This window comes from Rhizobium sp. 57MFTsu3.2 (genome assembly GCF_012932765.1).
Taxonomy (GTDB): Bacteria; Pseudomonadota; Alphaproteobacteria; order Rhizobiales; family Rhizobiaceae; genus Rhizobium; species Rhizobium altiplani.
The window spans coordinates 1-57,671 of sequence record NZ_JDWI01000033.1; the positions used below are offsets into that span (position 1 = coordinate 1).

The 57,671-nt window shown below is 56.9% G+C and carries 51 protein-coding genes and 4 pseudogenes; 26 read left to right on the forward strand and 29 right to left on the reverse strand.

Features of this window, described 5'->3' with window-relative positions:
- Positions 1-413 precede the first annotated feature (413 nt).
- The 3 genes from AF71_RS26105 to AF71_RS26115 all read right to left on the reverse strand — a co-directional run bounded on the left by AF71_RS26105 (position 414) and on the right by AF71_RS26115 (position 2,432).
- Positions 414-653 carry a DUF2171 domain-containing protein gene (locus AF71_RS26105; protein ID WP_029792723.1) on the reverse strand — a complete coding sequence of 80 codons (240 nt, stop codon included), beginning with the start codon at positions 651-653 and terminating at the stop codon, positions 414-416.
- Positions 654-762: 109 nt separating this feature from the next.
- Positions 763-1,359 (reverse strand): cysteine hydrolase, encoded by a 597-nt coding sequence (locus AF71_RS26110; RefSeq protein WP_029792724.1) that lies wholly within the window; start codon positions 1,357-1,359, stop codon positions 763-765.
- Between the two features lie 2 nt (positions 1,360-1,361).
- Complete coding sequence (locus tag AF71_RS26115) at positions 1,362-2,432, reverse strand: DNA topoisomerase IB (RefSeq protein ID WP_169683792.1); 1,071 nt, start codon at positions 2,430-2,432, stop codon at positions 1,362-1,364.
- Between the two features lie 96 nt (positions 2,433-2,528).
- On the opposite strand from AF71_RS26115, the gene AF71_RS26120 reads away from it, so the two are divergent.
- Both AF71_RS26120 and AF71_RS26125 read left to right on the forward strand, forming a co-directional pair.
- A complete protein-coding gene (locus AF71_RS26120; RefSeq protein WP_169683793.1) occupies positions 2,529-3,020 on the forward strand; it encodes a ferritin-like domain-containing protein in 492 nt (163 codons plus the stop codon).
- A 489-nt stretch (positions 3,021-3,509) separates the two neighbouring features.
- A complete protein-coding gene (locus AF71_RS26125; RefSeq protein WP_169683794.1) occupies positions 3,510-3,746 on the forward strand; it encodes a hypothetical protein in 237 nt (78 codons plus the stop codon).
- Between the two features lie 99 nt (positions 3,747-3,845).
- On the opposite strand, the pseudogene AF71_RS26130 reads toward AF71_RS26125, so the two are convergent.
- Positions 3,846-4,702 (reverse strand): annotated as a pseudogene (locus tag AF71_RS26130) (alpha/beta hydrolase).
- 485 nt (positions 4,703-5,187) lie between these two features.
- Between AF71_RS26130 and AF71_RS26135 the strand changes: the two are divergent.
- Positions 5,188-5,682 carry a sigma-70 family RNA polymerase sigma factor gene (locus tag AF71_RS26135; protein WP_169683795.1) on the forward strand — a complete coding sequence of 165 codons (495 nt, stop codon included), beginning with the start codon at positions 5,188-5,190 and terminating at the stop codon, positions 5,680-5,682.
- An 80-nt stretch (positions 5,683-5,762) separates the two neighbouring features.
- Here the strand turns inward: AF71_RS26135 and AF71_RS26140 are convergent, their stop codons facing one another.
- Positions 5,763-6,104 (reverse strand): hypothetical protein, encoded by a 342-nt coding sequence (locus tag AF71_RS26140; protein ID WP_169683796.1) that lies wholly within the window; start codon positions 6,102-6,104, stop codon positions 5,763-5,765.
- A gap of 182 nt (positions 6,105-6,286) precedes the next feature.
- Here AF71_RS26140 and glgX point away from each other — a divergent pair, with 182 nt between their 5' ends.
- The gene (gene glgX / locus AF71_RS26145) at positions 6,287-8,365 is read left to right on the forward strand and encodes a glycogen debranching protein GlgX (RefSeq protein ID WP_169683797.1); all 2,079 of its coding nucleotides are present in this window, start codon (positions 6,287-6,289) and stop codon (positions 8,363-8,365) included.
- A gap of 57 nt (positions 8,366-8,422) precedes the next feature.
- Here glgX and AF71_RS26150 read toward each other — a convergent pair whose 3' ends face one another.
- The gene (locus AF71_RS26150) at positions 8,423-8,587 is read right to left on the reverse strand and encodes a hypothetical protein (protein WP_169683798.1); all 165 of its coding nucleotides are present in this window, start codon (positions 8,585-8,587) and stop codon (positions 8,423-8,425) included.
- A 121-nt stretch (positions 8,588-8,708) separates the two neighbouring features.
- On the reverse strand, positions 8,709-9,767 hold the full coding sequence (locus tag AF71_RS26155; protein WP_169683799.1) for a YihY/virulence factor BrkB family protein: 1,059 nt from the start codon (positions 9,765-9,767) through the stop codon (positions 8,709-8,711).
- A gap of 288 nt (positions 9,768-10,055) precedes the next feature.
- Between AF71_RS26155 and AF71_RS26160 the strand changes: the two genes are divergently transcribed.
- Together AF71_RS26160 and AF71_RS26165 are read left to right on the forward strand one after the other, a co-directional pair.
- Positions 10,056-10,460, forward strand: a complete 405-nt coding sequence (locus AF71_RS26160; RefSeq protein WP_029792572.1) for a transcriptional regulator — start codon at positions 10,056-10,058, stop codon at positions 10,458-10,460.
- A 129-nt stretch (positions 10,461-10,589) separates the two neighbouring features.
- Positions 10,590-11,339 carry a Crp/Fnr family transcriptional regulator gene (locus AF71_RS26165; protein WP_029792573.1) on the forward strand — a complete coding sequence of 250 codons (750 nt, stop codon included), beginning with the start codon at positions 10,590-10,592 and terminating at the stop codon, positions 11,337-11,339.
- A 145-nt stretch (positions 11,340-11,484) separates the two neighbouring features.
- Here the strand turns inward: AF71_RS26165 and AF71_RS26170 are convergent, their stop codons facing one another.
- Positions 11,485-11,853 (reverse strand): response regulator, encoded by a 369-nt coding sequence (locus AF71_RS26170; RefSeq protein ID WP_029792574.1) that lies wholly within the window; start codon positions 11,851-11,853, stop codon positions 11,485-11,487.
- 244 nt (positions 11,854-12,097) lie between these two features.
- Here AF71_RS26170 and AF71_RS26175 point away from each other — a divergent pair, with 244 nt between their 5' ends.
- Positions 12,098-12,814, forward strand: a complete 717-nt coding sequence (locus AF71_RS26175) for a Crp/Fnr family transcriptional regulator (RefSeq protein ID WP_029792577.1) — start codon at positions 12,098-12,100, stop codon at positions 12,812-12,814.
- Positions 12,815-12,841: 27 nt separating this feature from the next.
- On the opposite strand, the gene AF71_RS26180 is transcribed toward AF71_RS26175, so the two are convergent.
- The gene (locus tag AF71_RS26180; RefSeq protein WP_029792578.1) at positions 12,842-13,555 is read right to left on the reverse strand and encodes a Crp/Fnr family transcriptional regulator; all 714 of its coding nucleotides are present in this window, start codon (positions 13,553-13,555) and stop codon (positions 12,842-12,844) included.
- Between the two features lie 370 nt (positions 13,556-13,925).
- On the opposite strand from AF71_RS26180, the gene AF71_RS26185 reads away from it, so the two are divergent.
- Both AF71_RS26185 and AF71_RS26190 read left to right on the forward strand, forming a co-directional pair.
- The gene (locus AF71_RS26185; RefSeq protein ID WP_029792580.1) at positions 13,926-14,345 is read left to right on the forward strand and encodes a CBS domain-containing protein; all 420 of its coding nucleotides are present in this window, start codon (positions 13,926-13,928) and stop codon (positions 14,343-14,345) included.
- A 63-nt stretch (positions 14,346-14,408) separates the two neighbouring features.
- Positions 14,409-14,690, forward strand: coding sequence for a hypothetical protein (locus tag AF71_RS26190; RefSeq protein ID WP_029792581.1), 282 nt, complete (start codon positions 14,409-14,411; stop codon positions 14,688-14,690).
- 386 nt (positions 14,691-15,076) lie between these two features.
- Here the strand turns inward: AF71_RS26190 and AF71_RS26195 are convergent, their stop codons facing one another.
- From AF71_RS26195 to AF71_RS26205, 3 genes are all read right to left on the reverse strand, one after another.
- Positions 15,077-16,762 (reverse strand): response regulator, encoded by a 1,686-nt coding sequence (locus AF71_RS26195; protein ID WP_029792582.1) that lies wholly within the window; start codon positions 16,760-16,762, stop codon positions 15,077-15,079.
- Between the two features lie 11 nt (positions 16,763-16,773).
- Complete coding sequence (locus tag AF71_RS26200; protein WP_192241897.1) at positions 16,774-23,025, reverse strand: HAMP domain-containing protein; 6,252 nt, start codon at positions 23,023-23,025, stop codon at positions 16,774-16,776.
- A gap of 202 nt (positions 23,026-23,227) precedes the next feature.
- Entirely contained in the window at positions 23,228-23,470 is a 243-nt protein-coding gene (locus AF71_RS26205; protein ID WP_029792585.1) for a hypothetical protein, read from the reverse strand.
- 480 nt (positions 23,471-23,950) lie between these two features.
- On the opposite strand from AF71_RS26205, the gene AF71_RS26210 reads away from it, so the two are divergent.
- A complete protein-coding gene (locus AF71_RS26210; protein ID WP_029792586.1) occupies positions 23,951-24,277 on the forward strand; it encodes a hypothetical protein in 327 nt (108 codons plus the stop codon).
- A 334-nt stretch (positions 24,278-24,611) separates the two neighbouring features.
- Here the strand turns inward: AF71_RS26210 and AF71_RS31905 are convergent, their stop codons facing one another.
- Positions 24,612-24,767 (reverse strand): hypothetical protein, encoded by a 156-nt coding sequence (locus AF71_RS31905; RefSeq protein WP_246733808.1) that lies wholly within the window; start codon positions 24,765-24,767, stop codon positions 24,612-24,614.
- Between the two features lie 285 nt (positions 24,768-25,052).
- Positions 25,053-25,916 carry a hypothetical protein gene (locus AF71_RS26220; protein ID WP_348644148.1) on the reverse strand — a complete coding sequence of 288 codons (864 nt, stop codon included), beginning with the start codon at positions 25,914-25,916 and terminating at the stop codon, positions 25,053-25,055.
- A gap of 357 nt (positions 25,917-26,273) precedes the next feature.
- Between AF71_RS26220 and AF71_RS26225 the strand changes: the two genes are divergently transcribed.
- Positions 26,274-26,648, forward strand: coding sequence for a nodulation protein (locus AF71_RS26225; protein WP_246733810.1), 375 nt, complete (start codon positions 26,274-26,276; stop codon positions 26,646-26,648).
- A gap of 554 nt (positions 26,649-27,202) precedes the next feature.
- On the opposite strand, the pseudogene AF71_RS26230 reads toward AF71_RS26225, so the two are convergent.
- From AF71_RS26230 to AF71_RS32300, 4 genes and pseudogenes are all read right to left on the reverse strand, one after another.
- Positions 27,203-27,523 (reverse strand): annotated as a pseudogene (locus tag AF71_RS26230) (IS256 family transposase); the annotation flags it as partial.
- A 130-nt stretch (positions 27,524-27,653) separates the two neighbouring features.
- Positions 27,654-27,923, reverse strand: coding sequence for a hypothetical protein (locus AF71_RS26235; RefSeq protein ID WP_246733811.1), 270 nt, complete (start codon positions 27,921-27,923; stop codon positions 27,654-27,656).
- A gap of 962 nt (positions 27,924-28,885) precedes the next feature.
- Positions 28,886-29,128, reverse strand: a complete 243-nt coding sequence (locus AF71_RS26240; RefSeq protein ID WP_029792764.1) for a DUF982 domain-containing protein — start codon at positions 29,126-29,128, stop codon at positions 28,886-28,888.
- A gap of 471 nt (positions 29,129-29,599) precedes the next feature.
- Positions 29,600-29,767, reverse strand: a complete 168-nt coding sequence (locus AF71_RS32300) for an EAL domain-containing protein (protein WP_348644149.1) — start codon at positions 29,765-29,767, stop codon at positions 29,600-29,602.
- A gap of 96 nt (positions 29,768-29,863) precedes the next feature.
- Here AF71_RS32300 and AF71_RS31910 point away from each other — a divergent pair.
- The 3 genes and pseudogenes from AF71_RS31910 to AF71_RS26255 form a co-directional block, all read left to right on the forward strand.
- A pseudogene (locus tag AF71_RS31910) lies at positions 29,864-29,983 on the forward strand (DNA polymerase IV); the annotation flags it as partial.
- Between the two features lie 108 nt (positions 29,984-30,091).
- Positions 30,092-31,117 carry an alcohol dehydrogenase AdhP gene (gene adhP / locus AF71_RS26250; RefSeq protein WP_029792551.1) on the forward strand — a complete coding sequence of 342 codons (1,026 nt, stop codon included), beginning with the start codon at positions 30,092-30,094 and terminating at the stop codon, positions 31,115-31,117.
- 40 nt (positions 31,118-31,157) lie between these two features.
- Positions 31,158-32,408 carry an aminotransferase class V-fold PLP-dependent enzyme gene (locus tag AF71_RS26255; protein ID WP_169683801.1) on the forward strand — a complete coding sequence of 417 codons (1,251 nt, stop codon included), beginning with the start codon at positions 31,158-31,160 and terminating at the stop codon, positions 32,406-32,408.
- Positions 32,409-33,367: 959 nt separating this feature from the next.
- Here the strand turns inward: AF71_RS26255 and AF71_RS26260 are convergent.
- Entirely contained in the window at positions 33,368-34,540 is a 1,173-nt protein-coding gene (locus tag AF71_RS26260; RefSeq protein ID WP_029792547.1) for an IS110 family transposase, read from the reverse strand.
- Between the two features lie 70 nt (positions 34,541-34,610).
- On the opposite strand from AF71_RS26260, the pseudogene AF71_RS31915 reads away from it, so the two are divergent.
- Positions 34,611-34,765: pseudogene (locus AF71_RS31915) on the forward strand (DUF892 family protein); the annotation flags it as partial.
- Positions 34,766-34,825: 60 nt separating this feature from the next.
- Here AF71_RS31915 and AF71_RS26265 read toward each other — a convergent pair.
- Positions 34,826-35,059 carry a hypothetical protein gene (locus tag AF71_RS26265; RefSeq protein ID WP_029792545.1) on the reverse strand — a complete coding sequence of 78 codons (234 nt, stop codon included), beginning with the start codon at positions 35,057-35,059 and terminating at the stop codon, positions 34,826-34,828.
- Positions 35,060-35,810: 751 nt separating this feature from the next.
- On the opposite strand from AF71_RS26265, the gene AF71_RS26270 reads away from it, so the two are divergent.
- Positions 35,811-36,851, forward strand: coding sequence for a fatty acid desaturase (locus tag AF71_RS26270; protein WP_029792543.1), 1,041 nt, complete (start codon positions 35,811-35,813; stop codon positions 36,849-36,851).
- 439 nt (positions 36,852-37,290) lie between these two features.
- Here AF71_RS26270 and AF71_RS26275 read toward each other — a convergent pair whose 3' ends face one another.
- The 5 genes from AF71_RS26275 to AF71_RS26295 form a co-directional block, all read right to left on the reverse strand.
- Positions 37,291-37,584 (reverse strand): YkgJ family cysteine cluster protein, encoded by a 294-nt coding sequence (locus AF71_RS26275; RefSeq protein WP_169683802.1) that lies wholly within the window; start codon positions 37,582-37,584, stop codon positions 37,291-37,293.
- A gap of 35 nt (positions 37,585-37,619) precedes the next feature.
- Positions 37,620-37,904 carry a hypothetical protein gene (locus tag AF71_RS31920; RefSeq protein WP_029792542.1) on the reverse strand — a complete coding sequence of 95 codons (285 nt, stop codon included), beginning with the start codon at positions 37,902-37,904 and terminating at the stop codon, positions 37,620-37,622.
- Positions 37,905-38,124: 220 nt separating this feature from the next.
- The gene (locus AF71_RS26285) at positions 38,125-38,316 is read right to left on the reverse strand and encodes a hypothetical protein (RefSeq protein ID WP_029792541.1); all 192 of its coding nucleotides are present in this window, start codon (positions 38,314-38,316) and stop codon (positions 38,125-38,127) included.
- A 308-nt stretch (positions 38,317-38,624) separates the two neighbouring features.
- The gene (locus AF71_RS26290; protein WP_018116770.1) at positions 38,625-38,834 is read right to left on the reverse strand and encodes a cold-shock protein; all 210 of its coding nucleotides are present in this window, start codon (positions 38,832-38,834) and stop codon (positions 38,625-38,627) included.
- A gap of 849 nt (positions 38,835-39,683) precedes the next feature.
- The gene (locus AF71_RS26295; RefSeq protein WP_029792540.1) at positions 39,684-40,007 is read right to left on the reverse strand and encodes a hypothetical protein; all 324 of its coding nucleotides are present in this window, start codon (positions 40,005-40,007) and stop codon (positions 39,684-39,686) included.
- A 215-nt stretch (positions 40,008-40,222) separates the two neighbouring features.
- On the opposite strand from AF71_RS26295, the gene AF71_RS26300 reads away from it, so the two are divergent.
- The 4 genes from AF71_RS26300 (at position 40,223) to AF71_RS26315 (ending at position 43,874) form a co-directional block, all read left to right on the forward strand.
- Complete coding sequence (locus AF71_RS26300) at positions 40,223-40,654, forward strand: hypothetical protein (RefSeq protein ID WP_029792539.1); 432 nt, start codon at positions 40,223-40,225, stop codon at positions 40,652-40,654.
- Positions 40,655-40,657: 3 nt separating this feature from the next.
- A complete protein-coding gene (locus AF71_RS26305) occupies positions 40,658-41,884 on the forward strand; it encodes an HlyD family secretion protein (protein ID WP_029792538.1) in 1,227 nt (408 codons plus the stop codon).
- A gap of 378 nt (positions 41,885-42,262) precedes the next feature.
- Complete coding sequence (locus AF71_RS26310; RefSeq protein WP_029792536.1) at positions 42,263-42,697, forward strand: pyridoxamine 5'-phosphate oxidase family protein; 435 nt, start codon at positions 42,263-42,265, stop codon at positions 42,695-42,697.
- A 940-nt stretch (positions 42,698-43,637) separates the two neighbouring features.
- A complete protein-coding gene (locus AF71_RS26315) occupies positions 43,638-43,874 on the forward strand; it encodes a hypothetical protein (RefSeq protein ID WP_169683803.1) in 237 nt (78 codons plus the stop codon).
- Positions 43,875-44,324: 450 nt separating this feature from the next.
- Here the strand turns inward: AF71_RS26315 and AF71_RS26320 are convergent, their stop codons facing one another.
- The 4 genes from AF71_RS26320 to AF71_RS26335 form a co-directional block, all read right to left on the reverse strand.
- A complete protein-coding gene (locus AF71_RS26320; protein ID WP_169683804.1) occupies positions 44,325-45,491 on the reverse strand; it encodes an amidohydrolase in 1,167 nt (388 codons plus the stop codon).
- A gap of 205 nt (positions 45,492-45,696) precedes the next feature.
- Positions 45,697-46,011, reverse strand: a complete 315-nt coding sequence (locus tag AF71_RS26325) for a hypothetical protein (protein ID WP_246733812.1) — start codon at positions 46,009-46,011, stop codon at positions 45,697-45,699.
- Between the two features lie 189 nt (positions 46,012-46,200).
- Positions 46,201-48,798, reverse strand: coding sequence for an EAL domain-containing protein (locus AF71_RS26330; RefSeq protein WP_169683806.1), 2,598 nt, complete (start codon positions 48,796-48,798; stop codon positions 46,201-46,203).
- Between the two features lie 629 nt (positions 48,799-49,427).
- The gene (locus AF71_RS26335; protein ID WP_246733813.1) at positions 49,428-50,648 is read right to left on the reverse strand and encodes a porin; all 1,221 of its coding nucleotides are present in this window, start codon (positions 50,646-50,648) and stop codon (positions 49,428-49,430) included.
- 382 nt (positions 50,649-51,030) lie between these two features.
- Between AF71_RS26335 and AF71_RS26340 the strand changes: the two genes are divergently transcribed.
- The 6 genes from AF71_RS26340 (at position 51,031) to AF71_RS26365 (ending at position 57,564) form a co-directional block, all read left to right on the forward strand.
- Entirely contained in the window at positions 51,031-51,708 is a 678-nt protein-coding gene (locus AF71_RS26340) for a L,D-transpeptidase (RefSeq protein ID WP_169683824.1), read from the forward strand.
- Complete coding sequence (locus AF71_RS26345; RefSeq protein ID WP_169683807.1) at positions 51,705-52,259, forward strand: OmpA family protein; 555 nt, start codon at positions 51,705-51,707, stop codon at positions 52,257-52,259. The genes AF71_RS26340 and AF71_RS26345 overlap by 4 nt, the downstream gene beginning before the upstream one ends.
- Positions 52,260-52,332: 73 nt before the next feature.
- On the forward strand, positions 52,333-53,328 hold the full coding sequence (locus AF71_RS26350; RefSeq protein WP_246733814.1) for a transglutaminase family protein: 996 nt from the start codon (positions 52,333-52,335) through the stop codon (positions 53,326-53,328).
- 601 nt (positions 53,329-53,929) lie between these two features.
- On the forward strand, positions 53,930-55,618 hold the full coding sequence (locus tag AF71_RS26355) for a hypothetical protein (protein ID WP_169683808.1): 1,689 nt from the start codon (positions 53,930-53,932) through the stop codon (positions 55,616-55,618).
- Positions 55,557-56,606 carry an autotransporter outer membrane beta-barrel domain-containing protein gene (locus AF71_RS26360; protein WP_169683809.1) on the forward strand — a complete coding sequence of 350 codons (1,050 nt, stop codon included), beginning with the start codon at positions 55,557-55,559 and terminating at the stop codon, positions 56,604-56,606. Before AF71_RS26355 ends, AF71_RS26360 begins: the two co-directional genes overlap by 62 nt.
- Before the next feature lie 505 nt (positions 56,607-57,111).
- Complete coding sequence (locus AF71_RS26365) at positions 57,112-57,564, forward strand: response regulator (protein ID WP_246733816.1); 453 nt, start codon at positions 57,112-57,114, stop codon at positions 57,562-57,564.
- Positions 57,565-57,671 lie beyond the last annotated feature (107 nt).

Genomic DNA, 57,671 nt, shown 5'->3' on the forward strand with positions numbered 1-57,671 from the left:
GAGACTTACAGGCGTACAGAAGGACAAAGCGCAACAGTTTAATTTAGGAGATTGGCCATCACGGTGAGCAGGGACGTCACCGTGCTGAGCTGATGCTGTGAACTTGCAAGTGAAGAGCAGATGGTGCGATCGATCGATCCAAGACGCGTGACACTCCGTTAATTCCACTGGCCTTTTAAGGTCGTTGCCGTGTTAGGAACGCGCGTTGCGGAAACCATCTTGGCCAGTGGTCATGTGCGACCACACACAAAGGCCGCACATATGGAAGCAAGCGATCCGATCAAAAATATCTGCAGAAAACACTTGCAACAGGGAGCCGTCCACATATGGAATTAGACAGGGAAAGAAAGTCGTGGGCGAGATTATGGGACATGCGGAAAGGCCCGCGGCCAATCAACCGCAGGCCTTGTTGCTTAGTTCGGCAGATGCGTCCATTTGGAGCGGACGTCGGATGCGTTCCTTGAAAGATGAACGTGTGCGTCGACGTGGTCGACCCACTCCAGGGGAATGAGATGGTGATGTTCTCCGTCTGGAGAATCCGACTTCGTAAGTTTGATGCTCTCGCTTCCCTCGAGATAGTCCACCGTTCCGATATGCTGGCCGTCGGCAGATTTGACTTCCATATGGTCTTTGATGTCGCTGGCTGAAATCATGACTATAATCTCCTTGGTTGGACTCAAGTCTCCAACTCGAGATGGTTGAAATGGTTCCGACCCTTGCAGGGGGATGCTCCAGCCTGTTTCATTTGGATACTCGGAAAATTCACCGCAGGTCCGGATCGGTCGCATCGATCAACCAATCTTCAGTTCGCATGATTTTGACCTGTACCGAGAAGCGATCTCCCAGCAGTTGCAGGGAAGCGTCATGCGTATCGTCCGCGCTGCTGCAAACGGCATCCTTCAGCAAGATCACACGGTATCCGAGGTCGATCGCGCCAAGGGCCGCAGCAAGGACGCATATATCCGTCTCGCCTCCACTCAATACAATGGTCCCGACTTCCTCGCTGCCAAGCGCGGAGTGAAGGCGGCCGTCGACCCAGGGAGAATAGAGAAACTTGTCGAATATGCGGGCCGGTGGAACGAGAGAATGCAAGGACGAAACAAGCTCAATCATTTCCGGCGCTAGCCGATCTGTCGTCATCATCGGCCACTTCTCATAGTAGGCCTTCCACATCCCATCCATGGCTTCCGCATTTCGTGGTGGAATGAATCGTGTGAAAATCGTGCGCTGGGGAAAGCGGGAGGCAACCTCGACCACTTCCGGTGAAACAGTCTTCATCCATGGCACCTGCCAGGGTGTGTCTTCTGCAAACATGCGCTGCATATCAATACAAAGATGAACCCACCGCTCCACCCGCATTCCTATTCGCCCCGCTGTGACTTGAGCCAATGCAAGACAGCGCTTTCCTCCTCGTCCATCCACCTGAGCAACCGCTGGCTGGTCGTCTTGCGTCTGAGCACGTCACCCAGTCGGCCAGCGCGAAAATCGCTGAATACGGCAGGATGGATATAAGAGGACCTGCAGACGCCCCTGGTGTTGACCAGCTTGGCGGCGACCAGATCGATCGCCTCGTTCATCTGCGAAACAACGGCCCGCTCTGAGCTTGCGATATCGAGCGGCGCCAACGCCGCGACCGCCAGGCAGGTGGCCCCCCAGGTTCGAAACTGGCGCGACGTGAATTCGTCACCTGCGACCTCCCTGATATAGGCGTTCACGTCCTGGGAGGAAATCTGCCGGCAATCACCATGCTCGCAAATGTACTTGAACAGCTGCTGACCGGGAAGTTCCTGCAGTCGACGGATGACGTTGGCGATCCGGCGGTCTGAATGGGCGAGGTTCCACTCCTTGCCTGACTTGCCCTTGAAGCGAAATCTTACGGTCGCGCCCTCGATCTTGACATGCCGATTGCGCAGGGTCGTCAATCCGTAGGACTTGTTTGTGTCAGCGTAGCTGGCGTTTCCTATGCGGATATAGAGATTGTCGAGCATCCACACGACGGTTGCGAGTGCCTTGTCAATGGTCAGCCCGCGCGCACGCAGGTCCGTATCAACGCGCTCGCGAATATCGGGAAGCCGCATGCCAAAGTCGGCCAGCCTGTCAAATTTTGCGCGTTCGCGCTCGGCCTGCCACTCAGGATGATATCGGTACTGTTTGCGTCCACGCGCATCAATACCAACCGCCTGCAGATGCGATCGAGCATCGGGCGAAATTATGACATCGCGATAAGCGGGTGGAATCGCCAGGCGGTTCAGGCGGGCGATTTCGTCTTTATCGGTCAGGCGGCGCCCGTCCGCGGCGTAGTAGAGAAAGCCGTTCTTGCCGCACTTGCGCGTAATCCCCGCCTCCAGGCTGGAAAGATAAACAAGGCCAGTGGAAAGTTTGGCTTCCGCAACCACCGCGGCGATCGCATTTTTGGAGAGCATCGTTGTCATGGTCACGAAACACCGAACGAGGATCATGGTTCCTTTCGGGAACATCCGCGCAAGCTTTGAGTTTGGGCAGCGCAAACTCGACATTCGGAGGACACGATGGCTACTCAAAAGACACTGGACGATCTCTTCCTGGACACGCTCAAGGATATCTACTACGCGGAAAAGCAGATCCTGAAGACGCTCCCGAAAATGGCGCGTGCTGCCCAGTCACAGGAAGGCAAAGCTGGGTTTCTCCAACATCGCGACGAGACCCAGGGGCAAATCGAGCGCCTAGAGCAGGTATTTGAGATTATTGGCAAGCCTGCCCGTGGCAAGACCTGTGAGGCGATACAAGGTATTATCTCAGAGGGCGAGGAGATCATTGAAGAATTCACGGGGTCTCCAGCATTGGATGCCGGCCTGATTTCCGCCGCGCAGGCCGTCGAGCACTACGAAATCGCCCGCTATGGCACACTGATCGCCTGGGCCAATCAGCTCGGTCTGAGGGATGCCATCCCGTTGCTGAAGCAGACCCTTGCAGAGGAAGAAGCGACCGACAAGAAACTGACACAGCTCGCCGTGGCAGCAGCCAACGCAAAGGCAGCGTAAGTACGGTTAGCTCGGCCGATTTCGTATGTGGCCGAGCTTTCCTCAAAGCTTTGTAAAACAGGGATGAAAGATGCCATATGTTGCATCCCCGAGCTATTGTGACGACGCGCAAGCGCGAGAGGCAAATCTCATCGAGTGTCTCCTACCCGCAAGGCGGTTTCTGGATGAGACGTCACATGCGTCAGAGACCGAAAGGATTGAGAATCTCGTTGCATCCGCCGTTAGCGCCGGGTGGGAAGAGGACGAGGTTCGCAAAGCACTCAACGCCACAAATGCACACTCACGCCAGGCTTCAACCGATACCCAAGAGTTCGCAACAATTGGATTGGTGCCGACGTCGACGAAGATACCGTAAGGTGCTGTCAAAGCGCTCGTAGGGTTTCCAGCAGTCAGCATGTCTCCAGGACCTGGCCTCGTCTCTCCAGCCCTTACGTGGCCGTCATCAAGCGCGGTGAAGGACCAAGCTTCACTGCCAGGAAGGTTAGGACCATGAAGCGATTTTTCTTCAACATCCGAGAGGGCGACGAACTTATCGAGGATCCAGATGGCACTCTTCTTTCGGATCTCACCAGTGCGATTTCGGAAGCGAATGGCGCTGCTCGAGAACTGCTTGCAGCGGAAATCAGAAATGGTCGGTCGGTCGATGGGCGCAGCATCGAGATTGCCGATGAAACACGCACCGTCGTGGCCGTGATAGCGCTGCGCTCGATCGTGGCGGGCCAATGAGCGTCCCAGCTTTGCCTCAAAAATGCGAGACTGCACAATCCGCCGCCAACAGCCCAAGGGACAATCGCCCGGTCAAAGACGATCGTCAAAAGAGCCGTGCTACGCGAAAAAGAGCCTGAGGGAAGTGGCCAATGCCTGCGGATTTTCCTCAGCGACATGGTGGCCGCTGTCTAGCGGATGCCCCTGCACATCGTTTGCCCAGGAGCGCCAAATCTGCAAAGGGTCTCCGAAATGATCCGCGAGATCATCGAAACGTGACCAAAGGCATAGCAACGGGCACTGGATTTTCCGGCCATGGTTTCGATCCTCGACGTCATGTTTCCAGTCGACAGTCAACCCCGCACGGTAGTCCTCGACCATGCCATGGATGACGACCGGATCCGTAAGCGCCGAAACGACGTCGTCATAGGCTTCCTTGCCCATGAGGCCAGGCTTGATCGCGTCATATCAACCCAAAGGATTGGCATTTATCGCTGCCTCCGGCTTGAGTTCTTGAGAAAAGAAGAACCAGTGATACCAATCGCGGGCAAAACGCCAGTCCATGCGCTCCAGGTGGTCGATGATCGGAATGCTATCGATGACCGCTAGCCTTTGCACCGCCAAAGGATGGTCCGTCGCGAGCCGAAATGCGAGTAGCTACCCCGATCGTGCCCGGCAACCGAGAATGTGCGGTATCCCAGGATCCGCATCAATTCCAGACAGTCCATAGCCTTTTCTCTTTTAGACGAGGCATGGCTGTCAGGCGAATCCTGCGGTTGGAAGGATCTCCCGAATCCTCGCAGATCGGGGCAGATGATCGTGTAATATGGAGAAAGAAGGTCTGCCACAGTCGCCCAGGTCATGTGAGTGCGCGGATGTCCATGCAACAGCAGCAAGGGTGGACCGGAGCCGCCGTGGCGGACCCGCAGTTGCCCTGGCCCGACGTCGATTGTCTTTAACTCAAAGCCGCAAAACACGTTCGTTTGGCTCCCTCATTGACCACGTCAGCCGTGACATTGACCGCGTAAAGCAGGTCTACTCCAGCTTCCCGAGAATTGCCCCGACCTACGACACGATACGATGCGGATCTGTCTCGCATGTCGGTGGAACCGATGACCGCAATGAGTGTTGCACTTTGGAGCGCGTGCCGTGTCAACCGGACGCGACAGGGATGGTGAACATGCTGATTTTTCCGGTTTCTCACCATGGCCAACGAATTGGCAGGCGAGCACCCTACCTGTCCGGCAGCGCGCTTGCCATAGCATGATCGACGGAGGGTATCCCGTCAGATCGGCGCTAGGCGTTCCCCGGGTTGCTTGCGCGCGTCTCAACTCTCCTGTTTGCCTTTCAATCGTAGCTTTTCCGAGCCTCATTATTGTACGGTACTGGACCCTTTTCCAGGTTTCCGGAACAGATTGGTTGCCCCACCATTTTTCTGCGGAACAATGACGGAGCCCCTCAAGTGGAAACCCAATTAATTGACCTTCTTCCCGCCCTCAATGCGTTTGCCTTGAAACTCGCGAAGAATTCCGAGGATGCCGATGACCTGGTCCAGCAGACCATTACGAAGGCGCTTGCACACCGGAACCATTTCGAGCCCGGCACGAACCTCAAGTCCTGGACCTTCACCATATTGAAAAATGCGTTCCTCAGCCAAACCCGCTCCTCGCAGCGCAGTCCACTTGGAATAGACGAAGACGCGGCATTGTCCGATGTTCCCGTATCATCATCGCAGGAATGGGCAATGCATTACAGGGATGTCGAAAAGGCAATCGACAATCTCTCGCCCCTTTATCGGGAGGCGCTCATGCTGGTCGCGTCTGGCGCTTCCTACGAAGAAACCGCTCACAGATTGCATTGTGAGATCGGCACCGTAAAAAGCCGTGTCGGCCGTGCCCGATCGCGACTATTGAGCTCCCTCGGCGCAGTCAGTTACGACGAAGCACTGGCAATTTGACGAAGGACACAATGCCCACACTGGGGATCAAGACGCTTTGCCTATCGCAGAGGAAACGATCCCGCGAACGGTAGCCTACTTTACTTTCTCGGTCCTGTTGGACTTGTCACGCCCGTTGGTCCGCTGCCGCCGCCACTTGGCGAGGGACTACGGTCGATCGTGGTCGGTGCTACGGCCGGCGGTACGTTTGATGGCGGCTCTTTCATTTGCGCTTTCGTCGAGGCGGTAGCCGCGGGATCCGTCCTAACGGAAGGCGGCCAGACGAGGTAGCTAAGCAGAGCCACCATGAACACTGCCAGGCCGACAATTCCCGCTCCCCAGATAAGCCAACGCCGCGTCGTGTCCTGTCGAATTGCATCCTCGTCTTGATAGCGTCGATCGGTTTCGTACTTTTTGACGTTCTTGTCGTCACCAGTGCTCATGGATGGGTCCTCCTGCGCCCCAACCGCGTTTGCCTGAAATGGTTCCAACTGCCGTTCGAGATGTCTCAATACTACTTTGGCAACAAAACTGCCGGATGGTCCGCACCCGTGTTCTTGAGCAGCCCGGAACCTAAAGAAGCCTCACGTGTTCTCATCTCCAGTCTTCTCCTCAAGGAAATGCCATGCGCCGACCCCCTTCCCGCATCCAGGCCGGTGATTATACGATCCTCGGCGCCACTCCTGACCAGGAAGGTACGAACTTCGCACTCTTCAGCGCTCATGCCGAACGCGTGGAGCTATGCCTTTTTTCCGATGATGGAAGACAAGAAATCGAACGAATTGAGCTTCCCGAGTACACCAACGAGATCTGGCATGGATATATTCCCGGTCTCAAGGCCGGGTCGCTCTACGGCTACCGCGTTGATGGACCGTATGAGCCCGAAAACGGGCATCGGTTCAATGCGAACAAACTGCTGGTTGATCCGTACGCCCGGGAGCTTGTTGGCGAAATCAACTGGGGCCAGGCCCAGTTTGCCTATCAGATGGAGGACCCTGAAAAGGACCTGGCATTCGATGACACCGACAGCGCGGCGGACATGCCGAAATGCCGCGTCGTTGATGCGAAAGCCTATGACTGGAAGGGGGATGCCAAGCCTTCGATCCCGTGGTCATCGACCATCTTCTATGAGTGTCATGTCAAAGGGTTTACGCAATTGCACCCGGCAGTCCCCCGCAATCTTCGGGGAACCTTTGAGGGCCTCGCGGACAAGGACATTATCGCCTACGTCAAGAGCCTTGGCATTACCTCCATCGAACTCTTGCCAATTCACTGGTTTCCCGACGATGCGCATCTCCTCGATAAGGGTTTGAGGAATTTCTGGGGCTACAACACCCTTGGTTTTTTTGCACCGGCCTCGCGCTACTACGGCCCTGACGCCATGGCCGGCTTTCGCGACATGGTCAGGGCCTTCCATGACGCCGGCATCGAGGTGATCCTGGATGTCGTGTACAATCATACAGCCGAGGGCAATGAGCTTGGCCCCACGCTCTCGTTCAAGGGGATCGACAATTTCTCTTATTATCGGACGTTGCCGGGCGAGCCTCGCTACTACATCAACGATACCGGTACCGGAAACACGATCAACACGTCGCATCCCCGAGTGCTGCAAATGGTGACGGACTCCCTTCGCTACTGGGCTGAGACCATGCACATCGACGGGTTCCGCTTTGATCTCGGCACCATTTTAGGACGCGAGCCGAAAGGCTTCGACCAGCGTAGCGGGTTCTTCGATGCAATCGGCCAGGACCCGGTGCTTTCAAAGGTGAAACTCGTGGGCGAGCCATGGGACATAGGACCAGGTGGTTATCAAGTCGGTGGCTTTCCACCCGGATGGGCTGAATGGAACGATAAATATCGAGATACGCTTCGCAGTTACTGGCGGGACGAAGACGGGATGACGCAAGACTTCGCCGCCCGTGTGCTCGGTTCCGGCGATATCTACGATCTGCGCGGGCGCAGGCCATGGGCTGGCATCAACTTCATCACGGCGCATGATGGCTTCACGCTCAACGACCTCGTCTCCTATAATGAAAAGCATAATGAAGCGAACGGCGAAGACAACCAGGACGGCCACAACGACAATCAAAGTTTCAATTATGGCGTGGAAGGTCCAACAGGTGATGAAGCGATCAACATGGTGCGCGATCGGCAGAAACGAAACTTTCTGACGACGCTGTTCTTGTCCCATGGGACGCCCATGCTGCTGGCTGGTGATGAGTTCGGCCGGAGCCAGATGGGCAACAATAATGGCTACTGCCAGGATAGCGAGGTGAGCTGGGTGCCCTGGGATAACCTTCCAGCCAGTGCCGAGGAACTACGGGAATTTTCGACGCGGCTGATCAAGCTGCGCCGTCAGCACCCGATCTTCAGGCGCGAGAACTGGCGCGACGGCATGGCTGTCACCTGGTTCAATCCAGTCGGCGGAGTACAGACCGAGGAACATTGGTCCGATCCTGGAAGCACGACCATTGGCCTGAGGCTATCGCAATCCGATTGTTCCGACGAAGGATGGAATGACGTCCTTCTTCTGTTCAATCCTCACGACGGTGACGTGGACTTCAAGCTTCCCGCGGATAAGGATGACTGGATAACAGTCCTGACAACAACCAATCCCGATGCCCGTGAAGAAACGATTGAAGCCGACGAATACCGCCTCTCCCCGCGAAGCGTCGTTGTTTTGAGATCCGGCACCCCCGCGTGATGCGAGAAGTCGGCGCAGAAAGACAGAACGCTAAACTAACCGTTTTTGGCCAAGTGGCTATTGCCGAAATCGATCGGGGCGTCGCCGTGTACCCTTTTTCAGCGCTGCAAGGTTTCGTCGCTCTTCGAGAAAATAGTCGAGATACCCGACCAAGGCGTAGGTGAGGTATCGAGCGCTCGCAACGAGCACTATTATCAATGTGGTGACGATAGCAAACGTCATCGTGATCTCCTATGCGGATGACAAAACCACCAGCGTTGCCGAAGGTTTCCGGCAATCGTCACTGTTTCTTGATGTCGCGGGAATCTTGCTATTTCAGTCGTGGCCCGCCGGTTCAGACAAATCACTCATCGGCCGTCTTTCCCAGCGTATCTGCAACATAGGCACCGCGGGCTCCCATAGGCAACGCGGCGCCGGTCGTCGTATCCCTTGCGGTTTGATGCTCCAGTTCTGCATTCAATTCGCCGCCTACGATCAATATGACAAACGACAGCCAGGTCCAGACAAGGAAACCCATCAGCGCCCCCAAAGTACCATAGGTTGCGTTGTAGTTGGCGAAATGGTCGAGATAGAACGAGAAGCCGGTTGACATTAAAAACCAGGCCAGCGTCACGAGAGCGGCCCCCCAGGTCATCCACCGAAGCTTTGCCGGTTCGCGACTTGGTCCGAACCGGTATACGGCAGTTGTTGCGATCGCCGCAATCAGGAGGAGGAAAGGCCAGCGCAGCAAAAGGACCAGATTTTCCTTGAATTGATCGAGCCACAGATAGGACAACAAGACGGGCATCACCGCGACCAGTCCAATCATCAAGGTTGCAGCAAGCATTGCGCAAAGCGTGAAACAGAGACCAAGCACGTTCAGCCTGATCAGACCGCGCTTTTCCGTTTCCTCATAAGCGATATTCATTGCGTCGAAAATGGCAAGCGTAGCGCTGTGAGTGCTCCATACCGCGACTGCCAGGCCGACAAAGAATGTCAGCCCCAGCGTGCTGCTTCTCGCTTCAACGAGGCTCCTGATCCGATCGGCGATGAGGTCGAACGCGCCTGGCGGCAACAATGCCGAGAGTTCGCGCAAGTGATCAGCCATTGTCGCCGGGTCTGCAACCAAACCATAGATGGCAACAAGGGCGGCGAGCGCGGGAAAAAGCGCCAGGAGGAGATAGAAGGTCACGCCGGCCGCGATGAGTGCCACGCGGTCATCAAGAACCTCATGAACCACGCGCCAAAAGACGTCGCGGAGGCCTTTCATTGGTATGGCCTCTGGAACCTTGGCGTGTCTACCCCTCCCATGATCTTCTGCAGCGGTTTGTACGGCGCCGTTCGCCGCGCTTCGCGTCGTAGTGAGCAGGCCGAAAAGAGCCATCGACAGAATGAGCAGTGTCGTTGTGCTTGAAGATTTCATGGCAGACGCCTCGGGGCCTTTGCGAGTATTGCCACTCGATAACGCACTTACCCGGAAAAGGATGCAGTGAACCGGAAAGTCGAGGCCCGACACTTCATAGGCACTGCCGCCGCAAGTGCCAGTTAGAGGGCGGAACAAAAGATCGCCTCCATTGTTTGGATTCGCGCAACCAAGAAGTGAGTGGACCAACTCACAGAAATCGACTTTATGGAGAGGAAATGGTTTACGGGCCGGCCGCATCTCGGCAGGGACCGGACACTATCTAGAGTCGAAAGGCAAGAATGACTCGTGAGGGAAATCGTGGCCAATAAGGACCTAAATAACCATGGCTTTCCGCTCAACCTGTTCGCCGGCAAAAGAATCTTGGTCGTTGAAGTGGATTACTTTGTGGCGGACGAAGCTCGGCGGCTCCTGGAGGCAGCTGGCGCGAGGATCACGGGGGCGAGCGTCCCGTTTGCTATCAACATGATTGACCCTGAGGCAACCGACGCCGCCATCCTTGATATCAGGTTGGACGTGGAAGCAGCTTTTCTGATTGCGGATCGGTTGTACAGCTTCAGAATTCCATTCGTGTTTGCGACCTCACACGTTGACACCAGCGTTAAGGATAGCTTCGGCGGTTTTCACCTTTGCGAAGACGTCCATGCATTGGGTGATATTGCGCTCGCTCTATTTTCCACAAAGCACCATTAAGCCCCGGACGAGACCCACTCTCGCGGATGATCGGAACTTTTAGGGCACGAACCTGTTTCACCTGATCCGTCGTCTTCCAAGGCACTCGTCATCGCGCACTTAAGGCGGGATGGCGCCGAAGGCTCCGTCATGACTGGAAACCGCAGCAGTAACAGGCTTATTAACAGCCTTTCCGATCACGACTATGATCTGATCTCGACGGGCCTCGAGGAAGTCGATCTTCCCCAAGGCTTCCACCTCGCCACGGCCGGGCAGTCATTCAACCATGTCTATTTTCCCTGCAATGGCATTGCTTCGGTCATTGCAGTGTCTCCCAAGGGCCGGCGGGCAGAGGCAGGAATGGTGGGGCGGGAAGGGTTTACGCCCATAGGAGGGCTTGTAAGGCCAAGTGAGGGCCCATTCGATATTGTCATCCAGGTCGCGGGGCATGGCCTGCGGCTGAAGCTCACGGCGTTGCACGGTCCTGTCAACAGCAGTCCGGCGCTGAGGGACCTTTTGCTTCGTTATCTCGTGGCGTTCAACCATCAAGTTGCTTTTACCGCACTTTCCAATGCATCCCATACGATCGATGTTCGGCTGGCGCGATGGATATTGATGTCGCAGGATCGGATGCAAAGCTCCCAGATCGCCCTGACGCACGACTATCTTTCTCTGATGCTCGCCGTACGAAGGCCCTCGGTCACAATTGCGCTGCACATGTTGGAAGGGCAACGTCTTATTCGATCAGAGCGCGCTTTGGTTGTGGTGCGGGATAGAAGCGGTCTTGAAGACTATGCAGGGGACGCATATGGCGCTCCCGAGCGAGAGTACCGTCGATTGATGGACATAGACCAGGTCAAAACCACACCAAGGGTCGGTGCTGTGGCGCCGCTGATCTAGAGTACGAAATGACGGGCAGCGGTGCATGTAGATCGCACGCGATTGCCATTCCTTTCATCACCTGCAACAGCGCCAACGCCCCTGGCAATTCGGATATAGGTCTGCTTAAATCCACTGTGTCCGTCATTCTTTAAAAACAAGAATTCTACTGTCGAATCCGGTCATAGCGGGTGGCATGCCTGAGGGCCGCACGTGCGATGGCGGCAGAGACCTGTTCTTCGCTTAATGGCTTCATGATCACTTCACTGGATCCAGGCCGGCTCTCAGACCTTCCGGCCCCGGTTACATAGATGACCTCCAGTCGGAACATGTCGATGAGCTTGCGCCCCATAGACGCTCTGGTCGGTCCGTCGGCAAGTTTGAGGGCGACTAGAGCAATGTCTGCGGTGGCTGCGTAGGCGAGAGCCTGCTCCATTCTCTGCAGCGGACCGACGCTTCGATGCCGCGCCGCCTCGACAATGGACTGGAGGTCCTTGGCAAGGACGTAATCGTCTTCAACGATCATGATGCTCATCTTTTTCATTCCTCCCCAACCATATGTAGATCACTGGTCACTTCGCGTCAGCGGTCGACACCGTAGACGTGCCGCAAAAGCGCTGGAGGGCTGTATTCATTAAGCAGACTGCCCCTTTCAATCGTTAGGCCTGGCGCGCCTTTCAATCACCAATAGGGAACTTTGCATGTCCTTTCCCGGTTAGCACATCAGGCGGAGGCGCCAGACTGGTGCGATCATTCCTGCCGGACGGAAAGGAAAGGCCATGGTTTCGCCAGCTCAGTCCTCGGTGACAAACAAGCTGCTGAACATCCTGCCTGAAAGCGACTACGGCCAAATTGCGCAAGATCTTGAATTCCTCAAGCTTTCGCGGGGTACTGTCGTTGCCCATGCAGGGCAGCCCATCGATTACATCTATTTTCTCACGTCAGGTATCGGATCGATTATCGCGTCGACGCCCGAGGGCAACCGGGCCGAAGCAGGAATATTCGGCTCCGATGGCTATGTTCCAACCTCTGCCGTGGCGAGTACGGAAAACAGCCCCCACGAAGTGGTGATACTTCTCGATTCGGAGGCCTATCGCATGGATTATGGGCGTTTTCGCGGATGGATGGACCAAAACCGGAATTTTTCCAAAGTGATGATCCGTTCGATTGAGGCCTTCTCGGTCCAACTGACCTACACCGCCATTTCAAACGCAATCCACGACGTTACCGAGCGACTGGCACGCTGGATTCTAATGTGCCATGACCGTGTGCCGGGCGATGAAATCGGGCTTACGCATGAATTTATCTCCCTGATGCTCTCGGTTCGAAGGCCGAGTGTCACGACCTCATTACACATCCTCGAGGGTAACGGCTTCATCAAGTCGGAGCGGAGCAATATTATCATGCGCAACCGACCTGCAATGGAGGAGTTCGCCCGCGACGCCTATGGCAAGCCGGAAGAGGAATATCGACGGTTGATGAAAAACCTGTTCTGAACGGAGAGCAAAGACGCAAGCGCCTGATCAGAGATCGCCGATCAGGCGTCGGTATTCTTCTTCCGGCTTGCCGTAGGCATTTCCTGCAAACTCTTCCATTCCACGCCTGTCACGGATCATGATCCGTCCGCGCTCGGATCGGATAAACCTTTTGCCCTCGAGTACATGGAGCGCAGTTGTCACGCTCGGTCGCCTAACAGAGAGCATCAAAGAGATAAAGTCGTGGGTCAGGGCGATTTCATCACCGTCAACCCGGTCATGCGACATGAGTAGCCAGCGCGCCAATCGCACGTCAATCTGGTAATTTGCGTTCGACAGGGCAGTGAAGGAGATCTGCGATGCGAACGTCTGGATAAAGCGCGCCAGAAGATTGGCGAAAGCAGGATATTGAGAAATCGCCTGCAGCGCCGCATCTAATGTCATTCTATATCCGTATCCTTCTACCTGCATCAATACCTCGTGGACGCTGATCGTGCCACCGACGCCTGCCGACGTCGGCGAAAAGCCCTCGCGTCCAAACATCCCCGCTTCAGCTCTTTGGCGGCCTGAGGACACTGTAATGACGGAGCCGATCCCCCTGCAGAGGAAGTAGACGTGCTCGATGAGAGTCTCGGCCTTAACAATGACGAAGCCCTGGGGAAGATGAACTGCCTCAAGTGATGGCACAATGGCGCGGAACTCCTCATCAGGAAGGCGGGCCAGGAGCCGATTTTGCATGGTGGATCGATCAGCGACGGACATTGGACTCAGAATGAGAGGGAACACGAACGACAGGATCGTCGCTGCACGATTCAGCTTCACCTGCGCATTGCCGGCTGTATAACATCCTGTTGTTGCCTATGTTTTTGCGTACGCTGGCAGACCGTCGAGATGCAGGTGCCCGGTCAGATAGGCACGCCTGGGCGCCCGTCCTTGGTTTTGAGCCGGCTTGCGCAAGAGCACTTGCCGAGCGATGCCCTGCGACAAAAAACACATAGGCTGTGAAGCATCTCACCAAATCCAGTTTGCATCGGAGCGCGCGCATCGTCTTCCGACGCAATTCTCCTGGCGTGCCAAAGGGAACAACCTTCAAGATTGGAGGTTGTCTCAGTCGAGCACGGAGGAAAAACCGATGAAAGTACGAGAGGTGATGACCACAAAAATCGTCACGGCTGGTCCTGGCGCTCGAATTCGCCGTGTCGCGCAGCTGATGTCGGAAGTGGATACCGGGATAATCCCGATCATTGACGGAGACGCCATTGGTGTCGTGACCGACCGAGACATCGTCATACGAGCCGTGGCCGAGGGAATATCCTGTGATCAACCCGTTTCCAGTATCATGACGTCTGGAATAGAGGGCTGTCTAGAGGAGGACGATCTCCTGGAAGCGGCCGCACGGATGTCGGAGCTTCAGATGCGTCGGCTTGTCGTGTTCGATGCAGCCGGAACCGTTTCCGGGATCCTCTCCCTTGGCGACATCGCAGTCCGACAGGAGGAAATGGCCGGTGTCGCATTGGAGGAAATATCTGATGACACTCAACGGCGGGACTAAGGCCCGAGTTTCAGAAAGCGGCTCTTCCGCGGGCCGTTTCCGGGAAAGTTACAGGGGAGTTCAATGCAGGGTTCAACGAACAGAGACGGTTGGTCGCCAGCCGACGAAGAGGACCTTAAGACGGCAAATCCTCCCTCGCGGGCTCGGTTTGAAAAGACGGGACGCGAACAAGCTCTCCTCTTTGCTCAGGAGGAAATTACGCGGTTGCGGCTCGAGATCGACGAGATCGCACATGCCGTCGACAAGATGGCGACAACGGTTTCGACGCCCGACAGTCGAGTGATCCGGCTCGCCCCCCTGATCCTTTTGACCACGCTCGCAGCCCTTTGTTCCAGGAACAGATAGAGTCAGCCGGCCGGGCCAACGAGAATTGATCTTTGCCAATCTGTGATCGGTAATCGTCGCAGCATGTCCGAACGAAACACATGAATTCTGTTGGTTGCCAGGCACAGCCGAAATCGCGAAGCGAAACCTGCAATTCACTTTTTTCTAAGAGTTGGCTGTCAAACAGAGATCGCGCGATTTGTCTGGCGTTCGCGCCCAAAGGTGTTTCTATGACGCTCAAGCCCGCTCTTATCGGTGTCTGGTTATTGGCTGGTGTCTTGTCGATACTCGTCGCTATCAATCCATTTGGGCGTCATGACATTGACGCGTCCACAACCGCGTCAATTCCCGACCGGTAGATCGGTTGACGCCGGACTGAGCGACGCGTTTGTCCTGGTGAGCGACTATCAATGGCGGCCCGACTGCACGGTCGACCCTTGGGGAGTTTTTGCCTGCTGGAGGGCTTCCTTCAGCTGGGCCTGCGAGAAGGGTTTGGTCAGTCTGATCAGTTCAGTTAGCTCCTGATCGTCGGGCAACTCAGCATAGCCGGATGCCAGTATGATCGGAAGCGACGAGAAGGAGTCGAGTATAATTCGGGAAAGCTCGGCTCCGGTCATACCGGGCATGGAATGATCAGTAATCACAATATCAAAACGCTTTTCTTCCCCAAGAAGCTGCAAGGCCTGCGATGCCGAGGTCACTTCAACGGCGATGTGACCGAGGTCCTCCAGCATCGCCACGGTTCCCATACTGACCAATGGATCGTCGTCCACCACAAGGACAGTAAGCTCTCCTGACAGCGGCGGGGCATCGGAGGCACCGTCAACACGCCCACCCGCAACCGGATCGCTCGACGTGTCGGCAACCGGCAACCAGACACTCACGGATGTCCCAGCCCCCGGCCTGCTTGCCAGCTCGAGCGCCCCGCCGGATTGGGCAGCCAGACCCTGGACCATCGATAGTCCGAGACCGGTGCCTTTTCCTGGCCCCTTCGTCGTGAAAAACGGCTCAGTTGCCCGCGCAAGCGTTGGTTCGTCCATTCCGGGGCCATCGTCCGTGACGCGGATACGCACGTAGCGACCATCGCTTAGTGATCCCGGGTGATCGGCAGCATCTACCTGGAGGATGATGGTGCCCGCCCCATCCATCGCGTCGCGCGCATTGACGAAAAGGTTCAAAAGAGCAAGTTCGAGCTGATTGGCATCGACAAGTATGCTCGGCAGCTCCGGGGCGACGTCTAGTTTGATGTCGATGCCCTGGCCCACGGCCTTGACGAGGAGATCTTCAATGTTGGCAAACAGCTGTTCAAAATCGACAGTGGTCGGCTTCAACTCCTGACGCCTGGCAAAGGCAAGCAGGCGCTGGGTCAGGGCCGAACCGCGTTCGGCAGCCTGAATGGCATTGCCGAGCAGTCGCTCGCTGCGATTGTCCTCGGGCAAGCGCTTCTTCAAGAGGCTCAGACTTCCAAGGATTGCCATCAGAAGGTTGTTGAAATCATGCGCCACACCGCCGGTCAGCTGACCGATCGTGTCGATCTTCTGAGCTTCGAACAATTGCGCGAGAGCCTCCTCACGCTCGCGTGTCCTTTGTTCGATGCGGTGTTCCAGCTCCTCATTCAACCGGCGCAGTTGCTCCGATGAGGCCTCGAGTTCGGCGGTGCGCTGGCTGACCCTTTGTTCCAACTCGCTGTTCAGCCTCTCGAGCTCCTTGGTCTTGCGATAAAGGTCGGTGAAGACCCGCACCTTGGCCCGCAGGACGTCGGGCACGATTGGAACGGAGACGTAGTCGACAGCACCTGCAGCGTATCCTCGCAGCCGATCAGGCTCGGTCATCATGACCGCCGAAACAAAAATGATCGCAGTGTTCTGGTAACGCGGATGTTCGCGGATCATGCTGACAAGCTCGAAGCCGTCCTGTTCGGGCATGCACACATCGGCGAGAATGACCGCTATCTCGTTGCGAAGAAGATGTTCAAGTGCCTCCCTGGCGGACTGAGCTTTGATCAGGTTTTCACCGAGATCCTTGAGGATGACCTCATAGCTCAAGAGCTTCGCCGGTTGATCGTCCACGAGAAGGATGTTCAATCGTTCCAATCCCGCCTCCCTCACCGATGCAGCCACATGCGCAAAGCAGACAGCAATTGCTCGGTATTGACCGGCTTTGCCAGGTAGTCGGAGGCGCCGGCCTCCAGACATTTTTCACGGTCGCCCTTCATCGCCTTTGCGGTCAGCGCCAGGATCGGCAGCCTCTGGAAGCCCGGCCTGGCACGTATCGCCATCATTGTTTCGTAACCGTCCATGCCAGGCATCATGATGTCCATCAAAACGATGGCAACCAACGCTTCCCTTTCCAGAATCTCGATCGCCTCGCTTCCGGTGGTTGCCGTCAGAACCTTCATGCCTCGGCGCTCGAGAACACTGCTGAGAGCAAAGATGTTCCGCGCGTCGTCATCAACAAGCAGCACCGTCTCGCCAACCAGACTTTCGTCTGAACTATGGAGCTGCTGGAGCATCCTCTGCTTTTCGGTCGGTAAGTCAGCAACGACGCGGTGCAGGAAGAGCGCCGTTTCGTCCAACAGCCGTTCGGGCGATTCAACGCCCTTGACGACGACGCTGCGCGCCATGCTGTGCAAACGGCTGTCGTCGTCGGGAGACAGTTCCCGACCGGTGAAGACAACCACGGGAACTTCGGCGATATCGCCATCAGCGTGCATCTTCTCGAGGACGTCAAAGCCGGACATGTCGGGCAGGGTGAGATCGAGAACGACACAATCGGCCGGATCACGCTTCAGGGAAGCCAGGGCGTCGCCACCTGACCCGACGCTTTCAATCTCGATATCGTCATGGCCGAGGAGCGCTGCTACGCTTGCGCGCTCGGCCTCGTTGTCGTCGACGACGAGCAGTCGCCGACGCCGTGACTGCGCATAGGTTTTCAGCCGCGACAGGGCCTCGCCAAGCCCCTCCGACGTGGCCGGCTTTTTGAGGAATGCAAAGGCACCCCGTGTCAACCCATGCTGCCTGTCGTCGTCGAGACTGACAATCTGAACGGGGATGTGCCGCGTTTGGACGTTCTGCTTAAGCTGGCTGAGAACACTCCAGCCGAGCATGTCAGGCAGGAAAATGTCGAGCGACATTGCCGTCGGCTGATATTCCTGCGCCAAAGCCAGCGCTTCACTGCCGCGTTGGGCGACGATAACCTTGAAGCCACGATCGTGGGCAAGATCCATCAGGATACGCGAGTAATGGGGATCGTCTTCGACCACGAGAAGTACCAAATCGGTGGCCGCGACTTCTTCACGATCATCCAGCAAGCGTTCAGCCGGTTTGTCGCCCCGTCTAACGGCCGCGACCTCGGCAAGCTGTACGACATTGGTCCCTTCGGCCACTACCCTTGCCGTCGTTGAACCGGCATAGGTGAGCGGCAGGAAAAGCGTGAATGCACTGCCTGCTCCCGGATTGCTGCGAAGCTGAATTTCTCCGCCAAGCAAATTTGCGAGCTCACGGCTGATGGCAAGTCCAAGGCCCGTGCCACCGTACTTACGGCTCGTCGACGCATCGGCCTGCTGGAATGCCTCAAAGATGATGCGCTGCTTTTCGAGTGCAATGCCAATGCCGGTATCCGTCACCTCAAACGCGATCACCGATGCCGCGGCTTTCAGGGATGGGTGGTCTGGCGACCAGCCATTTTCGACCATGGCGACCTTCAGTGTCACCCCACCCTCGGCAGTGAATTTGAACGCGTTCGACAAGAGGTTCTTCAGAATCTGCTGCAGCCGCTTAGCGTCTGTCATGATGCTGTCGGAAACGTTTGCCGCAATCTCCACGGCGAAAGAAAGTCCTCGATTGTCGGCTTCGTGCCCGAAGGGTCGCGCCATGGCTTCCAGAAGGCTGCTGATCCTTATCTCTTCCGCATCGACCGATACTGTTCCCGACTCGATCTTGGACAGATCGAGAATATCGCTGATCAGGTTCAAAAGATCGGTACCGGCAGCATGGATCGTTTTTGCAAATTCGACCTGTTTGCCCGAAAGGTTGCCTTCCGGATTGTCACCGAGCTGCTGGCCGAGGATCAGGATGGAGTTGAGAGGTGTCCGCAACTCATGCGACATGTTGGCGAGAAACTCGGACTTGTATTTCGATGTCAGGGCAAGCTCCGTGGCCTTTTCTTCAAGCGCCCGGCGCGCCTGCTCGATCTCCTGGTTCTTGCCTTCTACCTCGACGTTTCGCTCCTCGAGTTGCTGTGCCTTTTGTTCGAGCTGCTCGTTTGTCTGCTGCAATTCGCGTTGCTGGGTCTGAAGTTCTCCCGCCAGCTGCTGCGATTGCTTGAGCAAGCCCTCCGTCTGCATCGTCGCCTCAATGGAGTTGAGCACAATACCGATCGAGGTCGTCAATTGATCCAGGAACGACAGTTGCAGCTCGCTGAAGGTCCCGGCAGAGGCCAGTTCAATGACGGCTTTGACCTGACCCTCGAAATGAACCGGAAGGACCACGGCGCTGCGTGGCAATGTTGAAAATACACCCGAACTGATCGGAACGACGTTGCTTGGCAAATCGGTGATGACGATTGCCCTTGCATCACTGGCGCATTGCCCGACAAGGCCCTGCCCCAATTCGAGCCGCTTCGGGTGTTCTGTCTCCAGGCCCTGCGCATAAACGGAAAGAAGCGACAAGACCGGACGATCCGTCTCTGCGTCGACCTGATAGATGACCCCCTGATGCGCCCCGACCAGCGGCGCCAACTCCGAAAGCAGCATTTTTCCAACCACGGTCAGGTCGCGCTGACCCTGCAGCATGTTGGTGAAGCGTGCAAGGTTCGTCTTCAGCCAATCCTGCTCGGTATTGCGCTCGGTGGTGAGACGCAGGTTGTCGATCATCGTGTTGATATTGTCCTTGAGTTCGGCGACCTCGCCTCGCGCGTCGACCTTGATCGAACGCGTCAAATCACCCTTTGTCACGGCCGTGGCCACTTCTGCGATGGCGCGCACCTGTGTTGTCAGGTTGGCGGCAAGGAGATTGACGTTGCCCGTCAGATCCTTCCATGTGCCAGCAGCGCCTGGTACATTCGCCTGGCCGCCAAGGCGGCCCTCGACGCCGACTTCGCGGGCAACGCTCGTCACCTGATCGGCAAAGGTCGCAAGGGTGTTCGTCATATTGTTGATCGTTTCTGCCAGCGCAGCGACCTCGCCTTTTGAAGCCACGGTCAAATTCTGCTTGAGGTCACCGTTTGCCACAGCTGTCACGACCTTGACGATGCCGCGGACCTGTTCGGTGAGATTGGCCCCCATGACGTTGACGGTATCGGTAAGGTCCTTCCAGGTGCCGGCGACACCAGGCACCTGCGCCTGGCCGCCGAGCTTGCCTTCGGTCCCGACCTCGCGCGCCACACGCGTCACCTCGCCGGCAAACGCATTCAGCTGGTCCACCATGGTGTTGATGGTGTTCTTGAGTTCGAGGATTTCGCCCTTCACATCGACAGTGATCTTGCGAGACAGGTCCCCGCGGGCGACAGCAGTCGTCACTTCGGCGATGTTGCGGACCTGGGTGGTCAGGTTGGCTGCCAGAAGGTTGACGTTGTCGGTAAGGTCCTTCCAGGTTCCAGCAACACCTGGCACCACGGCCTGGCCGCCAAGACGGCCATCCGTTCCCACCTCGCGGGCCACGCGCGTAACTTCGCCGGCAAAGGAGCGCAGCTGATCTACCATAGTGTTGAGCGTATCCTTGAGGAGCAGGATCTCGCCGCGAACATCGACCGTAATCTTACGCGACAGATCACCGTTGGCGATCGCCGTTGCAACTTCGGCAATGTTGCGAACCTGGGCGGTCAAATTCCCGGCCATGGAGTTGACGCTGTCGGTAAGGTCCTTCCAGGTGCCGGCGACACCCGCGACCTGGGCCTGTCCGCCGAGCTTGCCCTCGGTTCCGACTTCACGCGCGACACGCGTCACCTCTCCGGCGAAGGCGTTCAACTGGTCCACCATCGTGTTGATGGTGTTCTTGAGCTCCAGGATCTCACCCTTGACGTCGACGGTGATCTTGCGAGACAGGTCGCCTCTTGCGACCGCGGTTGTGACTTCGGCGATATTGCGCACCTGACCGGTCAGATTCGACGCCATGAAGTTGACGTTCTCAGTCAGATCTTTCCAGGTGCCGGCGACACCTGGAACCTGGGCCTGTCCGCCGAGTTTTCCCTCTGTTCCCACTTCACGGGCGACACGCGTGACCTCCGAGGCGAAACGGTTCAGCTGATCGACCATTGTGTTGAGGGTTTCCTTTAGTTCAAGGATTTCCCCGGACACGGAAACGGTAATCTTCTTCGACAGATCGCCATTGGCGATCGCTGTCGAGACCTCGGCGATATTGCGCACCTGCGCCGTCAGGTTGCCAGCCATGGAATTCACACTGTCAGTCAGGTCTTTCCAGGTACCGGCAACGCCAAGCACATTTGCCTGGCCACCGAGCCTTCCTTCCGTTCCGACCTCGCGCGCAACACGAGTGACTTCGCCGGCGAACCCGTTCAGCTGATCTACCATGGTATTCAAGGTTTCCTTCAGCTCGAGAATCTCGCCGGAAACCGGAACGGTGATTTTCTTCGACAGGTCGCCCTGGGCAACGGCGGTCGCCACCTCAGCGATATTGCGCACCTGGCCCGTGAGGTTCGATGCCATGGAGTTGACCGAATCTGTCAGATCCTTCCAGGTTCCTGCGACGTCGCGGACATTGGCCTGGCCCCCGAGCCGGCCTTCGGTACCAACCTCTCTTGCAACGCGGGTTACTTCTGAGGCAAACGCGTTAAGCTGGTCGACCATCGTGTTGATCGTTTCCTTAAGTTCGAGAATCTCGCCCTTGACGTCGACGGTGATCTTTTTGGACAGATCGCCATTGGCGATCGCAGTTGAAACCTCGGCGATGTTTCGGACCTGGGCGGTGAGATTTCCGGCCATCGAGTTGACGTTTTCGGTCAGATCCTTCCAGGTGCCAGCTGCACCGCGGACATTGGCCTGTCCGCCAAGGCGCCCTTCGGTTCCGACCTCACGCGCAACACGGGTTACTTCGGAGGCGAATGCGTTAAGCTGGTCGACCATCGTGTTGATGGTTTCCTTGAGTTCGAGAATTTCGCCCGAAACGGTGACCGTGATCTTTTTCGACAGGTCGCCGCTTGCGATCGCCGTCGAGACCTCGGCGATGTTTCGGACCTGAGCAGTCAGATTCGAGGCCATGGAATTGACGTTGTCGGTCAGATCCTTCCAGGTCCCGGCGACACCATGCACCTGCGCCTGGCCGCCAAGACGGCCCTCGGTTCCCACTTCACGCGCGACGCGCGTGACTTCTCCGGCAAATCCGTTCAGCTGATCCACCATGGTGTTGATGGTTTCCTTCAGCTCCAGGATCTCGCCCGAAACGTCAACGGTGATCTTGCGCGAAAGATCTCCACGCGCCACAGCTGTGGTCACCTGGGCGATATTTCTGACCTGCGCAGTCAGGTTGCCGCACATTGCATTGACGCTGTCGGTCAGGTCCTTCCAGGTCCCGGCGACGCCCGGCACCAGGGCCTGCCCACCAAGCTTTCCTTCGGTGCCGACCTCACGTGCGACACGGGTCACCTCGGAGGCAAAGGAACGCAACTGATCGACCATGGTATTGATCGCTTCCTTCAGCTGCAGAATTTCGCCCCTGACGTCCACTGTGATCTTCTTTGAGAGATCGCCATTGGCGACAGCGATTGTGACATCGGCAATGTTGCGCACCTGGGCCGTCAGGTTCGATGCCATGGAGTTGACGCTCTCGGTCAGATCCTTCCAGACGCCGGTTACCTCCGGCACTTGCGCCTGCCCGCCCAGCTTTCCATCAGTACCGACCTCGCGCGCCACGCGCGTGACCTCGGAGGTAAAGAGGCTCAACTGCTTGATCATGGTATTGACGATGTCGGCCGATCGAAGGAACTCGCCCTTGAGTGGACGGCCCTCGACATCGAGCGGAACAGTCTGCAACAGGTCGCCCTTGGCGATGGCCGTTATAGTGTGGGTGACAGCAGTGGTTGGCCACAAAAGATCATCAATGAGGTGATTGATGGATCCTTCCATTGCCGCCCACGAGCCATCCGACAATCCAAGGCGCACGCGTGTGTTCGTCCTGCCTTCCCACCCGACAACCTCGCCGACGTGATCCAACTGTTGAGCCAGGCGTTGATTTGCCGCGATGATGTCATTGAGGGCATCAGCGATCTTGCCGGTCTTACCAGTCAGATCCGAGCGCATGCGAACGGAAAAGTCACCTCTTCGCGCTGAGAGAAGGACATCGAGCAGCGCAGCGGAATCCTCCGCCGCCAAGGGCGCATCGTCCGCAAGGACATTATGGATTACAGGATCGATCGCGCGCTTATGTTCACCTGAACTGGTCACCACACAGCCTCCCTCAAACCAGCGCTTAACTAGCGCGGCGGAAAGGAAATTCTATGTGCGCTATCAAACCGATAGACTGCATCGGCGCCAAGGAGGCGTATTTCTTGACCTGATGCCGTTGAGCGTACGCTATGGTACAAAGATTTCGGGGTGGGATTGATCAGGAAGCGGCCTTTTGCTGCTTCCAATTGCGATAGGGAAGCAGAAGCATCCCCGGATACCGCTTCTCGATTTCGCTTTCCGTCAGCGCAATTCTCGGCAGGACATCATCGAGATCCGGTTGCTGAGGGTTCTCGCTTGCCTTTTCGAGCAGTTCCATGACAGCAAACAGTTCATCGTCGATCATCGCCCCAAAGCGACGGGCAAGGTCATCGACAGGCGCGGCAAGGATTTTCTCTGACATAGTCGTCCACTCTCGTGATCCGGATCATACGCGCGGCAATACCGCGCGCGTTTCTAGCTGGAGCCGAGCGCGGCCCAAGAAACGATACAAATGTAGAGAAAGAAGAACATGAGCCCCACCCCACGATCAGAATGATCGCAAGCCGGCCAGCTCTTCGCTTGGTCTTTCTTTCGCCTGGCGAATTGGCGGTCGCCTCGATCGGATCTCTTGAACGTTCATCATCAGCTCTTGGCGGAAACGCCTGGTTCGGGCCTAACCCGTGCGGCGGTCCAAAGTTCCGCGGAACTCGGGGTTGCGCCCGGATCGGCGCCATTTTCCTGGCGGCGCCCCGATGCTGGACCCGGGAACAATAGCCACCGGCTGCGGTTTATCAGTCCACGACGTGATGTAAGGCATGGGCAATCGCGCAAGGACGATCAGGCGGAGGCCAGGCCCGTCCATGATCGCGGTTGCCCACCGCCCGCAACTTCGGAGGTTGGCATGATCTCAGGTGAGCAAGTAGGGGCAGCACGAGCACTCTTGCGATGGCGCCCGGAGGACCTAGCTGAAGCTGCGGGAATTTCTGTCGCGATCGTCAATGGAATGGAAGCACAACAGGGTCCCCTTCCTGACACCCCGTCGGTTCGGGCAATCGCCGATGCAATTGCTGCAGCAGGCGTCATGGTGTTTGGCGAAGGATCCGTCGACGGGGGCCCGGGCGTGCGGCTCATGGCAAAATCGTCCGCCGCAATCGACGTCAACGTGACCCAGACTGTCCAGTACAAGGAATTCCTGGAAAACGATACTCCTCCTGGTGTCGGCGGATGAGCTGGAGCTCTCCCGATGGGAACGGTACGTTTTCAAACCTCGCCATTACTTTAGGGATTTCTGATTGACCTATTAAGTCAAAGTCAAGGTGAATAGTCTGGCAACGTTTAGTGAAGGAGCCGACCATGTGTTTGCCGACCTACTGGGCAAGTATGTGCTGTGATGGACAAGAATTACCTGGGGGCCGCAGCCTTGGGTTCGGCACTCCGTAGTAAGCGAGGTCGTGGGACCCTTTAATGACCGGCGAGAGGGTTTCAAAGCCTCGATGAGGCACACATCGACGCCGCGGTGCTCACGCTGGATGAGCTTTGAGCCGAATAGCGGCACATCTCGGCTAGCGTTGAGGCGCCTTGCTGTTGTGCCGCTCCCTGTGTTTCAGGAGTCGGAACTCGCGAATCGCCCGGCAGAAGTTGACTTCGATCAGCTTGCCGGCTTCGATGTGCTGCTGAGCGGCAAGGCGCGAAACAGCGGCGGCGCGCTTTCCCGCCAAAATCATCTCCAAGAGACAATCTTGGCCGATAGATAAGTATCATCCAATGGAGAACGTCAAGGATGGCGAAGATTTCCCAGGAAAAGGGCAGTAACCGTTCGGAGGGCAATGGAGTTATTTTGAAAACTCTCGGGCGTAACCTCACCTACTCACTTATATTCGCGGGTCTTACTGCCGCTGCCACACGCTAATAATAGCGATGATGGATTGACGTTCGCCCGTGTGGTCGGAACCGAAACCTTGCCACGCCTGACGGAGGCTCATGCGCTCTGGAGAAAAAGAGGCTCAATCTCGAACGCTGCCGGTCCCAACCTTCGGCATTGCTGGTCCCTCCGCACCGGCAACGAATGGGGCTGCAACCGCCGCCGAGATTGATTGCGCAATCGCCATCTGGACGTCGAGAATACTTCGGCCCTTAATCTTGACGTCATAGTCGCTCGACCACACGACTGCACCGTCTGCCCCCCGGACCAGGCGTGCGATTGCTCGTACATCATCAGCCTCCAGGCGTATGCTGCCTTGCAGAGTGTATGTCGTGTCGGCCTCATTGGCGTTGGTTTTTGCGCCCTCCGTGATCACGACCAGTTCTTTGGACTTCACGAGATTGACGACGATTTCATTTTTCAGCCCACTCAGGACTTCATTCGAGACCCTCGTTTCTTCGTTGGTCGCAAAGGGCTTGACTAAAATCGTTGCCCTGCCGCCGCCCATGACTGGCTGCTTCGATGTAATGTTATTTCTTTCGGTGAACGACGCCATCACCACGGCGGCAAGTACAATCATTCCAGCGGTGATCATGATCCAACGAGGCAATCTGCTTTCGCGCTTTGGCGGCTCGGTTGGCGGCTTCTCGGGCAATGACGCGCCTGCGGCACAGACCGTTTGCGCTTCATCTTCAGTCCTGGTGCCACCCTCAATCGCCCGTTTTGCGAAAGTTGGAACGTAACCGCCAGCCGGAACGGCAATCAGTACCTCATCCATTGAGCCGCTCGTCAGATAGTACCGCTCAAGAGCACTACGAAGCTGGCGTGCTGCCATTCGTACGCAAGGATCATTCTGCATATCGAATGAGGCGTCGCGTCCGAAGACGCTGGTTGCGATAGTGAATGCCTTCAGATAGGCGGCGCGTCCTTCGAGTGTCTCGTTCACGATGAACTGCAAAAACCTGTGCCCGCGATCGGGGAGAATGAAGTCTGGGCTCGACAGTATGCGATCCAGATGTTCTCGGACCTCGGCAGGAGAGGGGTGCGAGTGTACGCTTGCGGATTGACTTCTCATCGGGCTCCTTTCGACAAGTGCACAACTAGAAGAATATATAAATGACAGCTTATCGACATGTAGTTACATGGCAATTAACTTTATTGAGATGACCCAAAAAAAGCCCCGCTAATTCACGGGTGGGGTTAGAACGGGCACGGAAACAGAACATACCGTAATTTACTTCCGTGGCGGCCCGCGGTTGCTACATTGTTATTGGGTAGACGATCGCCATTGGAGAACGATTGGATGGAGAAGGACGGCTGCCGTGCGACCGCGCAATCTGGATTGCGTCGGTTGATGCTCAAGCTGCCTGCGCAACGCCAACTGCTCCAGAAACTGCCCGCGTCCAGCTCATGGCGGTTTTTTTGCAATCTTATTGAAGCCTACGATGAGGGTTGCGTCGCACTGGAAGCCTTCCGGCGTGACGGTGCTGACCGCTTTTATATCGAGGAGTACGAGACGATGGTCGCTGAATTGGAAGCTGATGTCGTCCGAGACCTCGAGCGGGTTATCATTTGGCCTAACCACTGCCGAGCACGCATGTTGTTGGCTGGGGTCACAGAAAAAGGCCTCCCGATAATTCCAAAGGTGTGGCCGCTAAAGCGCCGCAACGCTGCTTAGCCTTGAATGTGATGATTGCTCTGCGGGCACGGCATTGCGCAGTGTTGATAAGGTAAAATACGCCCGCGTAACCATTTAGTGCACAGTTCCCGAATATCTGTGGGAAAGACGTGAAAGCTAACTCTAACCAAAAGGCTCTTTGCGACGCCGAGGCATAACAGTTCCGTTGTCGCTAGCCGCCGCAAACGCCAAGCTGATTGACTCACATCACGCGGTTTTTCACGAGGAATTGCATGCTAGTCGTATCCATATGCGAAGGTGAAGGTGAGCGTAACTTCGCTTGTACCGGACTAACTTTCGAAGATGAATTTGTGTTCATAGTTTCCTACGGAGTAACCTATCGATTTCGGACTGTCGAAATTATGGAAATTGTCCCGGTCTATAACGCTCAAGCGCGTCAGAGCGTCGGATTTTCTCCATGCAACCCATAACGGCCAAGAGCATATCATGGGGAGCAACCATGGGAGAACGAGATTCTCCGCGAAGCCCTTTCCAAAGCCCAGTCAAAAAAACCGATATCGCGGCCGATCTTGTTGCCGAAGGACGGGTCCCGAACCGACCACCTCGGTCCTTCGTTTGATCTCTCCATTGAGGCGCTCAATCGGGTTCATGCTGTGAAGCTTGGTCCAGTGTTGCTTGGGAAAGGTCATGTAGACGAGCACATCTTCCTCCACACTATCCATGAGGCCAGCAAGTTTCGGCACTTTCGGCCTGATCTGATCGGCGACGTTGCGCCATTGTTGGCTGGCGGCCTCGGGCGTGTCCTGGGCAAAAGCTGTTGCAATGAAAGCGGAGACCACGCGTCGGCCACTCCTGCCGGCATGGGCCAGCGCATTGCGCATGAAGTGAACCCGGCATCTTTGCCAAGTGGCGGAAAAGCCGCTCTCTCGGCCAGGACAAAGGCAACCTTGCGATTCGCGCGACCTGGCCCAGAGTTGCGATTAGGGCTCGACAGTCGTGGGTTGGTGTTCAGAGATGCCAACCTCATAACGCGCGCTCGTGCGCCTACCGACGGGCATCGTATGAGCCGCCATTGGGTTTTGCTGCAGCCTCTGCGAGCTTTTCACGAGCAAGGCGCAGGAGTTCTTCTCCGTCGCGTGTGCCTTGTTGCCACAGCGATGTTAGTAGAATCGCGATTTCAGCGACTGCTCTTCGGTCTCGCTCGACACCGTTCTCGCGGCACAACGTCTTCAGCGCGAGTTTGATGGTGGAGGAATCAGGAACCATTTGCAGGTCTATGCCCATCGGTTGCTTGCCTCCCGAGAGCTCCAGCATCGCGATAGTTCTATGGACATCGCCCTCACGATTAGACCTACTAGTTTTCTCGGCCCACACTGTGCTCGTACGCAAAAGGACTTTCCTGGTCGGCGGGACCGGGAAAGCCCTTGATCTTTCGCCGCGCGGGTCTCGGGCTGTGCGACTCGGATCAACCAGAGATTGCCTGATATTATTCGCCGAAGAAATCAGACTGAAGCCTGAATCTCGTTTGGACTTTGGTCTGACGAGTGGAAGGCGCTATCCTTCGGCCAATTGAGTGTAGCGGCGCAAAGTCACGGTCTAGGGACCGACGTTACCACTCCCCGCACGATAGGGTTGCCATCCACTTTTATTTTGCAAACTGCCTCTGCTCTCTCACCTGGCCGGTTTCGCTCTTTCAAGGTGACGGCGACTTGCTTTTGTTCTTCCTTGCTAGGGGGATAGCAAAACGACCATGCGTCGCTGAGATAGAATGGAACGTCCGACGGCAGCCCCAAATAGCGTCGAGTTTCTCTCTCGTTGGGTACATCAACCATGATCGCACGGAATCCGCTTGGGTAGGAAAGTGAAAATGCACCCTCGGGCATCGGTGGTCTTGTGAAGTACCCCGCGCGGTATTCGTAATATGCCAGATAAGCTGCGCCTGCGACGATAGCCGTAACTATAACCCGGTCTTTCCACTTCCCCATCTGCCCCGCCCAATTTCCCCGCGCAGCTTTCAACAAAGCGACGAGCGCCCCACGGCCTACGTCTTGATTCCATTATATTCAAGAAGGCGATCATAGTACTTCTCGGCCCTTCGCATAGCCCGGCATTCCTCAAAGGCAGAACGAAACCCCGCGAATTTTCGGGGCCTTTGAGGTGGAATTAAGAGGACGCACCAGAGCAGGCGCAAGAGCTTCGCTAGCGTAGAAGCCGCGTTCGTCAACAAAGAGCCCCGGCGGGTGCAGGCGATCGGGACACGCTGCGAGGCTACAGCCCTAGGCGAGCCGGAATACTACGCTTGCATCAAGCGCCGCCGCAAGGAATGCGGACTGGGCTTCTCCCTGGGTTGCAGTGCCTGCCACGGTAGGAGCGCAGGCCTGCATTGCCGAGAAGAAGGCGAGGCCGTTTGTCACCGGCCAATTCGTAAAGAGCATATCAAGGGCTTCTTCTGCCGATGCAACAGTATGCAGCATGCGGTTGCGTTCAACGACTAAGACCAGCCAACCCGGTGTCGACACAAGGTCTCCGATTCCGCTTTACAGGGATACGCACTGATGGATAGCGCGGTCACTCTTTATAAACCCCGCCCGTGACATGTTGTTCCCATTATTCCACGGGAAGACGAAGCAGGAGCAATTCCAGCAACTCTCGGGGCGCGAGCGTCGAATTCGACGACATAAGCTCTATGGCGACATTTGCGGCGGCTTGCGCCTGGATGCTTTCAGGATCGGTTCTCTTCCGGTAGGGAGTTGTTGCCGTAAGGGGCAAGGGCGTCCGCAGCGGACGTCGATCCGCCTTATCGGTATTTGGTGCACGAGGACCGAAATGCCCAATGAGGTCGGACGGGTAGAGGGCATTAGTCGTGCCGGTGCAAGCGGGCTGCAAGGGACTGCGGATCTTCTGGAGCCACGCCCGCCGCCCTGTTCGGCGAGGAGGACGGCGACTGCCGAGGCGCGCCGGCCGCGTGTGACTTATCTCCTCACCGTCCTTTATCCGGCATTGCGCTTTTCATAAAATGCCATGAATTCTTCGAACGGGAGGGCCTTTGAGTATAGCCAACCTTGTCCGAACTGAATGCCGGAATGACGCAGGCTCGTTACCTGCTCCACTGTCTCGATCCCTTCCGCGACCATCTTGAGTTTCAGGCTATGGGTCATCTCGATGATAAGGTGTCACCAGGCTTGTCGCGGCATTCCGGCCGATAGCATCTACGAAGGACCTGTCGATCTTGAGCACCGACGTTCGGCGGCTGGTCACCGGAGATTGTCGGTCGCCGGCCCCCAGTCACGGTCGATGGCTCAGGGGCACGCGGCGTAGTCGCAGTGGCAAGTTACGAGGCCGGGAAATCCGACGGCCACTCCGCCATGCCGTCCGAACGAACCTGGGCAACCCTGCGATACGTGTAACAAACACGATGCTACTTGTATAAGAGGTCTTGTGGTGCTCTCCTTCGGCCGCTGTCCTATCGTTGGGAGAAGACCATGCCGAACATGATGAAAGCAGCGGTTGTCCTCGATTTCAATAAGCCACTGGTTATTGAGCAAATGCCGATACCAGACCCTGCGGATGATCAGATACTGGTGCGTTTCGCTGCGACAGGCGTCTGCCATACCGATCTTCACGCCGCTCGTGGGGATTGGCCCGTCAAACCAAGTCCACCGTTCATCCCAGGCCACGAAGGCGTTGGATATGTCGCCAAGGCCGGTCGTTCGGTGAAGCGGTTGAAGGAGGGCGACCGGGTCGGCGTTCCGTGGCTCCATACTGCTTGCGGATACTGCTCTCATTGCCGGACGGGTTGGGAAACGTTGTGCGGAAGCCAGCAGAACACGGGCTATTCTGTCAATGGCTCCTTTGCCGAGTACGGCCTCGCGGACCCCGACTTTGTCGGCATCCTCCCTGACAAACTCGATTTCGGCCCGGCAGCGCCGGTCCTGTGTGCTGGCGTTACCGTGTACAAGGGCCTCAAGGAAACCGAAGTGAACCCTGGCGAGTGGGTAATGATCTCAGGCATCGGTGGCCTTGGACACATGGCCGTCCAATATGCAAAAGCGATGGGAATGCACGTCGTTGCCGTCGACGTTTCCGAAAGCAAGCTCACTCTTGCGAGCCAACTTGGGGCGGATGTGACGGTCGATGCACGGGAACCCGATGCAGTTGCCAGGGTCCAAAAGGAAGTCGGCGGGGTGCATGGCGCGTTGGTGACTGCTGTGTCTCCGGAGGCTATGGAGCAGGCTTTCCACATGCTGCGTTCCAAAGGGACGATGTCGCTCGTCGGACTGCCGCCGTCCATGATCAGCCTTCCCGTCTTCGACACGGTTCTCAAACGCATCACGGTGAGAGGCTCGATCGTCGGCACACGCCAGGACCTTGAGGAATCTATCGGCTTTGCCGCCGACGGGAAGGTGGCGTCCCACTTCAGTTGGGACAAGCTTGAGAACATCAACGACATTTTCGCGCGCATGGAGGAAGGCAAGATCGACGGCCGGGTCGTCATCGACCTCCAGTAGCCCGTTAGCGAACACAAGGAGAAGTGCAATGCAGGGCTCCATGACCAGACGCACGCTTATGCAGTTCGCAGGCGCAGCCGCCACAGTCGCGACGACATCAAACCTGCTCATGTCCGCGGCACGTGCAGACACGATCAGCGGGGACATGTACTGGGAACTCGTCCGCCACCAGTTCATCTTCCCGGACACAGCAATTCCGATGAACAGCGCGAACCTTTGCCCGTCCTTCGAGTCTGTGGCATCAAAGGTGGCAGAATTGACCCGCGTCGTGGACTACGACGTTTCGTTGAATAACCGGGCGCAGTTCAACGACCGGCTCTCCAGTTCCCGAATGAAGGTCGCGGCCCAGATCGGAGCCGATCCGGATGAAATCGCCCTGGTTCGAAACACCTCCGAGGCTAACAGCGTCATCACCAACGGTCTCGACTTCAAGTCGGGAGACGAGGTAGTCATTTGGGATCAGAACCACGTCACGAACAACGAGGCGTGGGATATCCGGGCCAGGCGGTTTGGCCTGAAGGTCGTGCGCGTGGCATTGCCGCGACTACCCGAGAGTGACGAACAAATCGTCGAGCTGTTCTCCAAGGCCTGCACCGACCGAACGAAGGCCGTCAGCTTCACCGAATGCTCCAACGTGAGCGGACTGAAGCTTCCGGCCAAGAAAATTGTGGTGATGGCTCGCGAGAAGGGCATTCATTGTCATGTCGACGGGGCTCAGAGCTGGGGCGCGTCAGCGCTCAACCTCCACGACATGGGATGCGACACCTTCTCGGCCAGCGCGCACAAGTGGTTCATGGGTCCGAAGGAGGTCGGTATCCTCTATGTGCGCAAAGGACGCGCCGGCGGAATATGGCCAAACACGATCGGCTACACTGGAGAGATTAAGGTCGAACTCGACCTCGACAACGCAAAGAAGTTTGAAACGCTCGGACAACGCGATGATGCAGCCATCGCAGCGATCGCGGACACTGCGGATATTCACACTCAGATCGGCCCGCGGCGTGTAGAAGCCCGCATAGCGGAACTCGCGAGCCAACTAAAGCAGGGATTAAAGGATCTCGGGGCTACCCTTGTCACTCCGGAAAATCCGGCGATGAGCGGCGGGGTTGTTGTGATAGAGGTTCCGAAGCAAAACCAAAAAACGGTGGTCGACACCCTTTATTCAAAATTCGGGATAGCAGCCTCTTCCAGCGGCGGGTTACGACTTTGCCCCCACATTTACAATACACAGGCCCACATCCAACGTGCTCTCGACGGAGTAGCCTCGATGCGTGACCTTATAAAAACCTGACGGATAGCGGCATCTACTTACCCTCAGTACACCGGACATGATCCAGCAGCACTACGGCGGTTTTTGCCACAGGACAAGGCGGCGTTGGCAGCGCGCATTTTAAACGAGGTTTGGCAAGCGGCCTAATGAGAGTCGCTGTGCTGCAAAACGGGTGGCAGCGGGTCGGTTAGCTCCAGCTAGCCGATCGCGCTCGCTCCGCACGACCTTAGTACTCGGTCTTGAAGGGAATCGAACCGGCGTCACTCAAGTCAACCGACGGGAACACCTGGAAATCAATCTTTCTGGCGTAGGCTCTCTTGTGGAACTCGCCAAAAGCCGGCCCAGCGTCATCACCTTCCCCAGACCGCGGTGCCCGTGGGCAAGGTCAGATTGACTGCCGCCACCGATAGACAAGTGAAACGAATCTGTTGGAATGGCGGTCAGCGCGGCTCTCGACGCCTACCCGAATTCTTCGGCGCAGGCCGTCGAGCATTGCGAAATCGCTCGCTTGTATGGGGCATTGTCAAGCCTGCTCCTATTTCATTTTCTCATCATCTCCTTGTTCGGCCGATTGGCGACCATCTCCTCGTCCCGACCTATTTTCGCGATCGCCGCGGCGCGCAGTGACAGTCAAGGGTGGAGGGCCGCCAGGCACTCCATCGCGCAGCGACTTGTCCTTGACGGTCGCGAGCACGGCGGCAGGCCGTTTGGGTCGGGCGAGACCTGAGCAAACAAGGCAATTCCGAGGGGAGCTCGCCATCAGGCGCGGCAAATGCGCCACAAGCTTGTATGCGGTTGATCCTCGCGGATCGCAAACCATGATGCAGGCATACGCATCATTGGGCGAAGCTCCGGGGCGGCGGGCCCATTCTACAGCGCGGCTTGAGAAGCCATGTGAGTGATCGGGTTCACCACCACCTCGGATTCTTGTCAGCAGACCTTTTCCGGCCCGCCGGATCGGCTGTCTCCCTCCTCTGGCGTCAGGCAGCGCGCAAAACGAAGCCGCTCGGAATCTCACCAGTCGTGACCAATCTCCACAGGGCTATCAACAGTTTGCGCGCCAGCGCCACGATCATTGTCTTGCGCGTGCCGCCGCGACCATCGGCGGTGCGGGCCGTAAACCACTCGGCAAGGGCGCTGTCCTTCTGGAATTGCAGAAAGCGCCACGCCAGCAGGATCATGCCGTAGCGAACGCGCGCATTGCCGGCCCGGGCCAATCCCTTCTCGCGCCGGCGCTTGCCGCTCTCGTCCGGCGCCCCGGTGAGACCCGCGTACCGGGCGACGGCCCTTCGATCGCGTAAGCCGCGCGACAAAATCTCATGGACCAGCATGTCTGCCGTCTCGATGCCGACCCCGATGACCCGCGCGAGGAGACGCACCATGGCATGCGCGCCTTGCTCTGCCGCAGGTGCGGTGGGAGCAGTGGCGAGCCGGCGCAAGCGCTCGCGTTCGATCTCGCGGATCTGTTCGAAGAGCAACCGCATTCGCGCAAAATTGCGTCTCAGTTCGGCGCGCGTGTTCTCTGGCAGCAAAGTGCCGTCCACGATGCGCAGAGAGTCCAGCTTGTTGGCATTGCGTAAAATGGGTTTGAAGGCGCGAATGCCGAAGCGAGCGAGGGTCGCCTTGATGCGGTTCACAATCCGCGATCGCTCGCGCACCAGGCTGTCCCGCTCGCGGTTCGGCCGCCGTGCGTCCTCCTCATCGACTGTGGGAATCACGGCCATACTGCAGTGGCGCTTCTCGCCGCGCAGCCAGCCAAGAAAGGCGCGCATCAAAAGCTCGGTGTCGAGACGATCGGTCTTGGCACGCCGGTGTTCGCGCGACACCGCAACGCTCGAGGGATGGATCACCTGCGCCTCGACGGCTCGGCCCTGCAGCCAGCGCGCCAGCCAGAAGCCGTCGCGTCCGGCCTCGTAGGCAACCGTGATCCGCTTGATCAGTTGTCCCGAATGCTCGGCCTCGTTCCGCCAGCTATGCAACAGCTTCAGCAGTTCCTCCGGATCAGCATCAAGTTTCTTGAGTGGCCGGCGCTCAAGTCCTGGAACAATCGCTGCGACGAGCCACTTCGATAGGCTCATCTCGACCACGACGACCAACGTAGTATCCTGGTCGAAGGCGGCGAGGGACCGGGTCGCGTCAAATGATTCCGACAATGAGGGTGCTCCTTTTGGTTTTTTCGACCGCCGAAGGATGACACACCCTCGCCGCTCCCCCCATAGCATCTACAGTACTCTGATCGCATGGGCGGACCAGCTCGGTCTGAAGATGCCGTGCCATTTCTGCAATCACCTCTTGCCGAAGAAGAGGCCACCGACAAGAAGCTCATGCAGCTTGCTCAAAGTCGGCAAGCAGGACGCAAAGGCCGTCCTCGGGCGGCCTTTGCGCTTGAATGGAATGGCTGGTTCCAACGCTATTTGGTCGGGCTTGAACCGACGACGTTAGTGAATCGATGCGGACGTCGGCGCGTTCACCTTCGTCGAACAGATCCCAACGTATGTTCCGATGAGGGAGGCCGCGATGGCGTCAACCGTCAGGTATCCGTCGTGATAAAGGTCGATCGCCGCGTTGCAGAGGACCTGGGAGGCATGATTTTCAGGTGACTCTGCGTAGAAACGGTACCAAGCTTGGACAGCTTCCGACATCAATCGGAAGCCAGTTTCGTGCTTTTCCATGAACATCTCCTTGCGCAGAAAGTAAGCTTCTGCGCAACGGTGTCAACTTCGCCGGCTGTCCGCCTTGGCCCACGAATTATGTCACATTCCCTTACTGTTATTTGACCGCAATTATTATTTTCTGTGAGTTTTATCTCCCGATAATATTTCTCGCCAGCTTCTATCAACCAACGACAATCGGTGCTATTCAGGCCGCATCAAGCGCTGCGCCCGCAGAAAGATCCCTTGACATACCGCCGCTTCGCGACCGCGTCGTCCTCCGACGCGCCGAAGATGATAACCCGATACGAGGCCGGGATTTGCGATACCGCATAGGAAAAGTCTCAGGAAAGGCGGTGATGTCACTGATCACGCCTCATGACAAAAGCGGAAAGCTCGATTTCAATTGAGAGGATCGAACCAATGGCCAAAGGACAAATTGCGAAGCAACCGCGAGACGCGGAAGCCCAAGCAGGAAAACGCGCCGGTGAGGGTTGAGGCGACCTTCGCCAATCAGATGAAGGACGCCACGAAAAGCCGCCTGCAGGGCTGCAAGCACAAGAGATGAAGCCAAAAGGAAGCGCGCCAAGCGGCCGCGCAGCAATTATCAAGCGAGCGTCCCTACGACAACGTTCCGAACCTCAGGAGATCCAGCAGCGATGAGCTCTTTTCATCCAATCTATCGCTTCGACTACCCGCTTTTCCTCATCAAATCCGCCGTTGTGATAGCACTTGCCTTCTCTTCATTCATTGCCATTGGTGGAACTATTCTTTGACCAGGCCCCTCCACCGCGATCAAAGCCCACCCCTGTCCGATGAAAAGGCTTGGCTCAAAATCCTCGCCATGTATCGCCAGCCGCATCTCAGACGCAGCGTTTTCGAACTTGCAGTAACGGCCATTCCATTTGCGTTCTGCTGGGCTGGTGCCTTGGCGGCGGTTCACTACGGCTACTGGGCCGGGCTCGTTCTGATTGTTCCCGCAGCCGCCTTTCTGCTTCGCTTGTTCATGATCCAGCACGATTGCGGCCACGGCTCCTTCTTTGCGCGTCGCCGTATCGACGACTGGACGGGCCGCGTGATCGGCGTCCTGACGCTTACGCCCTATGATTACTGGCGCCGGGCGCATGCGGAGCATCATGCCTTGGCGGGAAATCTCGAGGGGCGCGGCGTTGGCGATATAACAACGCTGACGGTGTTGGAGTATGACCGCCGTTCCTGGATCGGTCGGCTCAGCTATCGCCTGTATAGGCATCCGGCAATCATGTTTGGCATCGGCCCCGCATGGCTGTTCCTGTTCAAGCAGCGGCTTCCCTTCGGCATGATGCGATCCGGTTCCTTGCCTTGGATATCCACCATGGCGACAAATCTGGCGATCGCGCTCATCTCCACGATATTGATATGGGCAATCGGAATCCTGCCCTTCCTGCTGGTGCATCTGCCCGTCGCCCTATTGGCCGCAACCGCGGGCATCTGGCTCTTCTACGTGCAACATCAGTTTGAAGAAACCCATTGGTCGAGAGAACCGGAATGGCAATTCCCACATGCGGCCCTTCATGGTGCATCGCACTACGACCTGCCGTTGGCTCTTCGCTGGATCACGGGCAACATCGGTATCCATCACGTTCACCACCTGTCGAGTAGGGTCCCCTATTACAGGCTTCCGGAAGTATTGAGAGACCACCCGGCATTGGCCGGTATTGGCCGCATCACCATGATGCAGAGCCTGCGCTGTGTAAAACTGGTTTTGTGGGATGAGCACAGGCGACGCCTGATCTCGTTTCGCGACGCCGCGCAGCTGCGTCAGCCACAGTAGTCTCGTTCGTCAAACAGCAATCTGGCGTTCGGAGCAGTTTAGCCGTCAGATTGTGGCACCGAAGGCTGACCCCTCGTTATATGAGCGTAAGCCTTTGATCTACAGACAGAAAATTGAAATTGGGAAGGGTCAGGATCCTGGCCGATGATGACCCCTCCAATGGCCGACGAACGTTCGGCGAGGTTGTCACCTTTAAGCTGGGGCATGGTCGCGCTGGGGATGAAGAAACAATCTGGGTTCAAAAGGAGGATGTCGCCGAATGGCGAAGCACCAGTTCCACGCGATAGCAGGGCTACTAGCCTCCGGTTCCGTCGCCTGACCTGCGCTGCCCCTCGATACATCTCAAAAATGTAATGTATCGCGCCGTTAATGCGCCCCCGTCGCCCATTGCCCGGTGCACGTCTAAGGCTAATCGCGAAAAGAACCTTAGACCTGCCAGCTAGAAACCAAATTTAGCCCGCGCGGTCTGACAAGCATCATCACCAGGAACACAAGCTCGGCAAACATCCGGCCGAACTTCATAGACAAGGCATGCCGTGCTTATGCCTACTTCACCCGCCAGCGCGGAACATCGCGAGCCTTCGCAGCGCATCCCGCCTTGGTCAGCTGCCACATAGTAGCCGGGGACCAAATCCAGATCGTCATCGGCTTCCGTGGTGAACCTGGGCCACTCGGATGAGTATGAGCAGCACGCTCCGCAGCTTTGGCAACCGACTTCGTCGATAAACGCCACGCTCGCCCTCGTCGCGCGAGGGAGATTTCTGTGCTTCACTTGTGCTTCAGAAGCCAAAGCTTGCCCGCCATGGTAATTCCGTGAGGCGAATGCGCCGCACCATCGGATCGATCGAGAGTGCGAAGGAGGTCAAGTTCCGTAAGCCGCTCCACCGTCGCCGTTGTGACCGACTTCACCTTGATTGGACGCTCTTTGAACCGGTCTGACTTCGCGAAAGTGATGGTAGCGTTAAGATGTGTCCAGGACTTGCCATCTTGGGAATGCAAGTCGCCATCCTTCGCAAGCTTCAAGGCTTTAACGTGAGACGGCGTCAACTCCACCGAAATGGCTTGGGAATTTGCGCTGAATTTCTCTTTTGTAATCAGAAACGGTCTCCTTTAATTTCCTTGGCTCCGAGATCCTTGTAATTTCGCCCTTAGCTTTAGCGTGCCTAAACCGCAGCATGGAACCGGACATAAATCCGGCTCCACTGTGCTTCCATCTCATCTCCATGCCAGTACATCCGTGGTCAGGGAGGCGAAAGGTTAGGCTGCCCGCGTTCTAAGTCTTACTTTTTCTGGACTGCTCTACGACAGGCTGCGCCAGTCTGAGCGCCCTGAGCTTTTGCGTTTTCTTTTCGCGTTCCGCCACTTCGGCTTCGAGAATATTGCGAACTGTCGCATTCATCTGCGTCGCTTTCGCGTCGGCAGAAAGTTTGGCAGGGTTGAAAAACGCGTCTTTCGTGATGGTCATGATCTCACTCCCATTAAGGCTACCTCTCCAGCAGGCGATCAGGCTTTGCGGGAATTTCTACGGCTACCGTCGGACTTGCCTTTGGCAGACGATGTCTTCGCATCGTACGATTGCCCGAAATTCGTTCCGCCAAGGTGACCGCCGCCACTGGTGTTCTTCACCTGACGGAGGGCCCGCTGGATTTGCTGGTCGGCATTTGTCTTTTTCATTCGATCACTATCTCTGAAAACGAGGAAAGGAAGGGAGTTCCGACTTTTGAAATGTTCGGTCGATGCCAGTAGATCCCTGGCAAAAGACCGATGGTTTCTTTAGGCGGCTTGGAGGTTTTCAGCGGCGCTCTTGCCCGAACGGGTATCCTCGACGACGTCGAAGCTGAGCTTCTGGCCTTCAGACAGGAAACTCATCCCTGAGCGCTCGACGGCGGAAATGTGAACGAAGATGTCCTTGCTGCCGTCCGTAGGCTGGATAAAGCCGAAGCCTTTAGTAGTGTTGAAAAACTTAACGATACCTGTGTTCATGACGATTATCCTTTTCAATCGCACGAGTAGTTGCTGCCCGACGAAAGCCGTCGGCAGTCAATGATCGATGTCTGTAAGAAAAGGTTCGCCAGCTGCGTCATATAACGCAAAGCAAAGCTCAAAAAGCAAAAGTCGATGCCCTATATATAATGAGCAATACGTCGTAATCAAGACGAGTGACCCCGCCCCCAATTTCTCTGTGATGTTCGAAAGCCTTCGGCGGCTTCAAAGGAAAACGTAGACGTGCTTTTTGATCCCACGCTGCGACGAGATCACTGAATTTCCTTGAAGGAGCGCAATCCAGCTCCTGCCAAAGCCTATGCGGCGCAATTCGGCCAAGACGTAATTCGGGTGCCCTTGTACCTCCCCTGGTTGGGGCGCAGGCCAAATCCGGCGTCGAGAGTGTGACGGGCGATACCGGGGTTTGCTTTTTCGCTCTGGCCGCTATCGGCGATCATTCCAAGTGCGCCGCACGGTATTCATCCGCCAGCCGGCCCTAGGCCGTCACCTCGATTTCGAGGGAAGTACAGTTGACGGTCGGACGCGTTTCGCTCGGTTATCGTCTACGACGCTGGCCCCTGGCGATCTGGCGCAGCATACTTTGACCCGCCGTAAGCATCTCGACGTGGAAGGTTGCGAGCGCCGCGATGAGTGAGAGGACGGCACCCGCAAACAACAAATCATCATCAAAAATCTCGCTGAAAATTGACCGCACTCGTTCGGGTATCAACGGAATTCTTGCAACAGAGCCCTAATTTTGCTCCCGACCGGCTTTTCTGCCGAACCGCGCACCTCCGCGTGGAGGAAGACGGCGCTCAGTCGGCCGATCATCGAAAAGTTATTATCAGTCTAAAGCAAAATGAAAACCAGGACGGTGACACCGGTAAACATCCCAAACCCGAGCCCGATCTTGTTGGCCTTGGCTTGTGCCCTACGCTGCATGATTCGGCGTTGCGCTGTCTTGATCTGCCCATTCACCAATTGCTCCGCCTCGTCGTATCGCCGCCTCTGCTCCTTAGCCAGTTCCTCGCGGACTTCCGGCGTGTCCTCCGGTATCAATTTGATACGTGCCGTGTAGCCCAGGACTTTGCGACATTCGACGTCGGCAAGAGCCTCTCTCATGGTGTCAAAGACGCCTTCGATCACGTAATCGACCATTATAAAGTATTTCATGGCTCCGTCCCCTGCCCCCGCTACATCTTAGACCTCCGCTGGCTCCTGAGCCACTATGCGCTTGGAGTGGTCTGCGAACGCGAGGGACAGACCAGCCAGAAAGTTCCGGGAAACACCGCCCGTCGTAATCGAAAAATTCCCTGTTCAGCTCGCTGGAATTTGCTATGTCTCTACAGGTACGACAGGAACAACGATCCTTCGATGGGACTTCCGACATGGACCAAGAAATCCATCCTGCCGCGATTGAGCACCTGCCAGTCTTCATCACCGCACCTGGGCAGACCGACTATCTTTTCGTGGCGGTCGCTATCTTTCTCCTGGTCATGGTCCTCGTTATTGGCAATCTCTATTTTCAGCTACATGCGCTTCCAGAGCGAATGGCGCATAAGACCAGCAAGATCCAGCTGGAAATCGTGGCGGTGCTGGGTTTGATCTCGTTGTTCACGCACAACCATCTTTTCTGGATTGCCGGTCTCTTGCTGGCTTTCATCGAATTTCCGGACTTCTCGACACCGCTCTACTCCATTGCCCGGTCGCTCGGGAAACTGTCCGGTCGTGACGTCCAGTCGACAGGAGACCCAGCGCTGGTTCGAGAAGAGCCGATCGTGTCAGAATCGAAGGTGGACTCCCACGGAGAGGGCAACTGAGCCATGTTCGAACTGATCCTGTGTTCCCTGCTGACGATCGTTCCAGACTATCTCTACCGACGCTATGGCCAAGGAAAGCGGATCGGCCGCGAAATCACACTCTATAGCGTGTGGTACGAGCTGCGCTGGGGCATTTCTGCTTGTCTCCTGCTGACGATTTCGCTGATCACCATGATCTTCTACTTCCATCCATCGACGTCGAATGTCACCGCCATATTCCGCACCGTAACAATTCTGCCGGAAACAGGCGGGCGCGTGGAAGAGGTATATGTCGGGATCAACCAGAAGGTCCAGGCCGGGGACCCGCTGTTCAGGCTCAACAGTGACGCCCAGAAGGCCGCGCTCGATGCGTCCAGGCGCAAGATTGCCGAAGTCGACGCCGCAATGAAAGTGGCTCAGAGCGAGCTTGCAAGCGCCGACGGCGAAATCAAGCAAGCCCAGGGAGACTACCAAACGGCCGTCGACGAATACGAGATGAAGAAGCAGCTCTTGAAGAACGACGCCGTGGCCAGGCGCGAGGTTGAGCGGCTTGAAACCAACATCGACAGTCGAAAGGGTGCGCTCGATTCAGACATCGCCAAAAAGCAGACCTTGCAAACGCAGATCGAAGAACTTCTGCCGGCTCAAAAGGCGAGCGCTGAGGCGGCCGAAAAACAGGCGCAGGTCGATCTCGACAAGACCGTCGTCAGGGCCGGCGTCACCGGGACGGTGCAGCAATTTACGCTGCGTCGCGGCGACGTGGTCAACCCGCTGCTGCGTCCCGCCGGCATCCTGGTCCCAGAAAGTGCGGGCAAAAACGTGCTGATCGCCGGCTTCGGGCAGATCGAGGCGCAGGTGTTGAAGACGGGAATGATCGCCGAGGCGACTTGCATCGGCCGGCCGTTCACCATCATTCCGATGGTTGTAACCGAGGTTCAGGACGTCATCGCCGCAGGTCAATATCGGCCGACAGACCAACTGCTCGACGTCCGGCAGGTATCGCAGCCTGGGACCCTGACCGTCTTCATGGAGCCACTCTTTACCGGCGGCCTCAACGGCGTTCCCCCGGGAAGCAGTTGCATCGCCAACGCCTACACGAATAACCACGACGCGCTTGCCGACAAGAACATCGGCACCTTGCGCTGGATCTTCCTGCATGTCGTGGACACTGTCGGGCTCGTCCACGCGATGATATTACGGCTGCAAGCCCTGTTGCTGCCTGTACAGACCCTTGTCCTGCAGGGCCATTAAGTCTCATCGATCCCATGCCGGAGCGGCAGAAAATCGGCGGTGCTGCTGACCGCCTGCCGCCCGGCTAAGGATGCCAGACGAGGAATCCGTTCGACCTGTAGCTTGGGATGGGCCAACTCCGGCGGGCTTGGAGAGCATTTAAAGAACCGGGCAAGAGCGTAGCCGAATTATCAACCGCAGGAACAAACCGTTAAACGATGCGCCGACAAGGCGGCGCCGGTAGTGCGCACAATCAAACTGTGTGGCCGCGGCAGGAGCGGGCGAGCGAAGGCTCTCGGCACTCCTTTCCTCAGTGGCGGCGAACCTTTTTTAACAAAGACCGTTTCCATCTCACGGACAAGGATCCGCCGATCCGCAGCTCTGTATGGGAGTTTTGAAATGGCAGGCAAGTCACTGGCCGATTTATCCGAAAAGATGCGCAAGATCGACTTTTGCATGATGTCGACGAAGACATCGAGCGGAGTAATCGCAAATCGCCCCATGAGCAACAATGGAGACACCGAGTATGATGGCGATAGCTATTTCTTTTCGTATGACAACACCTCAAAAATCACTGACATCGATCGCGATCCTTGCGTGACGCTCGCCTTTTGCGAAGCGCCCAGCATGCTCGGCAGGCCCGGCATGTTCATCTCGATTGAGGGCAAAGCGTCACTTGTCCGCGATCGCAGCATGTTCGATGACCACTGGGTGAAAGATCTGGAACGCTGGTTTCCACAAGGCGTTGAGACCCCGGGACTTCTTCTGATCAAGGTCCAAGCGGACCGGCTGAAATATTGGGATGGCGAAGACAACGGTGTCATCGAGGCGTGACTGAGACTTAGCTCCGACAGAGGCTTCGCCCTTCGTTATCGGTTCCCATCTGGAAGAGCGGGCTATTGCATCCACACTCTTTCTACTCGGCACAAGGGAAGAAGAATGGATGACAGAACTGACCTGTTCGACACTTCCGCTCTTCAGTGGCATCGACGCCAGTGCCTAGTTCCACCTGTTCGAAATTTCCGGACACGTTTCCACCGGGGACTTAATGCTTTTGAGCAAATGGACCGCATCTGCGGGTAAGCGTATATTAGGAATGTGGAAACATGGAAAAGACAAAGGTAAAGGCCTAACTCCAATCATGCGGATCCCCGCCGCAGAGGAGTTCTCTTCAGAAGTGCAAGGGGAGGTTCTCGCCCTCTCGTGAACCTCCCTCCTACTTCCACAACATGCAGACCGAGCGCCTGAAACGATTGAGATCCTGCTCATATGGGCATCTGGACGCGCTTGAAACTTTCGGCCATAACCGCTAATTCTCGAGATGCAGCGTTCTGCTGTCAGGTCCACACGTCTGTAGGTCCATGCAAAAAAGCCCGACGACCCCGTCCGTCGGGCTTTGCTTTTTCAATTTTCTCACAGAGGGCGCGTAAGCGACATTTGCAACCTTGAACCACTTCGATCTCGCTACTTTACCACCATACCGCGGCGCCCGTTACTCGGCATCGGCCAAGTGGGCCTGGCACTGTTGCAAAGGTCTCGGCGCGCAGTTCAGTCGAAAGACGGCTAGCGCAGGCGCCGTGGAGAAAATCATGAAGAACGCCACGACAACTACTCCGGCTGGTTTGGCCGTCCTCGATGGAGCCTATTCCGGATCTCGCGGAGCGGGGGTGGGCCTTACGCAGTCTGCTGACGCGTTGATCGACGCGGCTGCCGAAGATACTAGTCAGCGTAAGGAACTTCTGACGAACGACGTTCCTCCCGGCGCGGGTGGCTAATGGACCGTGTCGATTTCTCCGTCGTGAATGCTGTCCTTAAGACGATCTGTCGCGAGGAAGGAATTGCTAGGGACAGGAAAGCAGTACTTCAGATCGCCACATTGCTGTTGGCACTTTGGAAGCAAGGCGAGCACGAAAGAGCCGCGCTGGAACGCGTTGCGCGGGAAAAACTGGCAGAGGCTTCGATCATCCTCCCCGATACAGATACGGAACAATCAAGTCTGGATCGGGTTTAGCCATATACGGGTCCCCCAAGATCGCGGAGGCGGTGATGTGGGCAATCTTGATTGGCGCAGCTCTTGTTGTCGCCGGAACACTCGTCCTTTCCGGCCAACGCTTGATAGACGGCTGAGTGATCCGCATCGAACGTTGCAGGGTGGCCGCACGCTCGAACCCCGAGGCCAGTATCTCCAAAAAACTGGCCAGCATTGGCACTGATTGCGATTGGGGCGTTCATTCCGGCTTTTGCTGGGTACTGGTGACGGCTTGACCGCGTCGTGCGGCGGCAGCATGCTCCGGAAGCTGTACTTGACGCTTCTTCGCAAAGGTTTACATTCAACCCATCATGTCTCTGACGGCTGACCACGGATGTACTGGCAGTTGTTGTTGAGACAGATTACGAGAGGTCGGCGCCGAGGGAGGTGCCGGCCTTTTTGTTTGCACGCCTGACAGGTGCCTTATGGACGCTAAAGGCGCCCGAGCTCCTGATTTGCCAATGACAACCAGTATTTGACGCCGTAAATGATTGCTCTATCGTCGAAATTGTATGCAGGGTGATGAAGGTAGGCACTGTCTCCATTCCCGACGAGAATGATGGCGCCCGGGCGTTGCTCAAGCATGTATGCGAAGTCTTCAGCCCCCATCGATGGCGCATAGGCCGTCTCGACACGACCCGCCCCTACGACGTTGGCGGCAGCCGACACGGCCACGCGGGTCTTCTCCTCGTCGTTGACGGTGACCGGATATCCTGGAATCCAGGTGATCTCGGCCTCCGTTTCGAAGAGCTTGGCTGCCATCCCCACGATATCGCGGAAGCGTTGCTCGACTGCGTTGCGCGTTTCAGGCTGCATTGTTCGAATAGTACCCCCTATCTTAACCGATGCAGGAATCACGTTAAGAGCCTGGTCGTTGCCGCCGTTCATGAAGGTGACCGATACGACAACCGGATCGAAGGGATCGGTAAACCGGGACGCAATCGACTGCAGCGCGGTGATCATATGCGCACTTACCAATACCGGGTCCCGGGTGAGGTTCGGGGATGCCGCATGCCCACCCTTGCCGTTGATCGTCACCAGGAACCGGTCGGCGCCTGCCATGAAAGGACCGCTGCGTATGGCGAATGAACCAACATCGACGCCTGGCTCATTATGCATACCGTAGACTTCTTCGATCCCGAAGCGCTCCAGGAGACCTTCCTCAATCATGACGCGGGCACCGCCACCGCCTTCCTCGGCGGGCTGGAAGATCAACACGATCGCACCTGGAAAATCGCGGCTTGCGGCCAGGCACTTCGCCGCAGCAAGCAGCATTGCAGTGTGGCCGTCATGACCGCAGGCATGCATGCGGTTCGGCACTTTTGATGCGTAAGGCAGATTGGTTTGCTCCGACATGGGAAGAGCATCCATGTCGCAGCGAAAGCCAAGCGTTTTGCCCGGACCTCTTGAGCCGTTGATGACGGCCACGACACCCGACTTCGCGATCCCCGTGACAACCTCATCGCAACCGAACTCATGTAGTTTCTTTGCAACGAAGGCCGCCGTCTCAGGCAGATCGAAAAGCAGTTCCGGGTTTTGATGTATGTGTCGGCGCCAAGTCTTTGCCTCTTCGGCGACAGCTTCGATGTCCAGTTTCACGTTCGGCTTCCTTCGTGATTTCCCCGGCGTTCTGTCACAAGAAACGCTCGCATTTCAAGCGACAAGCCGCGGCTCTCTGTATTGCTTAGCTGGCAAGGGCGAGCCATTGCGTCGAGAGAGGGTGCCTCCTCCACGCCCATGCGACTGAAGCCTCGACACCGGAAGCACTGATCGGAACGTCTCGGGGAACCCCGCACATTGACCGCTAACTGGCCACCTTCCAATTGATCACGGTGACATCGGAATCTGTCGAAAGACAGGGATGGGCGGGCTGGAGTTGCTTGACCAGTGTATTGACGTTGGAAAAACCACTTTGGCTGAGCTCGTCCGAACTCAGTGCCGAGATCGATTTTCTCTGGACGGAAACGACGTACACCGGGGTCGTTGGCCAACATCCACTCGCGGATCTGATCTCGAGGGGCCCCGGCTTGACCGTGCAGTATCCAACGCGAACCGCAATCGTCTTGGTGCCGTTTTCAACGGACGCCATGTGATTGTCCGCGACAATCATGTTTTGCATCATGCCTCCGATTATCTCTACCTCGGACCAAAGCCAGGGAACGCAGACCTGACGGGAGATGCAAAATAAGCAAACGGGAATGTGAGGCAAACGCAAAAGCCGAATAGCTGCTATGCGCGCCTTCCAGATTGACTATTGGAACGTGCCGGGAAACTCCTGCCGTCTGTCTTTTGCCGCCGATACACTCGGTCAGGCAGCGACGTCGCCCCAGGCTCTGGCGCCATCCCATCGCTCAATGAACGTGGACAGTTCGGGCGCTGTCACGGGTTTGCTGAAATAGTAACCTTGGACCTGGTCGCAACCCTCTTGCCTCAGGAATTCCGCTTGCTCCGGTGTCTCGACGCCTTCGGCTGTCGTAACCATGTTCAAGCTCTGCCCCAGGCCGATCACGGATTTCACAATGGCCCCGGACTTGTCCTTGCTGTCCATGTCGCCGATGAAGGATTTGTCTATCTTGATCTTGTCGAACGGAAACGAATTCAGATAGCCCAGTGACGAATAACCGGTTCCAAAATCGTCCATGGCGATCTTCACGCCAAGGTTCTTCAGACCGTTCAGGATCTCGAGTGCAGCCGACGCATCATTGATCAGCACGCTTTCTGTGATTTCAAGTTCGAGCCGTTCAGGCGCCAAACCGGTCCGCACCAGAACCTGGCGGACGGTTTCAACCAACTCCCTGTTTCGGAACTGGACCGGGGAGAGATTGACCGCAACTCGAAGGTTTTGCCAATCGAGCACCTGGCGGCAGGCCGTCTCGAGCACCCACTCGCCGATCGAAACGATGAGGCCAGTCTCTTCGGCCAATGGTATGAAATCGGCAGGCGATACCAAGCCGCGTGCTGGATGACGCCACCTTACGAGCGCTTCCACGGCAGCAACTTGACGCTTCCCGAGATCGATGAGGGGCTGATAGTGGACTTCCAGCTCGTCCTTTAGAACCGCCTGTCTGAGGTCGTATTCCAGTGCCTTGCGCTGCTGGAGTTCGGCGTCCATTTGCGCTTCGAATATCCGGTAGGTGGCACGCCCGCTCTGCTTGGCTCTGTAAAGAGCAATGTCGGCATTCTTCAACAGGCGCTCGGGATCGGTCTCTGTGGCGTCTGCAATGGCAATGCCGATGCTGACACCAACGTGCAGATCCTGCCCTTCGATCGTAAAGGGTGCGCGCACCACATCGATCAGCTTTCGGCTAAGCTCCTCTGCTTCAAGGGGTTGAGCAACGCCCATTTGAATGATTGCAAACTCGTCGCCACCGAGACGGGTGACCGTATCGTGCTTGCGCACGCATCCGAGCAGACGGTTCGACAACTGCTGGAGAAGCAGGTCCCCTGCCCCATGTCCGAGCGTATCATTCACTTCCTTGAAGTGATCGAGGTCGAGACAGATGATTGCCACGCGTGCAGTCTGTTCCGCGGTCGCTGCCAGTGCGATGTTCAGCCGTTCGTGAAAGAGCGCTCGGTTGGGTAGACCCGTGAGTGCGTCATGATGGGCAAGATGGCTGGCTCGCTCCTGTGCTTCCACCTCCTCGGTGATATCAGTCGCCGTTCCTCTAAAACCCAGGAACTCCCCTGACGAAGCAACGATCGGGCGCCCCGCCAGCCGGCAAATGCGCCCATTGCCGTTGGCGTCCCGATAAGCACAACGCAGATCCCGGAAGGCGCGCTGATCGCTGCTACCTGCCATCAGTTGCCTCCAGCCATCTGCATCCGTATCACGCGAGAAGAATTGTTCGAACGTCTTGCCGAGAATGGCTTGTGGCGAAAGTCCCGTGACGTCGCTGAAGCGCGTCGAGAAGTAGACCAGTCGGAGATCATTATCGCTCTCCCAAATCCAGTCGGAGGAAGCTTCAGCAACATCCTTGAACCTGGTTTCACTCTCTTTGAGCGTCTGTGCATATGCTTCGACAGTTTTTGCCGAGGCCTCCAGAGCCGAGGTCGAACGGCGAGCGTTTCTGACCACCAGAACGGCAAATGCCGCGAGCACGACAAGGGCGATGCCGAGTGGTGGCAAGATGAAGCGAAGGAGCTGCTCGCCCGGTTTCGGCGGAGACCAGGAGATCGTTCCGAGGAAAACGCGATCCTGAGTCAGGAGTGGGATCGAGGCCTCGGCATCGTCAACTCGATCAAGCGAGATTTTCAAATCGGACAGCAAGTAGTCGCGCCCCATCCGATCGAGAAACTTCTGGTCCAGTCGTTCGGCGAAAACCAACATGGTGAGGTCTCTTGGCTTTACGTTCGAACGGTCAATGGAGGGCGGAAGTATTCCATTTGCCGCCACCACATAGATATCGCTCCCGGACTTGATCAAGCTTGTCGTTGGGTCGGCCTGAATGGAGGCGACATTCAGAAGATCCCGAAGTCCGCGTGGCATCACTTTCAGCGCGTCGACGTCCTTCGGCTCTCCATCGATCAGCCCATAGATCGTGCGGTTGCCTGGAGCGACGGCGAATACCAGTTCGTAGCCGAGGTCCTTGTAAATGTTCGGCCCGATATTCCCGTCCGTCGCGGCCCAGGCAATGTTGCCACTCCTGCTAATGTTTTCGTAGACATCCTGACGAATGGTATAGTTGCGCAGATCCCGTCCGACCTCTCGGGCCTTTACTTGGAGTGCGGTTGTCGCAAGTCTCGTGGACGCTTCGACTTCCAGCTTGTTTTGTTGGCGTGCCGACAAGACAAGGACGACGGTTACGATCAAGATTGCGACAACCATGACTGCTGCCATGGGATAGACGATCCGTCGAATGAAATCTCGACCGGAAAAATTAGCCACATCATTGCCCAGACCGTGCATGCCATCCTCGCTCAGGTTGAGCGACACGCTACGGCACAAGTACAAATGACGGGTTAAAAATAGTTATGCTTTTTTAGTACCGCAGTTGCCCGCTATATGTCTGAACGTTGCTAAATGTAGAAGGGAGTGCCCGCGTATCCGAACACTTGAAACCAAGTACAGCATTCAAACTACAGCGAACGTAGTTGCAAGATGCTGCACACGGGGACCGGCCCCACTGGGTCTTGTGGGACAAGACCGGGCCGATAGGGATAGTTGGGTTGCGACAATAGTAGCGTCCGCGTTGAACCAACCTATTCGCACGGGCGACCTTGTAACCAGCGACGATCGCCGGCCAAGTTCGGCGGTCACGTTCCGGGTCAACCCTCGGATCTGACGCGTTTTTGCTGACGTGGGATCCGTAAGTCGCGCCTATCGATCGCGGCTACCCGACTATCGAGCGCAACTCGTCTGTGCATGTTGCGCTCGATGACGTTCAGGCACCGGATCCTATGCTTAACATCATAGCGTTTCGAACAGCGTCAATGAGCTTTTCGAGACCGCTGGATCCAACCGCGCAGTTCTTAGCCGCTACAAGCCAGGCCCTCGTTGAAGGGTCTGCGCGCTCGAACGGCGAGCGTGCGATATCGCTAAAATTTCAGTCTGGCGCCTGCGAGCACAGCATAACTGTCTTGGACACTTGAGACTTCGTCGTCGTACGAATAAGTACGTGCACCGACAAAAAGTTCGGTCTGCCAATAATCGAGATTCTGTACGACTTGCACACCGTAGGAATCGCTATCCGTTCCCTTGCCCTTGATGTCCCGACCAAAATAGGCGTCGACGGAGAAGGCTGTCTTGCCGACTTCAAATATATCCGTCTGGTAACCAACCTTGGCATAGCCGTAGTGTCCATCGATGGACTCCTTGTCCGAGTAGCCGGCTGCAAGGGTAAGGCTCAGGCCCGTTGGCTGATGTAGCAGTGAAACCGAGGCGTCGTAGATCGAATTGCCATCGCCCGGCCTCGAAAACGCCAATGCGCCGCTGATTTTGACGTCCTCGATCGTTTGGTCGTAGCGCAACGCAATGTCCCACACGGCGACGTCACTCGGCTCAGGTACGACTTGCGTCCCAAAGGACGACGACACGCTGAATCCGCCGTAGGATGGACTGTCGTAGCGGAATCGCAATTTTCGACCGAGACCATCGTAGTTTGTGAAAGCGTCTTTGACGCGTATTGAAGAGAGCGTTCCGTCATCAAACCTGAGGAACGGTCCGCCGGCCATGTCCGAGATAAGCGAATAGCCGACGACCGAGGTGCCGGACAAATCGACTTCGGCGCTGCCATCAGACGCCATGCTACCCTGGCCGAACCAGAACTTCCCGTATTCCTTCGACTCCATATAAACTTCTGCTTTTCGCAGAAGCTGTGCTTCCCAATCGTAGTCGCCCTTGTTGAGCTGATTGACGTTCGTTGTCGAATAGGGCGTCCATTCCCATTCGAGATTTCCGCCCACCGACCAGTTGTTCTCCATCTTGGAGTAAAAGCGAAAGCCGGCACGTGTCGAAGAGTTGCCGTTGTCGACGGGGAAGTAGTTGTCGGTCGAACCGCCGTCGTCGTAAACCAGCAAGCCTTTGTTGATCTGGCCGTAAAATTCCAGGTAGGCGGTGTCATCCCCGAGCCGCAGTTTCGGAATCCAACGCTCATCCGCCTTGCTCGTCTCAGAGGGTTTCTGAGCCGGTTTCGCGACCTCCTGCCCTACCGCGATCCCGGCCGGCAGACACAATGCGAGGAGAGAGTAGATTGGCGCATGCACGGCACTGTATTTAACTCGTCGCATCACGTGTCCCCCGGGGCGTTCCGTCAGCATGGGATAAGTGTCAACGTTGCACGCGAGGGACGCCAAATGCCAATCTACTGATTCGTCTTCCACATCGCAATCACGCCGTAGCTGTCGGGCTCGACTTTCCCATTTCGATCCACCTGAGCGAAGAGCGCAGGAAGATACAAGCCATTTCCGGTATGATACCGTAAACTACGATGCCTCTATCAGTTGTGGGTCCGCGCTATGCGAATCCTGTGACCGGCGCGACGGCGGGAAGGATATCCCGCCAGCGATTTCAGGCATGCGACTGGGACAGGCGGCAGCGCCGCATCCACCGAGGATGCAGAGCAATGCATTTTTATTCTTGTCGGCCACGAAAAATCTGTTTTACATGAGCGCCTCGCTGCTTGGCTTTCGGGGGATGCCGATGAGGTGGACGCGCAGGGATATTCTGCTTGGCGGTTTGGCTTCGGTCGGAACCTTGGCGGCGGTCGAGAAGCCGACTTTAGCTGCGGCCGCTTCATATTTTTCCGGAACCAGTATCGACAACGGTGTGACGTTCCGAAGCACGAACTTTGCCAAGATCGACAGGAAGTGGCACCGCCAGGTTGTCAAATATTTCAGCAGCGAGCCGATTGGTACGGTTGTTGTCGATACGACGCATCATTTCCTCTACCTGATCATGGAGAACAAGACGGCCATTCGTTATGGCGTCGGTGTCGGCCGCGAGGGCTTCAAATGGTACGGCCGCGCGACGATCGACCAGAAGGCGCTTTGGCCGCGCTGGACCCCGCCACCGGAGATGCGTCAACGCCACCCCGAGCTGCCCGAGTCGGTAGATGGAGGTTCACCGAAGAACCCACTTGGGCCGCGCGCGATGTATTTGCTTCGCGACGGCGTCGATACCGGCTATCGTTTCCACGGTACTCTGGAGCCAGGCAGTATCGGCAAGGATGCCTCCAGCGGCTGCATTCGCATGTTCAACGAAGATGCAATCGATCTTTATCAGCGGTGCCCCATCGGCACCGCGGTACAAGTCCTGCCCCACATTGCCGATCAAGCTCAAAATGCCGCGCAGACGAACCAAGCGGTTCCGGTCGAATGAGGAATATCACCCTGATGTCTGTTTTAACCGGATGTTCTAGGCCTCTCGTCGCTGCGGCCATGCTCTTGACGCTTGTCGCATGCAGCACCACCGATATCGCCGAGGTGGAGGAGCCTGCCGTGGCGCCGATGACCGGACAGACCAACGACCCGGCGCCCGGCTTCGAGAACGTCGCGGCCGGAAGCGAACAGGACTTCATTCTGAATGTCGGCCGACGGACCTATTTTACGCAGGACTCGGCCACGCTTGATACCGTCGCCAAGGCAACGTTGGATAAGCAGGCAACCTGGCTCAACAGCAACCCGCAATGGCTGGTCAAGCTGCAGGGATTTGCCGACGATTCCGGATCTGGTTCAGCAATGACGACACTTTCACAGCGACGCGCCGATGCAGTGATGGCCTATCTGGTTTCGAAGGGCGTGGACGCCAGCCGCGTATGGGCCAAGGGCTACGGCAACGATCGCGAAGTCCGCGACTGCACGAGCCGCTCGTGCAAGGTGCAAAACCGGCGCGTTGTATCCAATCTTCGTACTCAGCGCGACTCGGTCTGACCGCAGTATCGCGCCCAGTTCGCATTGGCCGCGGCACGCGTGAAGGCCGTTGACACGCCGCTATGGGCTGGTCATGGATAAATGGCTGAACCTATGCAACTTCACCATCGCCCGTTTCGGCAAGGGATCCTATTTATCTGCGGCAGAGCTGGTAGACATGGCGATTCTTGGTAAGATCACACATGTTACGACCTACAGGTATGCCAAGCCTGTTACCTTCGGCACGCACCGAGCAATATTTTTGCCGCGACGTGGCGCATGGGCGCGTCTGCTCGGTTGGTCGGCGAGAACGAGCGTTCCCTCAAAGATTCATTGGATCAGCGATCCCCGTTCCAACACTGTGACCGTGATGGAGTTCAGCGAGGCCGGAGCCGAACTGACGTTTACGTTTGAGGTTCAAGGTGTCTTTTTCGGAGTAAAGGGAGTAGAGGCCTTCCCTTTGGAACCGCGCGCCGACGAAATCCCGGTGCAATATACCCCCGACGAATGGACCGATCTCGCTGGCTATTTGCGTCCGCATACTGAAGATCCTGATGGAAGCGTAGCCGCCTGGACCAAGCGCTTCGTCGCGCGCGACCAGGACCAAACCATCGATGTGTTGCGTCGGATGCTGAACACGTTCCAGGATGACTTTACCTACTGTGCGAGAGAAACAGAAGGAACCCAGTCACCTGGCGAAACCCTTCGCACCAAATCAGGATCATGCCGTGACTATGCCTGGTTGATGATAGAGGCATTGCGCCGGCTCGGGATCGCCTCCCGCTTTGTATCAGGTTACTTGTACGACGCGGCGTTGGACGGCGGCGCGGTCGGAACAACGGGCGCCGGCGCTACACATGCCTGGCTGCAGGTATTTCTCCCCGGTGCAGGATGGCTAGATTACGACCCGACAAACCAGATCACCGCGGGTTTCAATCTGATCCCGGTGGCAGTCGCCCGACATCCAGCTCAGGCAATACCATTGGAAGGCTCATGGTTTGGAGAAGCCAAAGACTATCTGGGCATGACGGTCGACGTCGCCGTCAACAAGATTGGTGAGATCCCGGATTTGTCCGAAGTCAGGGACTAGTTCGATCCATGCGCATTGTCCCGTTGTAATTCGGGGTAGCCTGCGACGGCAACCGCAACTATGTGTCGCTCGACGGAAAAGCGGTCAGCTTGGCAATACACGTTCCTTGGATCTGCGCCATGGCGCAGTAGAAGACCGTCACGGGTGCGATTGTGTAACGTCGCAGAAGAATACCCTGTTCGGTCCTAATCAAACAACATGACACCACCGAGCAGCCACAGCTCGTGAAAATTTCGTTTTATCGGCGCATCTCTGATTTGCCGTAACAACTCGCCTGCGACTGCCGCTGTTGGTGTGATCAGGACGAGATCGTCAGAGCGACGCCGAGCAGAACGGGCAAAGTTCGTTGCCATACGACCGGGGGGCGCGGCAATCGTTGGCGTGCGTAAGATTTCCTAGGGCAGGCCTCAACCGTCATTCCACGTTCGACGTTACCCTGCCGCCTGAGCCGCGCGTACTGAGGTCGAAAGGTCACAGTCATACACGGCGCAAAACGCTTTCGCTCCAAAGGGTTATTTCCAAGCTTCACAATCAGGTCGACCTGTACAATGATGAAGCCACTGCTGGGGATCCCTTAACTGTATGCCGGAGAAGCGCAGGTATGACGAAATGGAATGCATCATCGAAGTACCGTCGCATATCTTTTCCTTCTCTCCGCAAACAAGCTCTTCCTCCCCTAGTCAGCATCCTTAGCTTCTTCATAACTCTGCCGGCGTTCGCGGATTGCGAACCGCCAAGTCCCGGTTCCGGTCAAACGGTGACCTGCACGGGCAATCCTTCCGGCTACAGCAGCACTGCCAGCCTTGGCACGCTCACGGTCGATATCCTCACCGGTACCAACTTCAACGGTCCGCTCACCCTTTCCAATATCGGCACTCTTGGCGTGACCACCGCAGGAAACCTGCAGAGCGTCACGCTCGACAACAACGGTTTCATCACCTTCGTAAATTCCGGGAACATCAACAGCGGCCTGGTGATCACCGGCAATGGCACCTACTCGGTGACCAACAACGCCAACGCCACGGCCTTTTCCTTCACGGGCAACAGCAACAACACGATCACCAACAACGGCAAACTGAACCAGGGCATCACGGTCAACGGCGACGGCACGACGGCGATCCTGAACAATGCAGGATCCTTCATCAACAATGGCGTCCTCATCAACGGCGCAAGCCGGACCCGCATTGACAACTACGGCACCATCCAGAGCAGTACGTTGCTCGGCGCCGGTAACGATACCATCGTCAATTACAAACCGGGGGAACTCAATGGCACCGTCGATCAGGGCGCCGGCAATGATCTCTTTCAAATGCTGGGCGGCCGGGTGAACACATCGGTCAACCAATCCGCGGGCACAGACCGGTTCGAATTGTCGGGCGGCGAAGTCACGGGCTTTCTCAATGCAGGAGCCAACGACGATTCGATGCTCTGGACCGGCGGTCTGATCGGCGGCATCGACATGGGTGATGCTAACGATGTGGCGGTGTTCCAGGGGCTCACCGATACACAGTTGAAGACGATCCAGATCAATGGCGGCCAGGGTAACGATACGCTGACCTGGCAGGGTACTCAGGGCAGCAACCCGAATCGATTGATCAACTGGGAACTGATCTCGCTCGAGCAGGGCTCAACCCTCAAGATGAACAACAATCTTGTCCTCGGTGATAGCGGTACCGGCAGCGGCGCACTGAGGATCGACTCGACCAGCGTGCTGAACGGCAGCGGCTTCCAGTCTACGATTTCGCCAGCAACCGCAGGCGGACTTGTGACTGTAACCAACGCCGGTGTGATCGACCTCACAACCGGTTCGAACTCCACCTCGGACTCGCTGAAGATTGTCGGCAACTACGTCGGCAATTCTGGTCAGTTGTGGCTTCAGAGCATTCTTGGCAACGACAGCTCGCCGGCAGACAAGCTCGTGATCGATTCAGGAACGGCGTCTGGATTGACGGGAATTGTCGCAACGAATGTCGGCGGCGCCGGTGACGAGACAAATCGAGGGATCTTGGTTGTCGAGGCGATCAATGGGGCCACGACCGCGAACGGATCATTCTTTCTAAGTCGCCGGGTCAGCGCGGGGATCTACGAATATCTGCTGTACAAGGGCTCGTCAGTGCCGGGCACGGAAAACAATTGGTATCTGCGCAGCGAGTCGGGTGACAACGGTGGCAACGGCGGTGGTGGCGACAACGGCGGCGGTGGCGACAACGGCGGTGGCGACAACGGCGGTGGCGACAACGGAGGGTGGCGACAACGGGGGGAACGGTGGCGACGGTGGCGACGAACTTGATGGAGATGGCGGCGATCCGGGAACCTTCGATCCCGGTCCGACGATCCGACCCGAAGTTCCGATCATGACGGTCGCTCCAGCAGTGTCACGCGGCCTACTCAGGACGACGCTCGGCACCTTCCACGAGCGCCACGGAGAGCAGGATTGGATGGCCCGTGAGCAGGCTGGCAACGCAGTCTGGACGCGCGTCTTTGGCGAGAGCTACGATCAGGATCTAACCCGCCTACTCGACGAAACGTACGATGGGCAGGCCTTTGGCTTCGAAATTGGGGCGCCGTTCTACGAGCGCGAGGGCAAGGGCGTGCTGGATACGTTCGGCGTCTTTGCCGGCTATTCTCGTGCGTGGGGCGACATCACGGCGGACGCGCTTAATCTCAACAGCATCCACGTCGGCGATCTTTCGATCGACAGCTATAGCATTGCCGCTTATTGGACCCGAACCTGGGACAATGGTAGCTACATCGACGGCGTCCTGATGAATTCATGGCTGGATACCGACACCCACTCGATAGGCGCGTATGACAGCAGCTTCAACGGCGATGCAGTGACGGCGTCACTGGAAACGGGGACCAGGTTCAAAGCCACCGATCACTGGGATATCGAGCCGCAAGCGCAAATCATCTGGCAGTACCTGAATTTCGACCAGGCCCACGATCCGGGCGGCACAATCAGCTATGACGACAACGACGCCTTTACCGGTCGGCTCGGCGTACGCCTGCAGGGCAGTTACGACTACGATGGCAAGCCGGTCTCGCCTTTCTTGCTCGCCAACCTCTGGCACGAGTTCGAAACGACCGATGTCGTGACGTTCAACACAATCCCGGTCGATGCCACTCGCAAGGCGACAATGCTGGAACTGGGCGGGGGTGCGACGGCGGATCTCTCCGAGAACGTGCGGGTCTATGCCAATGCATCCTATTATTTCAACCTGGGGGGCGAAGACTTCAGCGCCGTTTCCGGGCGGGTTGGGTTGAGGATCGTCTGGTAGCGGCTGATCAGCATGACACGACTGGATGAAATTTCCCGGGTTGCCGCGCAAGCTGCCGTGGATGCCACTGTGCGCCAGTAAACGGGCGAGCGGCAACAATTTCGCTTCCGGCCAGACCGGACACCTTGCGTTGACCCGTCGAGCGGGAAGGAACGGACAAACTTGGCTCATGTCCCGCCACGCTGCGGCGTCAGGTGTATCTCGATCAGATCGCAGATGCGTCGCCGATCAACCTAGCGGGGATAGCCTGCCCGAGTACCCGACAGACGCCTGTGATACATATGTGTCGAGGCATTAGGAAAGGACCCGATCCTTATCCTGCCCGATGCGCTGCGTCGGCCTGAAGACCAGGCTATCATCTCGAAAACGCGTTCGGTGGCGGGACGAAAGCTCCGCAAGCCGATCGCGCTCCAACGGCCGGCTGACTTTGCAAAGTGCGATGCGGCAGCATATTGTTGCAATGCATCAATCGTGTTTAAATCCAGCTCCGGACAAGGAGGTGGCCTTGAACCAGTCAGCAACCGGGAAAGAAGATTCGCACAGGATTCTCGTGGTAGAGGCAGACGCAATCCTGCGCACGGCGATGGTTGCAGCTATCGGGGCCGCGGGCTTTCGCGCGATTGAAGCTGAAACTGGTGACGGGGCCTTGCGATCTCTCGATCACCACGGTGATATCGCACTGGTGTTCACCGCGATCAACATTCCTGGCAATGTGGACGGTGTCGCCTTGGCAGTTCAAATTCACCGTCACTGGCCGGACATTGCGATCGTCATCACATCAGGGATCGTCAGCCTCAGGCAATCGAGCCTTCCTCGCCACTGTCGTTTCCTGAAGAAACCCTACCGCCTGGATGATGCCATCGTCTGCTTCAGGCTGCTGTTGGAACTGGACAGAGAGATCCCAGACTTTGGGCTTCAGTCGCGTCATGCTGACATCATTGGCGTAGGAACGAATTGACTTCCAATGGCCCATTGGCGGGGCCGACGCCGAGTTTGGGCTGCCTACTGAAATGCCTTGCCTTGGTCCCACCGCATCGATCTTGACTGCAGCCTTGATCCATTCCC

Excerpts from the sequence above, each read along its gene's own strand:
- AF71_RS26105 (WP_029792723.1), bottom strand. The coding sequence starts at position 653 with ATGATTTCAGCCAGCGACATCAAAGACCATATGGAAGTCAAATCTGCC.
- AF71_RS26110 (WP_029792724.1), bottom strand. The coding sequence starts at position 1,359 with ATGCGGGTGGAGCGGTGGGTTCATCTTTGTATTGATATGCAGCGCATG.
- AF71_RS26115 (WP_169683792.1), bottom strand. The coding sequence starts at position 2,432 with ATGACAACGATGCTCTCCAAAAATGCGATCGCCGCGGTGGTTGCGGAA.
- AF71_RS26120 (WP_169683793.1), top strand. The coding sequence starts at position 2,529 with ATGGCTACTCAAAAGACACTGGACGATCTCTTCCTGGACACGCTCAAG.
- AF71_RS26125 (WP_169683794.1), top strand. The coding sequence starts at position 3,510 with ATGAAGCGATTTTTCTTCAACATCCGAGAGGGCGACGAACTTATCGAG.
- AF71_RS26140 (WP_169683796.1), bottom strand. The coding sequence starts at position 6,104 with ATGAGCACTGGTGACGACAAGAACGTCAAAAAGTACGAAACCGATCGA.
- glgX (WP_169683797.1), top strand. The coding sequence starts at position 6,287 with ATGCGCCGACCCCCTTCCCGCATCCAGGCCGGTGATTATACGATCCTC.
- AF71_RS26150 (WP_169683798.1), bottom strand. The coding sequence starts at position 8,587 with ATGACGTTTGCTATCGTCACCACATTGATAATAGTGCTCGTTGCGAGC.
- AF71_RS26155 (WP_169683799.1), bottom strand. The coding sequence starts at position 9,767 with ATGAAATCTTCAAGCACAACGACACTGCTCATTCTGTCGATGGCTCTT.
- AF71_RS26165 (WP_029792573.1), top strand. The coding sequence starts at position 10,590 with ATGACTGGAAACCGCAGCAGTAACAGGCTTATTAACAGCCTTTCCGAT.
- AF71_RS26170 (WP_029792574.1), bottom strand. The coding sequence starts at position 11,853 with ATGAGCATCATGATCGTTGAAGACGATTACGTCCTTGCCAAGGACCTC.
- AF71_RS26175 (WP_029792577.1), top strand. The coding sequence starts at position 12,098 with ATGGTTTCGCCAGCTCAGTCCTCGGTGACAAACAAGCTGCTGAACATC.
- AF71_RS26180 (WP_029792578.1), bottom strand. The coding sequence starts at position 13,555 with ATGTCCGTCGCTGATCGATCCACCATGCAAAATCGGCTCCTGGCCCGC.
- AF71_RS26185 (WP_029792580.1), top strand. The coding sequence starts at position 13,926 with ATGAAAGTACGAGAGGTGATGACCACAAAAATCGTCACGGCTGGTCCT.
- AF71_RS26190 (WP_029792581.1), top strand. The coding sequence starts at position 14,409 with ATGCAGGGTTCAACGAACAGAGACGGTTGGTCGCCAGCCGACGAAGAG.
- AF71_RS26205 (WP_029792585.1), bottom strand. The coding sequence starts at position 23,470 with ATGTCAGAGAAAATCCTTGCCGCGCCTGTCGATGACCTTGCCCGTCGC.
- AF71_RS26210 (WP_029792586.1), top strand. The coding sequence starts at position 23,951 with ATGATCTCAGGTGAGCAAGTAGGGGCAGCACGAGCACTCTTGCGATGG.
- AF71_RS26225 (WP_246733810.1), top strand. The coding sequence starts at position 26,274 with ATGGAGAAGGACGGCTGCCGTGCGACCGCGCAATCTGGATTGCGTCGG.
- AF71_RS26235 (WP_246733811.1), bottom strand. The coding sequence starts at position 27,923 with ATGCTGGAGCTCTCGGGAGGCAAGCAACCGATGGGCATAGACCTGCAA.
- AF71_RS32300 (WP_348644149.1), bottom strand. The coding sequence starts at position 29,767 with ATGACCCATAGCCTGAAACTCAAGATGGTCGCGGAAGGGATCGAGACA.
- adhP (WP_029792551.1), top strand. The coding sequence starts at position 30,092 with ATGCCGAACATGATGAAAGCAGCGGTTGTCCTCGATTTCAATAAGCCA.
- AF71_RS26255 (WP_169683801.1), top strand. The coding sequence starts at position 31,158 with ATGACCAGACGCACGCTTATGCAGTTCGCAGGCGCAGCCGCCACAGTC.
- AF71_RS26265 (WP_029792545.1), bottom strand. The coding sequence starts at position 35,059 with ATGGAAAAGCACGAAACTGGCTTCCGATTGATGTCGGAAGCTGTCCAA.
- AF71_RS26285 (WP_029792541.1), bottom strand. The coding sequence starts at position 38,316 with ATGACCATCACGAAAGACGCGTTTTTCAACCCTGCCAAACTTTCTGCC.
- AF71_RS26290 (WP_018116770.1), bottom strand. The coding sequence starts at position 38,834 with ATGAACACAGGTATCGTTAAGTTTTTCAACACTACTAAAGGCTTCGGC.
- AF71_RS26295 (WP_029792540.1), bottom strand. The coding sequence starts at position 40,007 with ATGAAATACTTTATAATGGTCGATTACGTGATCGAAGGCGTCTTTGAC.
- AF71_RS26300 (WP_029792539.1), top strand. The coding sequence starts at position 40,223 with ATGGACCAAGAAATCCATCCTGCCGCGATTGAGCACCTGCCAGTCTTC.
- AF71_RS26305 (WP_029792538.1), top strand. The coding sequence starts at position 40,658 with ATGTTCGAACTGATCCTGTGTTCCCTGCTGACGATCGTTCCAGACTAT.
- AF71_RS26310 (WP_029792536.1), top strand. The coding sequence starts at position 42,263 with ATGGCAGGCAAGTCACTGGCCGATTTATCCGAAAAGATGCGCAAGATC.
- AF71_RS26315 (WP_169683803.1), top strand. The coding sequence starts at position 43,638 with ATGGACCGTGTCGATTTCTCCGTCGTGAATGCTGTCCTTAAGACGATC.
- AF71_RS26325 (WP_246733812.1), bottom strand. The coding sequence starts at position 46,011 with ATGCAAAACATGATTGTCGCGGACAATCACATGGCGTCCGTTGAAAAC.
- AF71_RS26330 (WP_169683806.1), bottom strand. The coding sequence starts at position 48,798 with ATGCACGGTCTGGGCAATGATGTGGCTAATTTTTCCGGTCGAGATTTC.
- AF71_RS26335 (WP_246733813.1), bottom strand. The coding sequence starts at position 50,648 with ATGCTGACGGAACGCCCCGGGGGACACGTGATGCGACGAGTTAAATAC.
- AF71_RS26340 (WP_169683824.1), top strand. The coding sequence starts at position 51,031 with ATGAGGTGGACGCGCAGGGATATTCTGCTTGGCGGTTTGGCTTCGGTC.
- AF71_RS26345 (WP_169683807.1), top strand. The coding sequence starts at position 51,705 with ATGAGGAATATCACCCTGATGTCTGTTTTAACCGGATGTTCTAGGCCT.
- AF71_RS26350 (WP_246733814.1), top strand. The coding sequence starts at position 52,333 with ATGGATAAATGGCTGAACCTATGCAACTTCACCATCGCCCGTTTCGGC.
- AF71_RS26355 (WP_169683808.1), top strand. The coding sequence starts at position 53,930 with ATGACGAAATGGAATGCATCATCGAAGTACCGTCGCATATCTTTTCCT.